This is a genomic window from Streptomyces sp. NPDC056222 (assembly GCF_042264065.1).
Classification (GTDB): Bacteria; Actinomycetota; Actinomycetes; order Streptomycetales; family Streptomycetaceae; genus Streptomyces.
Window position 1 is genome coordinate 1 of record NZ_JBHJTL010000057.1, and the last position, 51,753, is coordinate 51,753.

At 71.9% G+C, this 51,753-nt stretch carries 42 protein-coding genes and 2 pseudogenes; 26 read left to right on the forward strand and 18 right to left on the reverse strand.

The window, feature by feature from the left end; translation table 11 throughout:
• Positions 1-482 precede the first annotated feature (482 nt).
• Positions 483-1,271 (forward strand): hypothetical protein, encoded by a 789-nt coding sequence (locus tag ACFC0D_RS24500; RefSeq protein ID WP_376439710.1) that lies wholly within the window; start codon positions 483-485, stop codon positions 1,269-1,271.
• A 7-nt stretch (positions 1,272-1,278) separates the two neighbouring features.
• Here the strand turns inward: ACFC0D_RS24500 and ACFC0D_RS24505 are convergent, their stop codons facing one another.
• Both ACFC0D_RS24505 and ACFC0D_RS24510 read right to left on the reverse strand, forming a co-directional pair.
• Positions 1,279-2,898, reverse strand: coding sequence for a WD40 repeat domain-containing protein (locus ACFC0D_RS24505; RefSeq protein WP_376439713.1), 1,620 nt, complete (start codon positions 2,896-2,898; stop codon positions 1,279-1,281).
• Positions 2,899-2,994: 96 nt separating this feature from the next.
• Positions 2,995-3,810, reverse strand: coding sequence for a GntR family transcriptional regulator (locus tag ACFC0D_RS24510; protein WP_376439715.1), 816 nt, complete (start codon positions 3,808-3,810; stop codon positions 2,995-2,997).
• A gap of 183 nt (positions 3,811-3,993) precedes the next feature.
• Here ACFC0D_RS24510 and ACFC0D_RS24515 point away from each other — a divergent pair, with 183 nt between their 5' ends.
• Entirely contained in the window at positions 3,994-4,851 is an 858-nt protein-coding gene (locus tag ACFC0D_RS24515) for a (2Fe-2S)-binding protein (RefSeq protein ID WP_376439718.1), read from the forward strand.
• A 205-nt stretch (positions 4,852-5,056) separates the two neighbouring features.
• Complete coding sequence (locus tag ACFC0D_RS24520) at positions 5,057-6,136, forward strand: DUF2637 domain-containing protein (RefSeq protein WP_376439721.1); 1,080 nt, start codon at positions 5,057-5,059, stop codon at positions 6,134-6,136.
• A 34-nt stretch (positions 6,137-6,170) separates the two neighbouring features.
• On the opposite strand, the gene ACFC0D_RS24525 is transcribed toward ACFC0D_RS24520, so the two are convergent.
• The 5 genes from ACFC0D_RS24525 to ACFC0D_RS24545 form a co-directional block, all read right to left on the reverse strand.
• Positions 6,171-6,590: an ATP-binding protein gene (locus ACFC0D_RS24525; protein WP_376439724.1), complete on the reverse strand. Its 420-nt coding sequence runs from the start codon at positions 6,588-6,590 to the stop codon at positions 6,171-6,173.
• A 94-nt stretch (positions 6,591-6,684) separates the two neighbouring features.
• Positions 6,685-8,685 carry a calcium-binding protein gene (locus ACFC0D_RS24530; RefSeq protein ID WP_376439727.1) on the reverse strand — a complete coding sequence of 667 codons (2,001 nt, stop codon included), beginning with the start codon at positions 8,683-8,685 and terminating at the stop codon, positions 6,685-6,687.
• A gap of 125 nt (positions 8,686-8,810) precedes the next feature.
• A complete protein-coding gene (locus ACFC0D_RS24535; RefSeq protein ID WP_376439730.1) occupies positions 8,811-10,553 on the reverse strand; it encodes a pyruvate dehydrogenase in 1,743 nt (580 codons plus the stop codon).
• 27 nt (positions 10,554-10,580) lie between these two features.
• Positions 10,581-12,026, reverse strand: a complete 1,446-nt coding sequence (locus ACFC0D_RS24540) for a protein phosphatase 2C domain-containing protein (protein WP_376439732.1) — start codon at positions 12,024-12,026, stop codon at positions 10,581-10,583.
• A gap of 108 nt (positions 12,027-12,134) precedes the next feature.
• On the reverse strand, positions 12,135-15,896 hold the full coding sequence (locus ACFC0D_RS24545; RefSeq protein WP_376439734.1) for a S8 family serine peptidase: 3,762 nt from the start codon (positions 15,894-15,896) through the stop codon (positions 12,135-12,137).
• 231 nt (positions 15,897-16,127) lie between these two features.
• On the opposite strand from ACFC0D_RS24545, the gene ACFC0D_RS24550 reads away from it, so the two are divergent.
• The 3 genes from ACFC0D_RS24550 to ACFC0D_RS24560 all read left to right on the forward strand — a co-directional run bounded on the left by ACFC0D_RS24550 (position 16,128) and on the right by ACFC0D_RS24560 (position 18,211).
• A complete protein-coding gene (locus ACFC0D_RS24550) occupies positions 16,128-17,111 on the forward strand; it encodes a helix-turn-helix domain-containing protein (protein WP_376439737.1) in 984 nt (327 codons plus the stop codon).
• 138 nt (positions 17,112-17,249) lie between these two features.
• A complete protein-coding gene (locus ACFC0D_RS24555; RefSeq protein WP_376439740.1) occupies positions 17,250-17,732 on the forward strand; it encodes a DUF456 domain-containing protein in 483 nt (160 codons plus the stop codon).
• A 77-nt stretch (positions 17,733-17,809) separates the two neighbouring features.
• Entirely contained in the window at positions 17,810-18,211 is a 402-nt protein-coding gene (locus ACFC0D_RS24560; RefSeq protein ID WP_376439741.1) for a PPOX class F420-dependent oxidoreductase, read from the forward strand.
• Here ACFC0D_RS24560 and ACFC0D_RS24565 read toward each other — a convergent pair.
• The 3 genes from ACFC0D_RS24565 to rsgA form a co-directional block, all read right to left on the reverse strand.
• Positions 18,183-18,641: a GNAT family N-acetyltransferase gene (locus ACFC0D_RS24565; RefSeq protein ID WP_376439744.1), complete on the reverse strand. Its 459-nt coding sequence runs from the start codon at positions 18,639-18,641 to the stop codon at positions 18,183-18,185. The genes ACFC0D_RS24560 and ACFC0D_RS24565 overlap by 29 nt on opposite strands.
• A gap of 4 nt (positions 18,642-18,645) precedes the next feature.
• Positions 18,646-20,013, reverse strand: coding sequence for a bifunctional transcriptional activator/DNA repair enzyme AdaA (locus ACFC0D_RS24570; protein ID WP_376439746.1), 1,368 nt, complete (start codon positions 20,011-20,013; stop codon positions 18,646-18,648).
• Positions 20,014-20,147: 134 nt separating this feature from the next.
• The gene (gene rsgA / locus ACFC0D_RS24575; RefSeq protein ID WP_376439748.1) at positions 20,148-21,281 is read right to left on the reverse strand and encodes a ribosome small subunit-dependent GTPase A; all 1,134 of its coding nucleotides are present in this window, start codon (positions 21,279-21,281) and stop codon (positions 20,148-20,150) included.
• Between the two features lie 394 nt (positions 21,282-21,675).
• Here rsgA and argG point away from each other — a divergent pair, with 394 nt between their 5' ends.
• Together argG and ACFC0D_RS24585 are read left to right on the forward strand one after the other, a co-directional pair.
• Positions 21,676-23,130, forward strand: a complete 1,455-nt coding sequence (gene argG / locus ACFC0D_RS24580; protein ID WP_376439751.1) for an argininosuccinate synthase — start codon at positions 21,676-21,678, stop codon at positions 23,128-23,130.
• A 166-nt stretch (positions 23,131-23,296) separates the two neighbouring features.
• Positions 23,297-27,199 carry a hypothetical protein gene (locus ACFC0D_RS24585; protein ID WP_376439754.1) on the forward strand — a complete coding sequence of 1,301 codons (3,903 nt, stop codon included), beginning with the start codon at positions 23,297-23,299 and terminating at the stop codon, positions 27,197-27,199.
• A 26-nt stretch (positions 27,200-27,225) separates the two neighbouring features.
• On the opposite strand, the gene ACFC0D_RS24590 is transcribed toward ACFC0D_RS24585, so the two are convergent.
• From ACFC0D_RS24590 to ACFC0D_RS24600, 3 genes are all read right to left on the reverse strand, one after another.
• Positions 27,226-28,077 carry a sulfurtransferase gene (locus ACFC0D_RS24590; RefSeq protein WP_376439757.1) on the reverse strand — a complete coding sequence of 284 codons (852 nt, stop codon included), beginning with the start codon at positions 28,075-28,077 and terminating at the stop codon, positions 27,226-27,228.
• A gap of 43 nt (positions 28,078-28,120) precedes the next feature.
• On the reverse strand, positions 28,121-29,485 hold the full coding sequence (locus ACFC0D_RS24595; protein ID WP_376439759.1) for a rhodanese-like domain-containing protein: 1,365 nt from the start codon (positions 29,483-29,485) through the stop codon (positions 28,121-28,123).
• A 91-nt stretch (positions 29,486-29,576) separates the two neighbouring features.
• Positions 29,577-30,695: a molybdopterin-dependent oxidoreductase gene (locus tag ACFC0D_RS24600; protein WP_376439761.1), complete on the reverse strand. Its 1,119-nt coding sequence runs from the start codon at positions 30,693-30,695 to the stop codon at positions 29,577-29,579.
• A 206-nt stretch (positions 30,696-30,901) separates the two neighbouring features.
• Here ACFC0D_RS24600 and ACFC0D_RS24605 point away from each other — a divergent pair, with 206 nt between their 5' ends.
• A complete protein-coding gene (locus ACFC0D_RS24605; protein WP_376439763.1) occupies positions 30,902-31,300 on the forward strand; it encodes a VOC family protein in 399 nt (132 codons plus the stop codon).
• Here the strand turns inward: ACFC0D_RS24605 and ACFC0D_RS24610 are convergent.
• Entirely contained in the window at positions 31,237-31,971 is a 735-nt protein-coding gene (locus tag ACFC0D_RS24610; protein ID WP_376439766.1) for a helix-turn-helix domain-containing protein, read from the reverse strand. The genes ACFC0D_RS24605 and ACFC0D_RS24610 overlap by 64 nt on opposite strands.
• 103 nt (positions 31,972-32,074) lie before the next feature.
• On the opposite strand from ACFC0D_RS24610, the gene ACFC0D_RS24615 reads away from it, so the two are divergent.
• Complete coding sequence (locus ACFC0D_RS24615) at positions 32,075-33,505, forward strand: hypothetical protein (RefSeq protein WP_376439768.1); 1,431 nt, start codon at positions 32,075-32,077, stop codon at positions 33,503-33,505.
• 27 nt (positions 33,506-33,532) lie between these two features.
• On the opposite strand, the gene ACFC0D_RS24620 is transcribed toward ACFC0D_RS24615, so the two are convergent.
• Positions 33,533-34,648, reverse strand: a complete 1,116-nt coding sequence (locus ACFC0D_RS24620) for a YihY/virulence factor BrkB family protein (RefSeq protein ID WP_376439771.1) — start codon at positions 34,646-34,648, stop codon at positions 33,533-33,535.
• Positions 34,649-34,665: 17 nt separating this feature from the next.
• On the opposite strand from ACFC0D_RS24620, the gene ACFC0D_RS24625 reads away from it, so the two are divergent.
• Together ACFC0D_RS24625 and ACFC0D_RS24630 are read left to right on the forward strand one after the other, a co-directional pair.
• Positions 34,666-36,303 carry an acyl-CoA dehydrogenase family protein gene (locus tag ACFC0D_RS24625; RefSeq protein ID WP_376439773.1) on the forward strand — a complete coding sequence of 546 codons (1,638 nt, stop codon included), beginning with the start codon at positions 34,666-34,668 and terminating at the stop codon, positions 36,301-36,303.
• Positions 36,304-36,632: 329 nt separating this feature from the next.
• The gene (locus ACFC0D_RS24630) at positions 36,633-37,907 is read left to right on the forward strand and encodes a GAF domain-containing protein (protein ID WP_376439810.1); all 1,275 of its coding nucleotides are present in this window, start codon (positions 36,633-36,635) and stop codon (positions 37,905-37,907) included.
• A gap of 245 nt (positions 37,908-38,152) precedes the next feature.
• Here the strand turns inward: ACFC0D_RS24630 and ACFC0D_RS24635 are convergent.
• Positions 38,153-38,377, reverse strand: a pseudogene (locus tag ACFC0D_RS24635) (hypothetical protein); the annotation flags it as partial.
• Between the two features lie 14 nt (positions 38,378-38,391).
• Here ACFC0D_RS24635 and ACFC0D_RS24640 point away from each other — a divergent pair.
• The 12 genes from ACFC0D_RS24640 to ACFC0D_RS24695 all read left to right on the forward strand — a co-directional run bounded on the left by ACFC0D_RS24640 (position 38,392) and on the right by ACFC0D_RS24695 (position 48,601).
• Positions 38,392-38,961, forward strand: coding sequence for a GNAT family N-acetyltransferase (locus ACFC0D_RS24640; protein ID WP_376439776.1), 570 nt, complete (start codon positions 38,392-38,394; stop codon positions 38,959-38,961).
• A 116-nt stretch (positions 38,962-39,077) separates the two neighbouring features.
• Positions 39,078-39,161: a putative leader peptide gene (locus tag ACFC0D_RS24645; protein ID WP_329125294.1), complete on the forward strand. Its 84-nt coding sequence runs from the start codon at positions 39,078-39,080 to the stop codon at positions 39,159-39,161.
• A 126-nt stretch (positions 39,162-39,287) separates the two neighbouring features.
• Positions 39,288-40,985, forward strand: a complete 1,698-nt coding sequence (locus ACFC0D_RS24650; RefSeq protein WP_376439778.1) for a nitrite/sulfite reductase — start codon at positions 39,288-39,290, stop codon at positions 40,983-40,985.
• 88 nt (positions 40,986-41,073) lie between these two features.
• Positions 41,074-41,253, forward strand: a complete 180-nt coding sequence (locus ACFC0D_RS24655) for a hypothetical protein (protein ID WP_376439780.1) — start codon at positions 41,074-41,076, stop codon at positions 41,251-41,253.
• Entirely contained in the window at positions 41,250-41,957 is a 708-nt protein-coding gene (locus ACFC0D_RS24660; protein WP_376439783.1) for a phosphoadenylyl-sulfate reductase, read from the forward strand. The genes ACFC0D_RS24655 and ACFC0D_RS24660 overlap by 4 nt, the downstream gene beginning before the upstream one ends.
• Positions 41,957-42,523: an adenylyl-sulfate kinase gene (gene cysC / locus ACFC0D_RS24665; RefSeq protein WP_376439785.1), complete on the forward strand. Its 567-nt coding sequence runs from the start codon at positions 41,957-41,959 to the stop codon at positions 42,521-42,523. The genes ACFC0D_RS24660 and cysC overlap by 1 nt, the downstream gene beginning before the upstream one ends.
• Complete coding sequence (gene cysD, locus ACFC0D_RS24670) at positions 42,520-43,458, forward strand: sulfate adenylyltransferase subunit CysD (RefSeq protein ID WP_376439788.1); 939 nt, start codon at positions 42,520-42,522, stop codon at positions 43,456-43,458. The genes cysC and cysD overlap by 4 nt, the downstream gene beginning before the upstream one ends.
• 2 nt (positions 43,459-43,460) lie before the next feature.
• The gene (locus ACFC0D_RS24675) at positions 43,461-44,807 is read left to right on the forward strand and encodes a sulfate adenylyltransferase subunit 1 (protein ID WP_376439791.1); all 1,347 of its coding nucleotides are present in this window, start codon (positions 43,461-43,463) and stop codon (positions 44,805-44,807) included.
• Positions 44,808-45,007: 200 nt separating this feature from the next.
• The gene (locus ACFC0D_RS24680; RefSeq protein ID WP_376439793.1) at positions 45,008-46,114 is read left to right on the forward strand and encodes an aliphatic sulfonate ABC transporter substrate-binding protein; all 1,107 of its coding nucleotides are present in this window, start codon (positions 45,008-45,010) and stop codon (positions 46,112-46,114) included.
• Positions 46,115-46,148: 34 nt separating this feature from the next.
• Complete coding sequence (locus tag ACFC0D_RS24685; protein WP_376439795.1) at positions 46,149-46,943, forward strand: ABC transporter ATP-binding protein; 795 nt, start codon at positions 46,149-46,151, stop codon at positions 46,941-46,943.
• The gene (locus ACFC0D_RS24690; protein ID WP_376439798.1) at positions 46,930-47,826 is read left to right on the forward strand and encodes an ABC transporter permease; all 897 of its coding nucleotides are present in this window, start codon (positions 46,930-46,932) and stop codon (positions 47,824-47,826) included. The genes ACFC0D_RS24685 and ACFC0D_RS24690 overlap by 14 nt, the downstream gene beginning before the upstream one ends.
• A gap of 1 nt (position 47,827) precedes the next feature.
• Positions 47,828-48,601, forward strand: coding sequence for a sirohydrochlorin chelatase (locus ACFC0D_RS24695; RefSeq protein ID WP_376439801.1), 774 nt, complete (start codon positions 47,828-47,830; stop codon positions 48,599-48,601).
• Between the two features lie 131 nt (positions 48,602-48,732).
• Here the strand turns inward: ACFC0D_RS24695 and ACFC0D_RS24700 are convergent, their stop codons facing one another.
• Both ACFC0D_RS24700 and ACFC0D_RS24705 read right to left on the reverse strand, forming a co-directional pair.
• Positions 48,733-49,320, reverse strand: a complete 588-nt coding sequence (locus ACFC0D_RS24700; protein WP_376439803.1) for a TIGR03086 family metal-binding protein — start codon at positions 49,318-49,320, stop codon at positions 48,733-48,735.
• Positions 49,321-49,381: 61 nt separating this feature from the next.
• Entirely contained in the window at positions 49,382-50,005 is a 624-nt protein-coding gene (locus tag ACFC0D_RS24705) for a DsbA family protein (RefSeq protein WP_376439805.1), read from the reverse strand.
• Between the two features lie 104 nt (positions 50,006-50,109).
• Between ACFC0D_RS24705 and ACFC0D_RS24710 the strand changes: the two genes are divergently transcribed.
• A complete protein-coding gene (locus ACFC0D_RS24710; protein ID WP_376439807.1) occupies positions 50,110-50,970 on the forward strand; it encodes an aldo/keto reductase in 861 nt (286 codons plus the stop codon).
• A gap of 262 nt (positions 50,971-51,232) precedes the next feature.
• Positions 51,233-51,753: pseudogene (locus tag ACFC0D_RS24715) on the forward strand (hypothetical protein); the annotation flags it as partial.

Sequence of the window (51,753 nt, forward strand, 5' to 3'; positions counted from 1 at the left end):
GGGGGTGGGTCGACTACGCTCGCTTTTGGCGGGGGGGGGGGGTGGGGGGGGGGGGCTCCCGCCCGGGGGCGGGGGGGGGGGGGGGCCGGGCCCGCCCCCCCCCCCCCCCGCACTGCGTTCGGGGCCGGCCTCCCCCGCCCGGGGGAACGTCGGCCGAACCACCCGCTCGGCCCAACGCGGTCGACCGGTCCGAGGAGATTCATCTCTTCGGGGGAACCGGGGAACTGACGGCACCGAAGGTGACGCCCCCGCTCGAAGATGGCGGGCGTCCCGCCCCGATCGTGCGGCGCGACGGAGCCCAGGCCTGTCGGATCGGTCGCTGAGCGCGACCGGGCGACGCCGTCCGTATACCGGTGCGCACGAGGCTCTTGTGAATTCATTCACCTGACCCCTTGGCCCGGCGCACCCGTTCGTGTTGAGATGCGGGCCTGACTCAACAGCTCAATGGCGCGCTCGGGGAGGGCAATGTGGCGGACACCGCCATGTCTGGTTCCGAAACGACGGGTGGCGACGATCCGTCCTCTGCCTACGGCAGGAAGACGCCCATGGAGACCGCCATATGGCGACTCCGCTCACGCGGCTGCTGGACCGACGCGGCCGCTCTGCTCGCACCGCGCGCGACCGAACCGGCGGCGGCCCTGGAACGGGCGGCCCTGCTGATCGAGCGCTGTCTGTACACCGAGAAGGGCTGGGCCGAGGCGGAGGAGGCGCTACGAGCGGCCGAGGCGGTCGCGCAGAGCGACGAGGAGCGCGGGGCGGCCGCGTGCGAACGCGGTTATCTCGCCTACGCGTCGACACTGCTCGGCGTACGGGACCGGGCCGACGAGGCCACTGCGGCGCTCGGCCGGGCGGCGGCGCTGATCGGCCCCTCGGCCGACGGGCGTCCGCTGCTGGACTTCCGGCGCGGGCTGATCGCCCAGAACCTCGGTGACTCGCCCCAGGCGGCCAGGGCCGCGTTCCGTCGGGCGCACGCGGGTGCGACGGACCGGGGCGACACCCTGCTCCTCTCCTCGACCTGGCGCCATCTGGCCGGAATCGCCCTGCGCGAGGGCGAGTTGGCGGAGGCGCGGCACGGCTTCGCCGAGTCGCTGCGGATCCGCGAGGAGCTCGGCTTCCTGGTGGGCACCGCTCCGGCCCTGACCGCCCTCGCGGACACGGAGACGGAGCCGGAGGCGGGTCGTCTGCGGGCGGAGGCGGGACGGCTGTTCCGTCTCCTGGGCGGAGTGCCGACCTGGCTCTCGGCCCAACTGTCGCCCCAGCCCGCGACATGAGGGAGCGTCATATCTGCTGACGGAGAGCGTCGCGGGTCCCCTCGTCCAGCCGGAGGAGCGCTTCGTCCATGCCCGCGACCACTCCCCCGTCCGGGGTGACCACCACCGCACGGACGGGTGGCCCCGGGCGGAAGGACAGGCGCTGCTTCGTGTCGAGGTGGTGGAGTTCGATCAGCCCGTCGGCCCAGGCGATCGCGAGCGACGGGCCTTCGGGGGTCGGCGCCGCGTGCAACGCCACGACCGGGCAGGGGCGTTCGGCCAGGGGCTCGGGGTGCGGGTCCTGGCCGGGGGTCCAGAGGCGGACCGTGCCGTCGAGCCCGCCGCTGCACAGGAAGGGCGTGGGCGGTGCCTCGACCGCGGTGACCGCCGTGACGCGCCCGCTGTGCAGCGCGGCCTGGTGAATGCCCGTCAGGCCGAAGGCGTGCACGGATCCGAGGCGGTCACCCACCACCACGGACCCGCTGATCGCCGCGAGCGCCGTGCCGGGGTGCCGGGTGAGGGTCGCCGCGACGGCCGCGGTCAGCCGCTCCAGGTACGGCGGGCGGGGCCCGGGCAGCCCGCGCACCGTGTGCAGCCGGCCCCGCTCGTCCAGGAGCAGGAGGGTGCCGTCCGGCGCGGGGGCGAGTGTCTTGATGCGCCGGGCGGGGCTGGCGAAGGTCTGGCCCGCCCGGGTCGCGTCGGACGTGCGCAGCAGGCGCACGGCGTCGGTGGGTCCCGCGACGAGGAGGCGGTCGCCGATCGTGCCGAGCGCGGTGACGGGTCCCGGCCAGGGCGGGGTCAGATCTCCCCGTACCCGGGTCCACCGCACTCGCCACGGCGCGTCGGCGGCGAGGTGCCGCAGGGCGGGCCGGAGCCGGGGGTCGGCGCCGTCGCCCAGCGCGCCGAGGAGCACCAGGGCGCGGTCCGCGGGTTCCTGGTCGCGGCAGAGCGACTGTCCGGCGCGCAGCCAGGCGGACCGCAGACCGCCGTGCTCGTCGCCGGAGCCGCTGGTGTAGCCGGCGGTGACGAGCAGCGGGTCGGCCTCGCAGACGGCGACGGGATCGGCGAGATCGACCGCTGCGGCGGCGAACCCCTCCGCCGCCCGGCCCACCGAGCGCCGCTCGGCGGCGGCGTCCGTCCCGACCGGCTCGGGCACGTCCACCGACATGGCGCGGCGGGCGGCGAGGACGGTGTGGGCGGGGGTGTTCGTGCGGACCTCGACGACGAGCCGGATCCGGCCCAACTCCGAGAGCTCACCCAGTAGTTCGGCGACCGCCTCCGGCTCCGCCGCTCGGTGCAGGTCCGTCAGGACGAGGACGGAGCGGCGGGCTTCGGTGGTGGCGAGGACCTGGACCAGTTCGCCGGGTGTCCTGGCGACGACACCGAGGCGGTTCGCGATCGTCCAGGCCGTGCCGAGCGCGCTCTGCCCGGCGAGCGGGATCAGTTCGCGCGTCGAACGCCTGCGGCGCGCCCCGGTACGGGCGCCGTGCGCGGCGAGCCAGGAGAGCAGCGCGGACTTGCCCCGTCGGGCGTCACCGGTGACCAGACAGAGCCGGGGCGCGTCCGGGTCGGTGAGCCAGCCGAGCAGGGCCGCCGCCTGGGCCTCCGTACCGGCGGTGGGGCGCTCTCCGCGGGCGGATCCGGTCACGGGCACCATCCCCGTGCCGGGGACGGAGTCGCGGACGGCATGGGACACCTCACGGACGGCACTGTGGAAGCGGGCTGACGGCAACGACCTTAGTCGTCAGCCCTGCGATCCGGTGAAGTGCTCCCGTACGAGTGACTGCACGACGGTGAGATCTTGGGCGATGAGCGCGTCGAGGAGGGCGGTGTGTTCCGCCGCGTCCGCGACCAGTTCGCCGTGGCGGGTCGCCGGGGCGCTCATCAGGGGCCACTGGGAGCGGCGGTGGAGGTCGTCGGCGACGGCGAGGAGTTGCTCGTTGCCGGCCAGGGAGAGGACCGCGCGGTGGAAGGCGCGGTCGGTCTCGGCGTAGTGGGCGCGGTCGCCTCGGGCGGCGGCGGCCGAGGTGGCCTCGGCGAGGGGACGGAGTTCGGCCCAGCGGGCGGCCGGGACCGTACGGGCCAGGCGCAGCATGATCGGGATCTCGATGAGCGCGCGGACCTCGGCGAGTTCGGCGAGTTCGCGCGGGGTGCGTTCGGTGACGCGGAAGCCGCGGTTCGGCACGACTTCGACGGCGCCTTCGGTCGCCAGCTGCTGCATCGCCTCGCGCACGGGGGTCGCCGATACGCCGAAGCGTTCGGCGAGGACGGGGGCGGAGTAGACCTCGCCGGGGACCAGTTCGCCGCCGACGAGGGCGGTGCGCAGGGCTTGGAGGATCTGCCCGCGCACGGAGTGGCGCCGGACGGGACGGGGGACGAGCCCGGGGGCGGGAGGTTCGCTGTGGGTGTGCTCTCCGCGGACCTGCGCGGTGGGCGCCTCCGAGGGGTGCGCCGGGGGGACGGACATGCCGCCGCGCAGCTGCCCGGGGACCCGTACGGCGTCGCCGAACGGAGGGTACGGCTCCTGTCGCGCCCGCTCGCGCGCTCCGCCCTGCTCCACCCGGTCCTCCTGCGGGGTCGTGCCGGGCCCGGCTCGCGATGCCGGTGCCCCCTGTGCACCATATGCGAGACAGGACCGCATCGGGGGGTCCGGGGGCTTGCCCGCTGGACGGTAGGGGCAAACTTCGATCGCTTCGGGTAAGGTAAGGCTAACCTGCTAACGATCGCGATTCGGTGGTCCCGTATGGCCGTCCCCGCCCTGCTCCCCGCCCCTTTCACCTCGCCTGTCGCGGCTTCGTACGCCCGCCTCGGCGAGGTGTTCTCCGGCCTGCGGATAGAGGAGCTGGACCAGGCCGAGAGTGCCCCCAGAGGCGGCGGCTGGGTCGGCGCGGACGAGCTGGCGGCCGGCGGCACCGCCCTCGACACCTTCCTCGCCTGGGACAACGCCCAGGTGCTGCGCGACTACGGGCAGCAGGCCCGCCCCGACGTGGTCGCCAGCTTCGGACTGCACCGGTACGCCTGGCCGGCCTGCCTCCTGGTCACGGTCCCCTGGTTCCTGCACCGCCGGGTTCCCCGGATGCCCGTCCAGAACGTCGCCTTCCAGCGGGCCCTGGGGCGGATGACCGTCCGCGTCGAGGAGTTCGCCTGTCTGCCCGGCGATCCCGCCGCCACCCTGCCCGGCGCCCGGGTCGTCCCGGACGAGGAGGCGCTGCGCGCCGAGGTCCGGGCCTCGCTCGCCGAGCACTTCGAGTCCATCCTGGTCGGCTTCGGACCGCGGATGCGGCGCGGCAGGCGGGCGCTGTGGGGCATGGCGACGGACGAGATCGTCGAGGGCCTCTGGTACATCGCGGCGCTGCTCGGCGAGGAGGAGCGGGGGATGCGCGAGCTGGACCTGTTGATGCCCGGCACGGCCAAGCCGTACGCGGGCGCCGCCGGCTTCCGCGAGCTCGCCGGCTCGGTGGACGCCGACGGAACAACCCGCTCCACCCGGGACCGGGCGACGTGCTGCTTCTTCTACACCCTGCGCCCCGAGGACACCTGCATGACATGTCCGCGCACCTGCGACGCCGATCGGGTCCGTCGGCTCACGGCGACCGCCTGACACTCCCGTGGGATTACGCCACCCGCACGGGTGGCGTAAATCGAACACAACTCCCTTGATCCGTGCGGTCGTTCGACCAGATGGCACCTATTCGTATGCCGTGCGGTACCAATGGCGTGCTCTTGCCGCGAAAACCCTTGTGGGCCCTCCGAGGTCGGCCAGTATGGGCCGCCGAAAGGCCCTACTGCGATGCAAGGGACACCGCATGAGACTGACCGACATATCGCTGGACTGGCTGCTTCCGGGTGGCGTCATGGTGGCCGGAGTCCTGACGGCGGTGGCGGTGCTCGCGCGCGGCAAGCGCGCCGGTGACCAGGCCGCGGCCGAGGACTCCTGGGAGCGCAGCGAGGAACGCCGCAGACGCAAGGAAGCGATCTACGGAACCGCCTCCTATGTGCTGCTCTTCTGCTGTGCGGCGGTCGCCGCCGCACTTTCCTTCCACGGACTCGTCGGCTTCGGCCGGCAGAACCTCAATCTCACCGGGGGCTGGGAGTACCTCGTCCCCTTCGGCCTCGACGGCGCGGCGATGTTCTGCTCGGTCCTCGCGGTCCGCGAAGCCAGCCACGGTGACGCGGCGCTCGGCTCGCGCCTCCTCGTGTGGACGTTCGCGGGCGCGGCGGCCTGGTTCAACTGGGTCCACGCCCCCCGGGGCCTGGGCCACGCGGGCGCCCCGCAGTTCTTCGCGGGCATGTCCCTCTCGGCCGCGGTCCTCTTCGACCGTGCCCTCAAGCAGACCCGCCGTGCGGCGCTGCGCGAGCAGGGCCTGGTGCCCCGCCCGCTGCCGCAGATCCGGGTCGTACGGTGGCTGAGGGCGCCCAGGGAGACCTTCGGCGCCTGGTCGCTGATGCTGCTCGAAGGCGTGTCGTCGCTGGACGAGGCGGTCGACGAGGTCCGTGAGGACCGGCGGGAGAAACAGCAGAACCGACTGCGTCGGCGCGAGCAGGAGAAGCTCGGCCGGGCCAGACTCAAGGCGATCAACCGACAGCACCGGGCCTTCGGGCTCGGCCGGGGCGGTGGCCGTCAGGTCGAGTTGCCGGCCCTGACCTCCGGCACGGGCTCCATGGGATCGGCGGGCTCCGCGACGACGTCCACGGGGACGCCCGTCGCGGAGCCGGCCATAGCGGACCCCGGACAGCTGCCGCTTCGACACCGGCCCTCCCTCCAGGCCGTGAAGGGTACTGAGCCGCGGACGGTGGATCTCACCGCCGAGGACGACACCCAGACGCTGCCACGGCTCGACTCCCTCGAGCGCAAACTCAAGGACCTCGAGCAGCAGTTCGGCTGAGATCGGGAGCACACACGAACGGCGGGGCCGGCTGTCAGGCGGCCCCGCCGTTCAGTTCGAACCACACCACCTTGCCCACGCCGTGGTCCTCGACCCCCCAGGAGTCGGCGAGCTCCCGGACCAGGACGAGGCCCCGTCCGTGGGTACCGTCGTCGGCGACCGGTACCCACGGCTCGGGCAGTCCGGAGACGAAGTCGCGCACTTCGACCCGGAGACTGTCGGGGACGACGGTCGCGGTGACGACCGCGCCGTGGTCCGTGTGGATCAGCGCATTGGTGACCAGCTCGCTGGTGAGCAACTCCGCCACGTCGGAGGCCCCCGGCCCGCCCCACTTCCGCAGCATCGCTCGTAACGCATGACGCACCTCCGGCACCGCGGTGAGATCCGCGCATCCCACCTTCCTGAGCAGTTGAGTCGGCTGTCTCGCCTCCCCGGCCATAACCCCCACCCACATATCGGAACGACTCGCCTCGAACAGGCTCACGGGGATGCATGCCCCACCGACCGTCCCGCATTCATGCCGGAGCGTCACCGAACGGACATGGCGCCTACGGGCAGCTGTTGCGGGTGTCGCCCGCGTCGGTCGTACAGGTGTCGAAGCCGAGGCCACCGAACGCCTGGTCGTTGCCGGTGACGCCGTCCCGGGTGTCGAGGTTGTCGTTGCCCGAGTCGCCGTTGAGGCGGTCGTTGCCGCTCTGGCCGATCAGCCGGTCGCCGCCGTTGCCGCCGTTGACCACGTCATTGCCGGGACCGGCGTGGACCGTGTCGTTGCCACCGCCTCCGTTGACGGTGTCGTTGCCGCTGAGTGCGCAGATCACGTCGTTGCCGAAGGTTCCGTTGAGGGTTTCGCCGGTGCTCCTGCCGATGATCGTGCAGCCGCGGGCGTTGTTCACCGTGGTGGTCGCGGTGGCGGTGTTGTTCGCCGGGATCGGATCGGCCTCGACCGCCGCCGTCGTCACCCGGTCGGTCAGGGTGCCGGTGGCCCGGGGCTCGGCGACCACCGTGACGGTGGCGAAGGCGCCCGGGGCGATGGCGCCCAGGCCGCAGCTCATGGTGGTGGCGTTCACCGTGCAGGGGCCGCCCTGGCTGGGCGTGGCCGACAGGAGGGTGCCGGAGGCTCCGGTGAGGGTGTCGGAGACGGAGACCCCGGTGGCGGTGGCGGTGGTGCTCCTGTTGGTCACCCGGACCGTGTACGTGGCCTGGTCGCCGATGCTGATGGTGGTGGGTCCGGTCGCGGTCTTGGTGACCGCCAGGTCCACGGTGGTCGGCTGGGGCGTGCCGGTGACCGAGTAGCGGGCCACCGCGTGGTTGTCGCTGCCGTTGCCGGCGACGACGATCCTGCCGTCGGTCTGCAGGGCCACCGCGCGGCCCTCGTCCCAGTTGCCCTCGAAGTCGGTGGTCACCCGCCCGTCGCCGCCGCCGAAGTCGGTGTCCAGGGAGCCGTCCGTGGTGAACCGGGCGAGTGCGAAGTCGCCGTTGGCGACGCCCGCGACGACGATCTTGTCGTCGTCCTGGAGTGCCATGTCGTGCCCCGCGGCGCCGTTGCCGCCGAAGCCGGTGGTCACCGTGCCGTCGCCGCCGAAGGTCGGATCCAGGTCGCCGTTCCCGTCGTAACGGGCCACTCCGAACTGGGAGCCGACACCGGTCCCGTGGGAGCCGGCGGCGACGATCTTGCCGCCGGCCGCCAGCTCCACGCCCTCGACCGCGGTGCCGAACGGGGTCGACACCTGACCGTTGTCTCCGAAGGTCACGTCCCGCCCGCCGAACTCCATGTAGAGGCGCACCAGACCGAATCCGGCAGGGCTGGAGCCGCCCGCGATGATCGTTCCGCCGCCGTACACGGCCAGGGAGTGGATCGCGGAGTCGCCGCCCGCGAAGGGGAAGACGGCCTTGCCCGAGTTGTCGTCGCCGAAGACGTCCAGGCCTCCGGAGGCGGTGAGGCGGGTCACCATGGCGTCGCCGCCGTAGGAACCGCCGATGAGGATGTTGTCGTCGGTCCCCATCAGCACCGCGTTGCCGATGGTGGGGACGGTCCCCCCGAAGCTGGTGACGACCTTGCCGTCGCCGTCGAAGGTGGTGTCCAGGGAGCCGTCGGCGTTGTAGCGGGCCGCCGCGAGCTGGGGCCGGCCGCCTTCGACGGTGTCGCTGCGGCCCACCGCGACGATCTTGTTCGGGCCCGCCAGGGTCAGGGCGTGGGCCTCGTCGTCGGTGAAGCCGCCGAAGTCGGTGTGGACGATGCCGTCCCCGCCGCCGAAGGTCGTGTCCAGGGTGCCGTCGGGGTTGTAGCGCACCAGGATGAAGTCGTTGGGGCCGTCGAAGTCGAAGCCGATGCCGAGCGTGACGATCTTGCCGTCCGGCTGGATCACCACGTCCCGGCTGTCCTCGATGTTGGCGGTGTCGGTGATGACCTTGCCGTCGCCGCTGAACGTGGGGTCGAGGTCGCCGGGGGCGGCGGTCGCCGCTCCGGGCAGGCTCACGAGGAGCGCGAGGGCCGCGGCGCCGACCGCGGCGATGCGCCCGGCCCGGCGCGATGGGGAATGCAGGGGCATGAAGAACCACTCCGTCTGTCGGCACCTGGGGCCTCACAGCTTTCTGTGGGGCCGATGCCTTCCCGGTCGCGGCATGACGGGGCTGCGCCCACTGGACCCCGGGTTCCACCCCCAGGAGTGAGACCTCAGGGTCGGGGAACGTTGCGGAGGTTGGAGCGGGCCATCTGGAGCATCCGGCCGACGCCGCCGTCCAGGACGATCTTGCCGGCGGAGAGGGCGAAGCCGGACACCATCTCGCGGCTGATCTTCGGCGGGATGGAGAGGGCGTTGGGATCGGTGACGACGTCGACGAGCGCCGGGCCCTTGTGCTTGAAGGCCTCCTTGAGGGCGCCGGCGAGCTGCTTGGGCTTCTCGACGCGGACGCCGTAGGCGCCGGCCGCGCGGGCGATCGCGGCGAAGTCGGGGTTGCGGTTGGTCGTTCCGTACGAAGGGAGTCCGGCCACCAGCATCTCCAACTCCACCATGGAGAGCGCGGAGTTGTTGAAGAGCACGATCTTCACTGGCAGGTCGTACTGCACCAGGGTGAGGAAGTCGCCCATCAGCATGGTGAATCCGCCGTCTCCCGACATCGAGATCACCTGGCGGGAGCGGTCGGTGAACTGCGCGCCGATGGCCTGCGGCAGGGCATTGGCCATCGAGCCGTGTGAGAACGAACCGATGATGCGGCGGCGGCCGTTGGGCGAGATGTAGCGGGCTGCCCAGACGTTGCACATGCCGGTGTCGACGGTGAACACGGCGTCGTCGTCGGCGAGTTCGTCCAGGACGGAGGCGACGTACTCGGGATGGATGGGCACGTGCTTCTCGACCTTGCGGGTGTACGCCTTGACGACTCCCTCGAGCGAGTCGGCGTGCTTCTTCAGCATCCGGTCGAGGAAGCGGCGGTCCGACTTGGCGCGCACGCGCGGGGTGATGCACCGAAGGGTCTCCCGCACGTCACCCCAGACGGCGAGGTCGAGCATGGAGCGGCGGCCGAGGCGTTCCGGCCGGACGTCCACCTGGACGATCGTGACGTCGTCCGGCAGGAAGGCGTTGTACGGGAAGTCCGTGCCGAGCAGGATCAGCAGGTCGCACTCGTGGGTCGCCTCGTAGGCGGCGCCGTAGCCGAGCAGCCCACTCATGCCGACGTCGAACGGATTGTCGTACTGGATCCACTCCTTGCCGCGCAGCGCGTGCCCGACGGGCGACTTCACCCGCTCGGCGAACTGCATCACCTCGGCATGGGCGCCGGCCGTGCCGCTGCCGCAGAACAGCGTCACCCGATCGGCCGCGTCGATCATCCGCACCAGGGCGTCGATCTCGGCGTCCCCCGGACGGACGGTGGGGCGGGAGGTGACGAGTGCGGTCTCCCAGGCCTTCTCCGGGGCCGGCTCGGAGGCGATGTCTCCGGGCAGTGAGACGACGCTGACTCCGCCCTGCCCGACGGCGTGCTGAATGGCCGTCTGCAGCAGCCGGGGCATCTGCTTCGGGTTGGAGATCAGCTCGCTGTAGTGGCTGCATTCGGCGAAGAGCCGGTCGGGATGGGTCTCCTGGAAATAGCCGAGGCCGATCTCGCTCGACGGGATGTGCGAGGCGAGCGCCAGGACGGGGGCCATCGAGCGGTGGGCGTCGTACAGGCCGTTGATGAGGTGGAGATTGCCGGGGCCGCAGGAGCCGGCGCAGGCCGTCAGCCGACCGGTGATCTGCGCCTCCGCCCCGGCGGCGAAGGCGGCGACCTCCTCGTGCCGGACCTGGATCCAGTCGATGTCGGGGGTACGGCGGATGGCGTCGACGACGGGGTTCAGGCTGTCGCCGACGACTCCGTACAGCCGCCGGACGCCCGCCCGCACGAGGATGTCGACGAACTGTTCTGCGACATTCTGTTTGGCCATGCGTCCATCAACACATGGGCCGAAGCGTTACGCCTCCCAGACGGCCACGCCTGTACGGTCATCGGCGTACCCCTTCACCCTGAGCTGTATGTCGGCGAGGAACGCGGCCAGCCCGGGCGGCTCGGGGGCGTTCCAGCGCTCTGCGAGCTCCTTGGCGAGGGCGGGCTCGCCGCGCATCGGCTCGGCGAGGCCGTTCGAGGCGAGGAGCAGGGTGTCGCCGGGGCGGGCGACGGAGGCGCGGAAGCGGAACGGTTCGGCGGGGGCCGGGAGAGGCTCCTCCACGAAGGGGGCGCCCGGAGGGCCGGTGACGCTGAGTTTCATGGTGTGGCGATCGCCCTCCTCCGTCTCCGAGGGAGGGGAGCCGAAGCCCACGACGGGTGCGCCGGTGAGCGTGGCCGGTTCGGGGATCAGCGGCTCGATGTCCTGCCAGGCGCCGTCGCGGAGCCGGAACAGCCCGCCGCGGCCGATGCCGAAGAAGACGCGGGTGCGGCAGTCGGGATCGGCGGAGAGGAGCAGACAGCGCAGGCTCGCGGTGTACTCCTCGGGCTCCACGCCCAGTTCGGCGGCGCGGGCGCGGAGTCTGCCGAAGGTGCGGTCGGTGAGGCGGTGGAGCCCCGACTTCAGGTCGCCGCGGCGGGCGGCCCGGATGTCCTCGGAGAGCCGGGCGTGGCTGCGGCCGACGGCCTCGCCGATCCAGCGGCAGGCATCGGCTGCGGCGAGATGGGCGGCGTCCGCGGTACGGGCGCCGCCGGCCACGGCGACGAGGACGAGCGCGGCCTCGGCGTGGCCGAAACGGGCGGTGAGCAGGGCGTCCCTGCGGGGGTCGCCGCGGTAGCGGGCGGAGTCGCCACGCAGGGAGGCGGCGCGCAGGGTGTAGGTGCCGTAGCGGGCCCCGTCGAGCACGGTGTCGGCGACCAGATCGAGGAGCTCGTCGGGCCGGGCGGCGGGCAGTGCGGTGGGCTCGGACTCGTACGTGGGCGGTCTGTTGCCGATGTGGGCGGTACGGGGACGGGGCACGGGCGGCCGGGCGGCGTCCGGGACGGTGTCGCCCTCCGGGCGCTCGGGCGCGGGGCGCTGCTCCGGAGCGGGTGGTACCGGCCCGGTGGGCGGGGCTGCGGGCTCCGGGGGCGGGGGTGGGGCGGCGGGCGCCTGTCGTGCAGGTGGGGCCTCCGGCGGAGGTGGCGCCCCTTCGGGCACCCGCCCGGCGGGCGGCGGTGGCGGGGACGGAGGCGGGGTGACCGGGGCCGGTGGCTGCCCCGTGGGCGCCGGAGGTGGTGGGAAGGCGCGGGGGCCGGGAACCGGGTCGTCGAGGGGCTCCCAGGGGGCCCGGGGCGGCGGCTGCGCCCCCGGGCTCGTCGCCTGTGACGCCGAGTCGAAACGGTCGTCGAGTGTGTCACCCGTCGCGGTCGGCGCCGTGTCCGGTGCCGCGTCGTCGTAGAGCTTGTCCCACCAGTTGTCCCCCTGCTGAGTCATGCCCATATTGTCCACCGCGCGGGCCGCCGGAAAACGGGACATGACGAAAAAGAGGTCCGCCGGGCGACCCCACCCCCCACGGGAAGGACGCCCGGCGGACCGGCGTGATCAGCGCACGTCGTAAGCGCGGACCACGGTCTGGGTGACGGAGTTGCCGTTGGCGTCCGTCAGTTCGGTCTTCAGGGTGACCGGCTTGCCGGCCGCGCCCGCGTGGTTCACGGTCGCGGTCCACACACCGCCCTGCTGCGAGACCTGCGCCTCCGTCCAGGTCGTGCCTCCGTCATAGGAGTACGAGAGCCTGGCCGAGGTGAGCGCGGCTACCTGATAGCCCGCGTGACCCGTCGCGGTGAGGCCGATCTTCTGGCCGTCGGTCGCGGCGAGGGTCTTGAGTCCGTCCTCCGGAAGGGTGTACCGGGGGAAGAGAATCGGGATGCCTTGAGAGTAGACGCTCTCGTCGGCCTGGGAGGTGAATTTCCAGACCGAGTTGACGGATGTGGAGCGGTTCCACACCTTGCTGCCGATCTTCATCGTCCGCTGTTCGAGCGTGTACGTGCCGCGCTCGGACGGGACTTCGAAGACTCCGAACGGCCATCCGGTCTCGCCGAGGACCTCGCCGTCCTTGCTCAGCGTCAGCCCGCCGATGTCACCGAACGAACCCTGCTCGGCGTGGTGGGTGCTGTCGCCCCACATGGCGTTCGCGAAGCCGATCAGGTTGCCCTGGCGTTCGGCGACGAGGACCGGCTTGCCGGCCGCGTCCCGCGGGGCGGTCGGGGCGACGACGCCGTCGTACCAGCGCTCGGTGCGCTTCTCCCCCGCCTTGTAGGCGCGCTTGGACCCGATCATGAACTCGCCGAACGGGAAGCTGGAGGACAGCATCTGGTCCCACTGGGTGTCCCCGGGCGTGTAGTACTCGGTCCGGGTGCCCGGCGCGGGGACCGGCTCGATGGCGCCGAAGTAGACGGCCGTGCCGTTCGGACGGTACGCGGCCGCGTTGTCGATGAAGTCGGTGGCCACGCCCATGGAGCCGTAGGTCGACTCGGTACGGCCCAACTCGCCGTCCCGGACCCGGTAGGTCCTGTCGTCGCGGATCGAACCGGCCTCGGGGAAGGCGAGGTTGTAGAGGTACGGGCTCTTCGCCGTGGCCTTCCAGGAGAGGGTGACCTCGCCGGTGGAGAGCTTGGCGAGCAGCGCGGCGCCCTCGGCGGAGCCGATCGCGAGGACCGGGAGCCCGGGTCCCCCGAAGCCCGCGGTCGGGATCCAGCGGACGGGCGAGGTCCGGTGCACCAGGACCGCGACGGCGCCCGCCGCCTTGGCGTTCCGTGCGACGGTGGCCACGAGGTTGGAGGTGTCCGGGATGCGGACCAGGGCGACGCGGCCCTGGACGCCGGCGGCCGTCAGCTCCTCGGGGGTTCCGGTGCCCGCGTCGACGAGCGAGGCGGAGCCGGTGCCGTCGAGGTTGTCGGAGCCGAGGGAGGCCGTGTACGGGTGCAGGACGGTGCCGTCGCTCGTCTTCAGCTCGGTGATCTGCGGAGCGGCGGTGCGCCAGTAGCTGCCGAACTCGAAGTCGCCCTCGTCGGCGCGTCCTTCGACCGAGGCGTAGTAGCCGCGGATCGAGCGCGTACCGGCGGCCGAGCCGGAGTGCATCCAGGTGTCGGCCCAGGAGCGGGAGAACGCCAGGGTGGTGCCGCGCTGCTCACCGGGCTTGTCGGTTTTCACCGACAGCTTGTGGGCCTGGCGGGCGTCGAGGACGACGGTGGTGTCCTTCTTCACCTCGATCTGCGGGCGGGCCAGGTAGCTGAGCGAGTCGTTCAGCGTGGCGCCCTCGCCGGTGTCGGCGGTGGTGACGAAGGAGGTGAGGAAGTAGCTGCCGGGCCTGACCTGGAAGACCTGGTCGGTGGCGCCCTCGTTGAAGCGGCGCTCGCCGCCGGCGGTGTCGGTGCCGATGAGGTCCAGGGACGAGGCGCCGGCGGCGGGCTTGCCCTGACGGTCGATCAGTTTGACCCGCAGGGTGACCGTCTCGGGCTGGACGTAGAGCGAGAACGGCGTGGAGACGTGGACACCGCCGGGGCCGGTGGCGACGACCCGGCCGGTGACGTCGCCGTACTGGGCGCGCTCCAGGTGGGCGGTCGGGTCCAGGTGCAGCGGGACCTCGACGGTCGCACCGGCCGGGACGGTGACCGTGCGCTTGCCGAGGCGGGCGACCGAGGACCGGACGCGCGAGCCGTCGTTGCCGGTGACCTTCTCGACGGCGAGCGTCAGGGTGACGGCCTTGTCGGAGGTGTTGGTGTAGGGGACGGTGACCGAGGTGCGGTCGCTGTCGTCCTGGGGCCAGTTGAAGGTGCCGCCCTGGACGGCGTCGGCGCCGAGGACCGTCTGGTCGATCGCGGCCTTGACGTCGAGGCGGCCGCCACCGACCTCGCGTACGTCGCCGGGGACGGAGCTCGCGGCGGACGAGACGAGCGCGGCCTTGATCTGCTGGGCGGTCCAGTCGGGGTGGCGCTGCTTGACGATGGCGGCGGCGCCCGCGACGTGCGGGGTGGCCATCGACGTACCGGACATGGCCTGGTAGGCGTACACGCCCCGGCCGCCGGCCGCGGCGGCGGAGATGCCGACGCCGGGGGCGGCGATCTCCGGCTTGAGCGTGTGGCTGAGGGTCGTCGGGCCGCGGCTGGAGAAGTACGCGGTGGAGTCGTCGCGGTCGGTGGCGCCGACGGTGAGGACGCTCGGGGCACAGCCGGGCGAGGAGACCGTGTTGAGCGAGGGGCCGGTGTTCCCGGCGGCGACGACGAACAACGTGCCCTCGTTCTGGGCGAGTTCCTCGGCGGCGATGCTCATCGGGTCGGTGCAGTCGGTCTCGGCGGCGTTGCCGAGGCTCATGGAGACGACGTCGGCGCCCTGGGCGACGGCCCACTCCATGCCCGCGATGATCCAGGACGTGGCACCGGAGCCGGAGTCGTTGAGGACCTTGCCGTTGAGGAGTTCCGCGCCGGGCGCGACACCCTTCTTCCTGCCGTCGCTCGCCGCGCCGGAGCCGCCGACGGTGGAGATGGTGTGGGTGCCGTGGCCCTGGCGATCGTCGGCGCTGTCGGAGTCGGTGAAGTTCTCCGAGGCGACGACCCGGCCCTTGAGGTCGGGGTGCTCGACGTCGGCGCCGGTGTCGAGGACGGCGACCTTGGTGCCCTTGCCGTCGAAGCCGGCGGCCCAGGCCTCGGGCGCGTGGACCTGCTTGGTCGAACGCTCCAGGGTGGCCTCGACCTTGCGGTCGAGCCAGAGCTTCTTCAGGCCGGAGGCGGAGCGGGCGGCGGGGGTGTTCACGTCCGCCCAGAACGCGGCGGCCTGCTTCTTGTCGGCCTTCAGGGCGACGCCGTCGACGGCCTTGAGGACCTGGCCGCGCTGGGCGCCGCGCGGGGTGGCGGGGACGGAGCGGGCGAGGTCGGAGCCGTAGACCGCGATCAGGGGGAGCGTCTTGGTGCCGGCGTCGTCGTAACCCTGCCGGATCAGGCCGGTGACGTTGAAGAGCTCCTCGTCGACACGGCCCGCGGCGAGGGCGGCGGTGGCGCCCTCGGGGTAGACGTACAGCTCCTGTCCCGAGCGGCGGGTCTGGACGAAGGGCACCGTCCCGTCCTCGCGCGGCAGCGCGGCGGCGGCCGGGTTCCCGGCCGCGTCGCGGGTGACCAGGACCCGGTCACCCGTCACCAGCGTGACGGTCGCGGCCCGCTCCCCGGCGCGGGCCTGGGCCTCGCTGCCGACCAGCGGTCGATCGGCGGTCGAATCGTCCGCTGGCCCGGCGGCCATGGACGGCGCGACCGCGGTGACGGCCAGGACGGCGGCGGTCGCCGCCCCCAGGGCCGTACGCGAAATCGGGCGCATCGCTCTCCCCATCTGATTCCGGGCAAGGGCAGGCAAAGGTCCCGAACCCGGAGGCTGTTGGTGCTGCGGTGGCGCCACATTGGCAGAGGTGAGGGTGGTGCAGGGATGATGTGCGAGGCGGGAATGCGCCGTGGCCGATTCCCGCCAGGGGGCCAACGGAACGAATGCGTCCGGTGGACGTCCCGGGAATGTCCGGGACGTCCTGGGACGTCCGGCGAGGGGTGGGCAGCAATGCTGGGAGCGATAGGGCTCGACGAGCGGCAGGAGTCCGCGTACCGGGCGCTCGTCGCGCTGGGCGCGGCCGAGGTGACGGACCTGGCGCACCGCCTCGCCCTGCCCGAGACGGACACCGAGCGGGCGCTGCGGCGGCTGGAGTCGCAGGGGCTCGCCGCGCAGTCCTCTGCGCGGACCGGGCGGTGGGTCGCGGCGCCGCCGGGGGTCGCGCTCGGTGCCCTGCTGACGCAGCAGCGGCACGAGCTGGAGCAGGCCGAGCTGGCGGCGGCTCTCCTCGCGGAGGAGTACCGCGCGGAGGCGGCGGAACCGGCCGTCCACGACCTCGTCGAGGTGGTGACCGGCGCGAGCGCCGTCACCCACCGATTCCTCCAGCTCCAGCTGGGCGCGACGGAGGAGGTCTGCGCGCTGGTGACGGGCAAGCCGATCGCGGTCAGCGGCCTGGACAACGACGCGGAGGAGATGGCTGCCGGGCGGGGCGTGCGCTACCGGGTGGTCGTCGAGCGGGAGGTCCTGACCCTGCCCTCGGGGATCATCGAGCTGTCGGCGGCGCTCGGGCGCGACGAGGAGATCCGGGTGGTGGACCGGGTCCCCACCAAGCTGGTGGTCGCGGACCGCGCCCTGGCGATGGTCCCGCTCACCGGCCGCGGCGCGGAGCCGGCTGCCCTCGTGGTGCACGCCAGCGGGCTGCTGGAGTCCCTGATGGGCCTCTTCGAGGCGGTCTGGCGCGACGCGCTGCCGCTGCGGCTCGGCGCGGGCGCGCAGGTCACGGAGACGGAGGTGCCGGGCCCGGACGCGACGGACCTGGAGGTCCTCTCGCTGCTCCTGGCCGGCATGACGGACGCGAGCGTGGCCAAGCAGCTCGACCTGGGCCTGCGCACGGTCCAGCGCCGGGTGAAGGGCCTGATGGAGCTGACGGGCGTGACGACGAGGCTCCAGCTGGGCTGGCACGCGTACGAGAAGGGGTGGGTGGCGCGGGGGTGACCTCTGCGCGGGTCGTGCGTGGCGACCCTGCGCCGGGTGGCCGCCCGGCCCCGGCCGGCACCCGCGACAGGCGGCGCCGCGCCCCCCGTACGTACCCCGCGACCTGCGAGAAGATCATCGGTCCTGCACGCTTGGCAGATGGGTGTGTGGCAGCTGTTGCTCGTCGCGATGGTGATGCTGCTCGGCCTGTTCGGGGTGTTGGCTCCCGGCGTGCCCGGGCCGTGGCTGGTGTGGGCCGCCATGCTCTGGTGGTCCCTCAACGAGCAGAGCGGGCTCGCCTGGATCCTGCTCGTCTCCTCGACGGCGCTGCTCCTGCTCACCCAGGTGGTCGTGTGGCAGCTGCCGCAGCGCCGGATCCGCGGGGTCGGCATCACCCGGCGGATGGTGGCGTACGCCGGGGTCGGCTCGTTCCTCGGCTTCTTCCTGATTCCCGTGCTCGGCGCGATCCCCGGTTTCATCGGCGGCATCTACCTCTCGGAACGGCTCCGCCTCGGCGGCCACGGCCAGGCCAGGGCCTCCACCCGGACGGTGATGCGGGCCGCGGGGACGAGCATTCTCGTGGAGCTGTTCTCCTGCCTGCTGATCGCCGGGGCGTGGTTCGGCGCGGTGATCTGGGGCTGAGGTCCTAGGTCTCACGGGCAGCGGACCGGGACGGATCGCCGATGCGCCGGGCCCGGTCGGCGCGCGACCCTGGCCACATGAGGGATTTCGACGGATTCAACGAGGACGAGCGGGCCTATCTGCGGACCCAGCGGCTGGCCCGGATGGCCACGGTCGACCCCGACGGCCAGCCGCAGGCCAACCCGGTCGGCTTCTTCCCGCAGGAGGACGGCACGGTCCTGGTGGGCGGGCTCGCGATGGGCCGCTCGAAGAAGTGGCGCAATCTCCGGGCGAACCCCAAGGTCGCGCTGGTCGTCGACGATCTGGCGAGCGTACGGCCCTGGCGGGTGCGCGGGGTCGAGATCCGCGGGGTGGCCGAGCTCCTGGTCGGACCGCACGAGCTCGGACCGCACTTCAGCGAGGAGGTCATCCGTATCCACCCCCGCAGGATCCACACCTGGGGCCTCGCGGCTACTTCGGAAGATCGATCTGGTACCTGATGAAGCCGGTGTTCCGGGCCACCTGGTCGTAGAGCCGTCGGGCGGTGGCGTTCGACTCCTGGGTGTTCCAGTAGACCCGGTCGCAGCCCCGCTCCCGCGCCCAGTCCGTCACGGCGGCGATCAGGGCGCGGGCGACGCCCTTGCCGCGTGCCTCGGGGTCGGTGAACAGGTCCTGCAGGTAGCAGACGTCCGGCCCGGAGGTGTTGGGGTGGACGAAGAAGTGGGTGATGCCGACGATCCGGCCGTCGAGCCGGGCGGCGAGGGCGTGCAGCCGGGTGCCGTCCCGGAAGGCGGTCCAGGCCCGCTCGTACATGGCGTCGGGCTCGCTGCGGCCGTAGAAGTCGATGTACGCGCGGAAGAGGCGCTCCCAGGCGTCACGGTCGTCGGGTCCCAGCCGGTCGATGCCGATCTGGTGCTCATGGGTGATCATGAGCTCATTCTGCCGGTACGGGTACGAGCTCCAGATACCTGAGGGCGTACGACCGCCAGGGCCGCCAGGCCTCGGCGTCCGGGGCGCCCTCGGGGGCGACGTCGGGGTCGCCCAGGGCACGCATCCGGACGAGGGCGGCCTGCGCGGCGGTGACACCGGGGACGGCACGCAGGGCCCGTTCCGCCTCGTCGCGGTCGGCGCCGGGATCGAGGCGTACGGCTCCGGTGGCGAGCTCCCTCGCGAGCGGGCCGGCGATCGGGTCGGTGGTGAGTGCCGCGGGCTCGGGGAAGAGGTGGGTGAGGGTGCCGCAGGCGCTGTCCAGGGGCGTGCCGTGCGCCGTCACCAGCCGCGCCGCCGCCTCCGGGCCGACCAGGGTCCGTACCGCGAACTCCTCCGGATCGGCGGCGCCCGGCGACCGAACGCCGGGGCGGGCCGCCACCCTGTCGGCGAGTTCGGGGTCGGCGCCGAGGCGCTCGGCGACGGCGTAGGGGTCGGCGTCCAGGTCGAGGAGGCGGCGCAGCCGCTGGACGGCGGTGGTGAGGTCCCGCAGGTCGGTGAGGTGGATCCGGGCGTCCAGCCAGGGCCCCGCGGAGCGCTCGTCGACGGAGACGATGCCGGTGCCGTACGGGAGACGGAGCGTGCGGCGGTAGGTGCGGGTGCCAGGGGTGCCGAGCACCTCCTCGACATGGGGCAGGGCCTCGGCGGCGAGCAGGTCGAAGACCTCGCGGGCGGCGTACGGGCCGCGGTGGGCGAGCCGCAGCGGCACCCCGGCGGCCAGGGCGGTGCGGGGTCCGGCTCCGGTGCCGGACTCGGTGCGCAGCTCGGAGGGGGTACGGGCGTAGATGCGGCGGATCGTGTCGTTGAACTGGCGCACGCTGGCGAACCCGGAGGCGAACGCGATGTCCGTGACCGGGAGCCCGGTGGTCTGCAGCAGCAGCCGGGCGGTGTGGGCGCGCTGGGCGCGGGCGAGCGCGACGGGGCCCGCGCCGAGTTCGGCGGTGAGTTGCCGCTGAACCTGTCGGGCGCTGTATCCGAGGCGCCCGGCGAGCCCCGGCACGCCCTCCCGGTCGACGACCCCGTCCCCGATCATCCGCATGGCGCGCCCGACGACGTCGGCGCGGACGTTCCACTCGGCGGACCCGGGCACGGCGTCGGGGCGGCAGCGCCGGCAGGCCCGGAAGCCGTGGCCCTGGGCGGCGGCCGCGGTGGGGAAGAAGGTGACGTTCTTCCGCTTGGGCGTCACCGCGGGGCAGCTGGGCCGGCAGTAGATCCCGGTGGTCTCGACGGCGAAGAAGAACGCGCCGTCGAACCGGGCGTCGCGGCTGCTGACCGCCTCGTACCGGGTGTCCTCGCCGGCGTCGTGGTCGCTCACGACATCCAGTGTGCGGGAGCCCCGGACACTCGGCTGGCGGTTTTCGGACACCGCACTGCCCCCGGGGCTCCTCTGCCGGGCGACCGCCCCGGACGGCCGGCGACGGCCGCCGGAAACGAGGTCACCGGCCTTCGCTACCAGCCGTTCCGGGACTCGCGCGCACGGCCGCCCCGCTTGATCTCCATCGCCGCGCGGCCCTCCGCGCCCTTGCGCTTCCAGTCCTTGAGGATCTCGGCCCGGAGCCGGGCGTCGGTCTTGGCGACGATGCGCTGGTTCTCGCGCAGGAGCTTGCGGTAGCTCTCGAGCCGGCGCACCGACAGCGAGCCGTCGTCGACGGCCGCCGTCACCGCGCAGCCCGGTTCCGCTTCGTGGGCGCAGTCGTGGAAACGGCAGTCCTCGGCCAGCCGCTCGATCTCGGAGAAGACCTGGCCGACCCCGGACTCGGCGTCCCAGAGCCCGACACCACGCAGACCCGGCGTGTCGATGAGGACGCCTCCCCCGGGCAGCACGAGCAGGTTGCGAGTGGTCGTGGTGTGCCGGCCCTTGCCGTCCACGTCACGGGCGGCCTGGACGGTCATCACGTCCTGGCCGAGGAGGGTGTTGGCGAGCGTCGACTTCCCGGCGCCGGAGGCCCCGAGCAGCACGCTCGTCCCGCCGGACACGACCGCGGCGAGCACGTCGAGCCCCTCACCGGTCTGTGCGCTGACCGGCACCACCTGCACCCCCGGCGCCACGGACTCCACGTCCTCGACGAGGTAGGAGAGCCCGACCGGGTCGGGGACGAGGTCGGCCTTGCTGAGCACGACGAGGGGCTGCGCGCCGGACTCCCAGGCCAGGGCGAGGAAGCGCTCCACGCGGCCGAGGTCCAGTTCGACCGCGAGCGAGACGGTGATGATCGCGTGGTCGACGTTGGCGGCGAGGATCTGCCCCTCGGACCGCTTGGACGAGGTGGACCGTGCGAACGCCGTGCGGCGCGGCAGCAGGGTCCGTACGTACTGGGGGTCGCCGGCCGCGTCGACGGCGACCCAGTCCCCCGTGCAGACGACCTTCAGCGGGTCGTGGGGAACGACGAACTCGGTGTCGCCACGCACGATGCCGACGGGCGTGGCCACATCGCACTGGCCGCGGTCCACCCGGAGGACACGTCCGGGCAGCAGTCCCTGCTCGGCGTACGGAGCGAACGCGTCCGCCCAGTCGTCGTCCCAGCCGTACGGGGCGAGCGGGTGCGCGGAGGTGGAGATGGATGCCTGAAGAGAGGCGAAAGACAAGGGGTGACCCTTCACAAGGGTGGCCCCGGCACGCGTCGTACGACGCGGAAAGAGGTAGGTCAGCCGGCGGCCACGGAGGTGGTGTGGACGAACATCGGGATGAGGGCAGCGCCCATCGACACGGCAGCCACAGTCACACCTCCTGGATCACGGAGAACGGCGGTTTACGGGCGGCCCACTGGCCGCTCCCGCAAGAACGATCACACCCTAACGAGGCTTCTCCCGGAAGCGCTACGCATTTTCTGCCGCCACTTCCAGGAGAATCGGGAGGATCACCCGGGCGTACGCCCTGAAGTCGCGGAACGGGCGGCCGGGGCCGCACCGTGGACGGTGCGGCGTCGGCCCGGAAGAGCCCGGCCTTGCATGATCATGCGGAATCCTGCATACTCTTCCTATGTCCAAGGTCCTCACCTCCCTTCCCGCCGGCGAGCGCGTCGGCATCGCCTTCTCGGGCGGTCTCGACACCTCCGTCGCGGTCGCGTGGATGCGCGACAAGGGTGCCGTCCCGTGCACCTACACCGCCGACATCGGCCAGTACGACGAGCCCGACATCGCCTCGGTGCCCGGCCGTGCGAAGACCTACGGCGCCGAGATCGCGCGTCTGGTCGACTGCCGCGCGGCGCTGGTCGAGGAGGGCCTTGCCGCACTGACCTGCGGGGCGTTCCACATCCGCTCGGGCGGGCGCGCCTACTTCAACACCACCCCGCTCGGCCGCGCCGTCACCGGCACCCTGCTGGTCCGGGCGATGCTCGAGGACGACGTCCAGATCTGGGGCGACGGCTCGACATTCAAGGGCAACGACATCGAGCGGTTCTACCGGTACGGCCTGCTCGCCAACCCGCACCTGCGGATCTACAAGCCCTGGCTGGACGCGGACTTCGTGACCGAGCTCGGCGGCCGCAAGGAAATGTCGGAGTGGCTCGTCACCCACGGCCTGCCCTACCGCGACAGCACGGAGAAGGCGTACTCCACCGACGCCAACATCTGGGGCGCCACCCACGAGGCCAAGACCCTGGAGCACCTGGACACCGGTGTGGAGACCGTGGAGCCCATCATGGGCGTGCGGTTCTGGGACCCGTCGGTCGAGATCGCCACCGAGGATGTGACGATCGGCTTCGACCAGGGCCGCCCGGTGACGATCAACGGCCAGAAGTTCGACTCCCCCGTCGACCTGGTCATGGAGGCGAACGCCATCGGCGGTCGCCACGGCATGGGCATGTCCGACCAGATCGAGAACCGGATCATCGAGGCCAAGAGCCGCGGCATCTACGAGGCGCCCGGCATGGCCCTGCTGCACGCCGCGTACGAGCGCCTGGTCAACGCGATCCACAACGAGGACACCCTCGCCCAGTACCACACCGAGGGACGCCGGCTCGGGCGGCTGATGTACGAGGGCCGCTGGCTGGACCCGCAGGCGCTGATGATCCGGGAGTCGCTGCAGCGTTGGGTCGGCGCGGCCGTCACCGGCGAGGTGACGCTGCGACTGCGGCGCGGTGAGGACTACTCGATCCTCAACACCATGGGACCCGCGTTCAGTTACCACCCCGACAAGCTGTCCATGGAGCGCACCGAGGATTCCGCGTTCGGTCCGACGGACCGGATCGGTCAGCTCACCATGCGCAACCTCGACATCGCCGACTCGCGCGCCAAGCTGGAGCAGTACGCCGGGCTCGGCCTGATCGGCGCCGGCCACCCCGCCATCGGCGCCGCGCAGGCGGCCGCGGCCGGGCTGATCGGCACCATGACGGAGCTGCCGGAGGGCGGCGCCGAGGCCATCGCCTCCCGTGGCGAGGTCGCCGAGGACGACGAGTTGCTGGACCGCGCCGCGATGGAGTTCGGCACGGACTGACGAGCTCGAGAGAGAAGGCCGGCTCGGCGCCTTTGGCGCCGGGTCGGCCTTCTGCTTGCTCCGGGCCGCCCCCCTCTTCCTTCCGTCATGGCATGGTCACGACTGCGAACTGTCCGTAGCATGCGCGTCACACAGGCAACATGGTTCTCGGGGTCGGGGGTTGTCCATGGACGAGCAGCGCGAAGCCCTGCTGGCGGACGAGCTGCACGCGTGGGCCAGCGAGCGGGGCAACGTGTACCGCTCGGCACGGGACATGGTCGTCGTCCACGGCGGCGTGACCGAACACCACCACGAGCACTACCACTCCCGTGGCGAGTCCACGTCCAGAACCTCCTCGCCCTCCGAGGGCGAGGAGTGCCCGTACCCCGGACTGCGCGCGTTCGACACGGACGAGGCCGAGTGGTTCTTCGGCCGGGAAGCCCTCGTCAGCAGGGTCATGAACCGCCTTGAGCTTTGCGTGAGCGACCACAGCCCGCTGGCCGTCGTCGCACCCTCCGGCGCGGGCAAGTCGTCGCTGCTCCGTGCCGGGGTGCTCCCGGGGCTCGCCCAGGGTCGGCTACCGGGCTCCCGGCACTGGCCGCAACTGCTGCTGACCCCCACGGCCGAGCCGCTGGCGGCGCTCGCGTCGGGCCTCGGCCGGCTCATGGACGCCGAACCGGCGCGGGTCACCGAGGAGATGGAGGCCGGCCGGCTCACCTCCTTCGTACGCGAACGGCTGGACCTCTGGCCGGACCGCCGGGTCGTGCTCGTCGTCGACCAGCTGGAGGAGCTCTTCACCGTCTGCCAGGACGAGTCCGTCCGCCGCCGCTTCGTCGACGTGCTCGCCGAGCTGACGGGTGCGGCGCCGGCCGAGCGTACGCCCGGCGACGAGACACCCGTCGCCCTGGCCGTCTACGGACTGCGCGCGGACTTCTACGGTTCCTGCAGCGCTTTCCCTCATCTGCGCGACGCCCTGGTGGAGCGTCAGGTCATCGTCGGACCGATGAGCGACGACGAGGTCCGTCGGGCGGTGACCATGCCCGCCGAGCGCGCCCGTCTGACGCTGGCGCCCGGTCTCGTGGACGTCGTCCTGCGCGACCTGCGGGGCAGCTCCCCACGCGACGAGGGCGCGTACGAGGCCGGGCGGCTCCCCCTCCTCGCGCATGCGCTGCGGGCCACCTGGCTGGAGCGCAGGGGCGACACCCTGACCGTCGACAGCTACCGCGACACCGACGGCATCGACGGCGCGGTGGCGGCCACCGCCGAGGAGGAGTTCGGGAAGCTGACCCCGTCCGCACGGCTGGCGGCACGCCTGATGTTCCTCGGCCTCGTCAGGATCGGCGAGGACGGCGAGGTGACCCGCCGGCGACGGACCCGGGCCGACCTGCTCCTCGCCGCCGCCGACCCGAAGGAGGTGCCGGATCTCGCGGAGCGCTTCACCCGCGCCCGCCTGCTCACCCAGGGTGTGGGGCGGGAGGGCACGGTCGTCGTCGAGGTCACGCACGAGGCCCTGCTGTGGGCGTGGCCACGACTGCACCGCGACTGGATCGGGGCGGGCAGGAGCGGCATCGCGGTACGGCAGGAGGTGGAGGAGGCGGCCGTGGCCTGGGAGCGCGGGGGCCGCAAGGACATGTCGGCGCTGCTCGGGGGAACCAGACTCGAACTGGCCCGTTCCTGGGCCGCGGGAGCGAGCCCGGAGGACCTTACGCCCCTGGTCACGCCGCTGGTGAAGCGGTTCCTTGCCGCCTCGGAGCGCCAGGAGCGCCGGAGCCGCCGGCTCAAGCGTGGTGCGGTGACCGCCGTCTCCCTGCTGGCGGTGCTGGCCATGGTGGCGGCGACGGTCGCGTTCCAGCAGAGCCGTAACGCCGTCGAGCAGCGCGACAACGCCATCTTCGACCGGGTCAGCGCCGAGGCGGACCGCCTGAGGGAGACCGACGGAGCGCTGGCCGCGCAGCTCGACCTCGTCGCCCATCGGATGCGGCCGACGGACCGGCTGCACACGCGGCTGATGACGGCGGCGAACGCGGTGCTGCCCTCGACCGTGCCGGGCGACTTCGGCACGGCTCCGTCCGTCGTGTTCGGCCCGGAGGGACGGCTGGCCACCGGCGGCGGCTCCCTGCGGTTCTGGGACGCCAGGAACACGGCCCGCCCGGTGGCTCTGGTCACCGAGCCGGGAGCGAAGGAGACGGCCACCGCGTCCACGATCGCGTACAACGCGAAGGGTGACCTGCTCGCCCGGGGCGACGTGGACGGCAAGGTACGGCTTATTGACGTCTCCGATCCGAAGCGGCCTGTGGCGCTGAACGCACCGTGGTCGTCGACCCAGCGGGGCATGGTGATGAGCCTGCAGTTCAGCCCCGACAGCCGGACGCTGGCCGTCGCCGTCACGGACAACTCCGGCAGTGAGACGAGCGGGACCGTGTACCTGATCGACGTGAGCGATCCTCGGCGGCCACGAACGGTGAGCAGGGTGGTCTCGGTCGAATGGCAGCTCATCATGTCCGTGGCCTTCAGCCATGACGGCCGCACCCTCGCCGTCACCGGGGGCACGGGGGGACCCGACGGCGACCGCAGCCTGCTCGCGCGGCTGTGGGACGTGTCGGACCCGGCCCGGCCCAAGGCGCTCGGCGGCGAGCTGGGCGAGCATCGCGGCATCGTCAACAAGGCGGCCTTCAGCCCCGTCGCTCCGGTTCTGGCCACTGGCGACAAGTACGGAAGGGTACGGCTCTGGGACGTGTCCGACCCACGTCGGCCGAAGTTGAGCAACACCTTGTTCCTGGGGACGTCGGCCAACGCGCTCGCTTTCAGCTCGGGTGGCCACCTGCTCGCCACCGGGGACGACGCGGGGAACATCAACGTCTGGAACGTGGCGGCCCCCGAACACGCTCGGACGATCATCCCGACGCTGCGCGGACACAACACACTTGTGAGCACTCTCGCCTTCGCGCGGACAGGACTCACGTTGGTGAGCGGCGGCGGGGACGGCAAGGTTCATCTGTGGCGTGTGCCCTCGGGCCTGTCCGTCCTGGGGGGCGGAAAGGCGGCCGAAGCGCTGGCGCTGACCGGCGACGGACAGCTGCTCGCGGTCGCTTCGGGCCCTCAGGTCACGCTGTTCGACCTCTCCGACCCGACGTACCTGAAGTACGTCGGTGGGTTCACGGGCTCCTACGGCACCGTGTCCTCCCTGGCCTTCCTGCCGCGCGGAAGCGGCACGTCAGGGAAGAACGTGCTGGCCACCGGCGGCCAGCGCGGCGACGTCCGGCTGTGGGACGTGTCGGCGCCCACTCGGCCGCTGGCCATCGGCAACTCGCTGCCGGGACAGTCGGAACCCGTCTCCGCGCTGGCCGTCGGCGCCGACGGAAGCACGCTGGTGGCGGCGTCGATGGACCTCGACGGCGGCTACGACGGTGGCCTCCGCGCCTGGAACGTGGCCGATCCGACGCGTCCTACCCCGCTCGGCGGCGAGCTCGACGAGGATGAGCTGGCGACCAAGGCCCTGGCCGTCGGAAGCGGTTCGGGCCACCTCTACTCGGCGCAGGCCGTGGGCGATGTCCGGGCCTGGCGAACGGCCAAGGGGGCCGCTCCCGTACGCGACGGTGGTCAGTTCGACGCCAAAGCCGTCATCTCCCTCGACGCCCATCCACGCGCCCCGCTGGTGGCGACGGGTGGTGCGGACAGCCGTGTCAGGCTCTTCGACGTGTCCCGGCCGGCCTCCCCCAAAGCCGTCGGCAAGCCGCCGCTCGCCGGAGGCATCGTGTGGAGCGTCGGCTTCGCCCCGGACGGCACCATGCTCGCGAGCGGCAACTCCATCGGCCAGGTCCGGCTCTGGAACACCGCGGATCCCGCTCACTCCACCGCCTACGGTCTCCCCGTCACCGGGCACAACGCCGCGGTCAGCGCCCTGCGGTACACCCCGCGTGGCGACGTCCTGGTGACCGCCGGCCAGGACGGCACCGTACGCCTCTGGCAGACCGATCCGGCCCGCGCCCGAGCGATCCTGTGCGCGTCGACGCGCTCGGCGATGAAACCCGACGTGTGGAAGGAGTACGTGTCCCCGGCCCTGCCCTACGACCCGCCCTGCGGCAAGTGACGGGCGGCGTTCGGGAGCTGTCGGTCTCATCCCAGTTCGACGGGTGCCCTCACCAGGGAGCCGTACTCCGTCCAGGAGCCGTCGTAGTTCTTGACGTCCGGGTAGCCGAGGAGTTCGTGGAGCGCGAACCAGGTGTGCGAGGAGCGTTCGCCGATGCGGCAGTAGGCGATGATCTCCCGCTCGGGGGTGATGCCCTTACCCGCGTACAACTCCTTCAGCTCGTCCGCGGACTTGAACGTCCCGTCCTCGTTGGCCGCCTGTGACCAGGGGACGTTGGACGCCCCGGGAATGTGGCCGGGGACCTGGGCCTGTTCCTGGGGCAGGTGCGGCGGCGCCAGCCTCTCTCCGCGGTACTCCTCGGGGGACCGTACGTCGACCATGCGGGCCGCGGACCCGACGTTGTCGAGGACCTCACTCCGCATCGCGCGGAACTGGGGATTCTCCTGGCCGGTCACGGTGTAGTCGGTGCGCCGGTGTTCCGTGACCATCCGGGTCATGCCCCGGCTCTCCAGTTCCCACTTCTTCCGTCCGCCGTCGAGCAGCTTCGCCTTGTTGAAGCCGCGCAGCCGGAGGATCCAGTAGGCGTACGCCGCGAACCAGTTGTCGTTCCCCCCGTACAGGATCACCGTGGTGTCGTCGGCGACGCCCGCGGCGGCCAGAAGGTCGCCGAGAGCCTCCCGGTCCAGGTAGTCGCGGCCCACCGCGGTGTGCAGGTCGGTGGTCCAGTTCCAGCCCACGGCCCCCGGAATGTGGGCGTGTTCGAAGGCGGTCGTGTCCTCGTCCACGTCGATGACGCGAACGGTCGGGTCGTCGAGGTGGGCGGCCAGCCACTCGGTGTCGACCAGGGTCTCCGGATGCGCGTAGCCATTCGTGCCCATCGTCTTCTCCGTTCTCCCGTACGCCTCGTGCGCTTCGTGCGCCTCATCCGTGCGTCGTCAGATCCCCGACACCTCCTCGTACCACCGCCGTGACGGGGACGCCCGCCCGGTCGAGCAGGCCGGCCGCGATCGTCGCCCGGCGGCCGCTCCCGCAGACCGTCCAGACCTCGCGGTCCCGAGGTATCTCGCCCAGCCGCCGGGGCAGTTCGGCGAGCGGGACGGCGTACGTGCCGGGGATGCCGCCCTCCGGGCGCTCCGGCCGGACGTCGAGCACCCACCGGTCCGCGAGGGAGCCGGCCAGCTCGGACGCGTCCGCGGTACGGAAGGAGGCCACGGGTCGGCCCGCCTCGCGCCAGGCGTCGACACCACCGACGAGCCGGCCGGCGACGTTCTCGTAGCCGATCCGCAGCAGCTGGAGCATGGCCTCCTCGGCGGGCTCGTCGGCGGGCTCCGGGGTGAGAAGGACGAGCCGCGTGCCGAACGGCACGACCTCGCCGACGAGGCTCGCGAAGCGCTCGTCCAGCTCGTCGCAGAGGGAGCCCGGCACATGGCCCTCGGCGAAGGTCCGGCGGTCCCGCCCGTCGACGAGCTGTGCACCGCCTCCGATCAGCCCCTCGACCTCGTTCACCGAGAGCGGCCGCACGGCCGGGCGTCCGCCGAGCACCTCGGGGCCCGAGCGGTTGATCGGCGCCATGTAGCGGTAGTACGGGGGGTACGGCGGCAGGCCCGAGAGCCGTTCCCGTACGAACTCCTCCTCGTCGCGGGTGCCGAGCGTGGGGTTGGTGCGCCGTTCGCGGCCCATGGTGGTGGTCCGCTCGCCGGAGACCGGACCCGCCGCGCACGAGCTGCCCGCCCCGTGGGTCGGCAGCACCCGGGTGGCGTCGGGGAGCAGCGAGAGCCGCCGCAGGGAGCGGTACTGCGCCCGGGTGAGTTCGTTCGCGCGGTCGGGACCGGACAGGTCGGTACGGCCCGCGCTGCCGACGAGCAGGCTGCCGCCGGTGAAGACGGCGGTCGGTGCGTCACCGCCGTTCTCGCAGACGAGATAGGCGGTGTGCTCGGCGGTGTGCCCGGGTGTCTCCATCGCCCGTACGACGATGTCCCCCACGGCGATCTCGTCCTCGTCGGCGAGCGGCAGGTGGTCGAAGGCGTAGGGCGCGCGGGCCGGCACGGCGACGGTGGCGCCGGTCGCGGCGCGGACCTCCAGGGCGCCGGAGACGTAGTCGTTGTGCACATGGGTCTCCAGGACGTACCGGATGCGCACCCCCTTGGAGGTACAGGACTCGATCAGACCCCAGCTGTCGCGCTGGGGGTCGACCAGCGCGGCCTCGTCGCCGCTGACGAGGAGATAGCTGGTGTCGCCGAGCGAGGCCGTGGTCACGGGCCGGATCTCCATCGCGTTGGCGTTCATGCCGTCACCTGCTCCCCTTGTCCTTCCCTCCGCGTTCTCCGAGCGGCGGAGACCCGCCGCGCCGGTCGCCCGTTGGCGGTCGCCGGTCGCCTCAGACGACGACCACGTCGACCGCCGCCACCGGGTTGCAGCCGTAGCCCTGGGCGTTCCACGGCGCCCGCGGCGGCTGGGTGTCGCCGTGCGCGTCGGTCGCCCGGGCCAGCAACCGATACCGGCCGGGCCTCCTGGGAGTCCACCGGTACGACCAGCCCGTCCAGGCGTACGGCCCGGTCGGCGGCTCCAGCTCGGCGTCGTGCCAGTCCGCTTCCCCTACGGGCTCCTCTCCCGGACGGTCCTCGTCCTCGTGTTCGGCCCGGACCTCGACCCTTCCCACGGCCAGTCCGGCACCGGACCACGCCCGACCGCGTACGACGGTCTGTGTGCCGCGCCGGAGATCGTCGTCCGGCTCGGGCGCGCTGATGAACGACTTGACCCGGATGGCCGCGACGGGGCCTTCGGGAATGCCCCGCGACGCGACGTACACGTACTCCTCCGCCTGGAAGACCCCGGTGAAGGGTTCCGTGACGGCCCTCGCCTCGACCAGCCACTTCACGTCGGCGACCGCGTACCGGCCGGGGACCACGAGACGGACCGGGGCGCCGTGCTCGGGCGGGAGCGGCTCACCGTTCATATGGGTGGCGAGGAGCGTGTCCGGGTGGAGAGCCTCGGCGAGCGGGAGGCTGCGTTCGAACGCGGCCCGGTGACCGTGCACGGTGCCGACGTCGGCCCCGGCGAAGACGAACTCGACCGCCTCCGGAGCGACACCGGCGCGTTCGGCGACGAGGTGGAACGGAACGCCCGCGAACCGTGCGCAGCCGACCGCCCGTTGGTCCCAGGGCAGTCCCGGCGGGCGCGGGGTCATCAGAGCGCGGCCGTTGCCCGCGCACTCCAGGACGACGTCGAACTCCCGGCGTCCGAGGCGCCCAAGGGCGAGCAGCTCCTCGTAGCCGAGGGTGGCCGGTGCGGTCACCGCCCCGCCGATCCGCAGTCCCCAGTCGGCGACCGCCGTCCGCGGCACCCCGAAGTGGTCCCGGACGAACAGCGCGTCCGCGGGGGTGACGCGCTCGGCCAGCGCGGCCCTCGGCGTCTGGGCGTTGTACGGGTCGGTGGTCACCGTCTCGGGCGCCCAGGCGGTCGCACCGGGCCCACGAGGAATGGCCGATGCGGTCATGACGGCACCTCCGTCGGGCACGGTCCTGTTCCAGCGTACGTCCGGCCGGGCCACCTCACGAGGCCGGGAAGCGCGAGCCGGGCCACCGCACGAGGCCGGGAAGCGCGAGCCGGACCGCGGTGCGCGGCGCCCCGGCCGGGTCCTTCGCCGCGCCCACGTCCGATTCGTACAAGACCCACGCTCCGGCACCTGCCTACGGTGCCCCCATGAACACACCACGTCTCGACGTCATCGGCCTCGTCGTCTCCGACATGGCCGCCTCGCTCGCCTTCTACCGCCGGCTCGGCCTGGAGATCCCGGCCGAGTCCGACACCGCGCCCCATGTGGAGGCCGACCTGCCCGGTGGGATGCGGATCGCGTGGGACACGGAGGAGGTCATCGCCTCCTTCGATCCCGGCTGGTCCCGTCCCCGGGGCGGCGACCGGATCGGCCTCGCGTTCCGCTGCGCCACGCCGCAGGACGTGGACGCCACCTACGAGTCGCTGGTCTCGGCCGGGTACCGCGGGCACCTCAAGCCGTGGGACGCCGTATGGGGGCAGCGCTATGCCGTCGTGCTCGACCCGGACGGCTGCGGGGTGTCCCTCTTCGCCCAGTCCGAGGCGTAGGCGGACAGGGTGGTGCCCGCCATGGCCCGCGTCTCGCGCGCCAGATGGGCCTGGTCGACGCAGCCGGCCCGGAGCGCCGCCTCGGCGTACGGCAATCCCGCCCTGACCAGGGCGAGCGCACGCTGGAGGCGGAGGATCCGCGCCAGGGTCTTGGGCCCGTAGCCGAACGCGTCCAGCGACCGCCGGTGCAGCTGCCGGGCGCCGAGCCCTACGGCCTCGGCCGTCTCGGCGACCGGCCGGCCCGCCTGGAGCCGCCGTACGACCGCCCGGAGCAGCGGGTCGGAGGCCGGGGCCCCGGCGGCCCGGCGCAGCGCGAGGGCCTCGAGGACCGCCGCGGGTTCGGGGGCGTCCGCCACCCGCTCGCCGAGCCGTCGCGCACGCGCCCCGCCCCACAGCGCCCCGAGCTCGACCCGCCGGTCGCGCAGTTCGCTCGCCGGTACGCCGAGCAGCGCGGGCGCGTCTCCGGGTGCGAAGCGGATCCCGGCGTAGCGGCTCGCCCCGGTCTCGGGGACGTGTGCGACGGTGTCGGGTCCCGCGACGAGGAGCCGGCCGTCGCACCAGATCACATCCATGCAGCCGTCGGGCAGGACGGGCACGGGTGGTGCCCCCACCTGGGTGGTGAGGGTCCAGAGGACGGCGCCGTCCAGGCGCGCGGGACGTTCCTCGTACACGCTGCCGAGGGTAGTCCGCCGGACGCGCCCCAGGAGTGGGAGGTCGCGCCCGGTCGGCGTACCAGGGCGGGCGCTCCGGCGGGCCGGGGACGAACCTGGAGTCATGCACCTGCCCAGAGTGGTCGTGGCACCACCGGACAAGCGTGGCCTACGACCGGTCCGCCTGGGTGATCAGGTGGTCGGCGCGGCCTGGTCGGCGCGCGAGCTGAGGGAGATCCTCGTCCGCGAGGGCTTCCCGGCGGACATGGATCTCGACGACCGCGCGCTGATCTGCTGGCGGGAAGCCGGTAGCGACACCTGGCCCGACCGGAGGCGCAAGAGACTGGTGACCGCCGCGGTCATGGCGGCGGGCCTGGTCATGTCGGGGACCGTCCTCATCATCGTCGGCAGCGAGGACGCCTTCGGGGCGCTGACGTTCGCGTCGCGGGTGACCGGCTTCCTCTTCTTCCTCGCGGGCCTGCTCCAGCTGGCGGCCGCCCTCGGGGTGCGGGACTACTGGGGCAAGCGGAACCTGCGGTACTCAGGGCTGCTGGTCCTGGTGGGCGTCCTCATCGCGCTGCAGGTCCACACCATGCTTCTGACCCTGTGGTTCGAGGAGATGGAGTTCACGCCCTGGGTCTTCACCTACATGCCGCTGTCGCTCTGGGCGGTCTGGGCGACCTGGACCGTCATCCGGGAGAAGGCCTGGCAGGGCATCCCGCACCCCAGGAAGGTCGCCGCGGGCGTGCTCGCGACCGCCCTGCTCGCCGCCGCGAACTTCGCCTACTCGGCGGCGTACCAGCCGTACGCGGCACACGTCCAGGTGACGCTCAGCGCCAGGTTCGGCAAGCCGGAGCTGGACCCGAGGGAGCCGGTGATCCATGTCCCGGTGACCTTCTCCCTGCAGAACACGGGAAGGGTTCCCGTCAACGTCATCGCCAGCGTGTTCTGGGTGAAGGGCAGAACGTCGGACTTCACCGGTGGCGCGAAGGAGCTGGCAGGGACGAAGGAGGACGTGGCGGGGGGCCAGGACAGCGAGCTCTACGCCGGGTTGCCGACCTGGCGTGTGCTCGACACGGGGCTGATCGTCGTCCCCGGGGACTGGTTCGACCCGGGGACGGGACAGGTCGAGAACGTGGTGGTCCAGGTACCCAAAGGGGCCGACTACGAGAGCCTGGAGGTCGACGGGGACATCACCGTGCTGAGGAGGGACCGGGGAAGGGTCGACGATGCGTTCGTACGGCCCCGGTACTCCTGGGTGAAGGGGGCGACGAACATGGTCGAGTGTCCGGCGGCGTGCGGGGACTACGTCTTCTACATGGGCGAGCTGACCCACAACAACAACATCATCAACGTGACCCGGAGGCAGCGCTATGTCGTCGCGATCCGGCTCCTGGGCGAGGATTCGAAGATGTACGCGGCCGTCTCGCCGCTCAACGCCCACGGCAAGGTGTCCGGCGTGAACCTCGATCCCGAGGTGAAGTACGGAGTCGAGACGATCCGGACCGGAACCGTCGTCATCCCCTTCGCCACGGTCCTCAGGACCGCCACCTGAGTCCCGGCCCCACTCCTTCTCGCTGCCCTAGTCCTTCTCCCAGCCCGAGTGCAGGCGCGACTTGACGTCGTCCGGCGGCAGGAACCGGGACCAGCGCTCGGGGAACTCCGACGGCATGTCCGGGTCGTCCTCGTCCACGTCGTCCGCCTCCGCGCGCAGCCGGGCGACGAGGTCGGCGGCCTGGGCGGCGCGGGCGCGGTCGCTGGCCTCGCGGGCCGCGGCGGTGGCGACGGAGGGCCAGACACGGTCGATCGCGGCGTTCACCGCCGCGCCGACGAGCACGGCGAAGGCCGAGATGCCGATCCAGAGCAGCACCGCGATGGGCGCGGCGAGCGAGCCGTAGATCGTGGGTCCCTCGACCTGGCTGGTCAGGTAGATCCGCAGAAGGAAGCTGCCGAGCACCCACATCCCGAGCGCCACCAGCGCGCCCGGGATGTCCTCGATCCATGGGGAGCGGACCGGGACGGACACGTGGTACAGCGTCGTCAGGAAGGCGATGGAGAGCAGGATGACGACGGGCCAGTAGAGGACGGCGACGACCTCCGTGCCCCACGGGATCAGCTCCACCACCCGGTCCGGGCCGACGACGGCGAGCGGCAGGACGACCGCGCCGATGAGCAGCGCCACGATGTACAGCAGGAAGGCGAGCAGCCGGGTCTTGACGATGCCGCGGTGCCCGTCGAGTCCGTACATCACGGTGATGGTGTCGATGAAGACGTTCACGGCGCGCGAGCCGGACCAGAGGGCGATGGCGAAGCCGAGCGAGATGAGTTCGGGGCGTTTGCCCTGGGTGACGTCGTCCAGGACGGGCTTGGCGATGTCGCGTACGCCGCGGTCGGAGAGGACCGTTCCGGCGGCGCGGAGGATGTTCTCCTGGATGCTCGCGACGGTGTCGGTGTTGGTCCAGTCGTCGGCGTAGCCGAGGAGGGCGATCAGACCGAGCAGCAGCGGGGGAAGGGACAGGAGGGTGAAGAACGCCGCTTCGGCGGCGAGGCCGAGGATGCGGTACTCGATGCACGAGTTGACGGTGTCCTTCAGGAGCAGCCAGACCATCTTCCGCTTCGAGACGTTGCGGTAGAGGACTCGCGCCCGGTGGAGTCTGCCCCCGGGCCGCCGCTCGGGTGTTTCGTTTGCTGCCTGCACCTCCTTACCGTATCGGCATGGCAGCCACCACCCACACAGTGACCAACCAGGCTCCGCCCCTGGTCGGATACGACGCGTACACGTCCGACCGGCCGCTGGCGGAGGCCGTCGAGCGTCATCTGGCGCCGGAGGTCTTCGCGGAAGCGCGCGAGGAGCTCGTGGGCCAGGGCCGGTCCGTCGGGTCGGCGCAGGCGCAGGAGTGGGGGGCCCTCGCGAACGGGAATCCACCGCTGCTGCGGACGCACGACCGGTACGGGAACCGGATCGACGAGGTGGAGTTCCATCCCTCGTGGCACCGGCTCCTGGGGCGGTCGGTGGCCGCGGGTCTGACCGATGCCTGGGGCCGTCCGGGTGGTCATGTGCGGCGCGCGGCCGGGTTCATGCTGGCGACGCAGACCGAGGCGGGGCACGGCTGCCCGCTGTCGATGACCCATGCCGCGGTGCCCGCGCTGCGGACGGAACCCGCGCTCGCCGCCGTCTGGGAGCCGCTGCTGACCTCGCACGTGTACGAGGAGGGGCTGCGGCCGCCCGGCGGGAAGGCGGGGGCGCTCCTCGGGATGGGGATGACGGAGAAGCAGGGCGGCAGCGACGTACGGGCGAACACGACCGAGGCGCGGCCGCTCTCCGGGGCCGGCGAGTACGTGCTGACCGGGCACAAGTGGTTCTGCTCGGCGCCGATGTCGGACGGCTTCCTGGTCCTCGCCCAGGCTCCGGAAGGGCTGAGCTGCTTTCTGGTGCCGCGGGTCCTGGAGGACGGTACGCGCAACGCGTTCGCGATCCAGCGGCTCAAGGACAAGCTGGGGAACCGGTCGAACGCCTCCGCCGAGGTGGAGTTCGACGGGACGACCTGGGCGCGCCGGGTCGGGGACGAGGGGCGCGGGGTCCGCACGATCATCGGAATGGTGGCGGCGACCCGGCTCGACTGTGTGCTGGGCTCGGCGGCGCTGATGCGGCAGGCGCTGACGCAGGCCGTGCACCACACCGCGCACCGCGGTGCGTTCGGCGGTCCGCTCCTCGACAAGCCGCTGATGCGCAATGTGCTGGCCGATCTGGCGCTGGAGTCGGAGGCGGCGACTGTGCTCGGAGTGCGGCTCGCGGCTGCGTACGACGCCGATACGGAGGCAGAGCGCGCTTTCCTGCGGATCGCCGTGCCGGCGGCGAAGTACTGGGTGACGAAGCGGTGCGTGCCGACGGTGGCGGAGGCCCTGGAGTGCCTGGGCGGCAACGGCTATGTGGAGGAGTCGGGGATGCCGCGGCTGCTGCGCGAGTCGCCGCTCAACTCGATCTGGGAGGGCTCCGGCAATGTGCAGGCGCTGGATGTGGTGCGGGCGTTGCAGAGGGAGCCGATGGCGCTGAACGCGTTCCTGACGGAGGTCGGCAAGGCGCGGGGCGCGGACCATCGGCTCGACGGGGCGATCAAGGGCATGCTCACCGAACTGGCCGATCTGGACGGGATCGAGGGGCGGGCCCGACGGCTCGCGGAACGGATGGCGCTGGTCCTGCAGGGTTCGCTGCTGGTGCGGTGGGCGCCGGCGGAGGTGGCGGACGCGTTCTGTGCCTCACGGCTGGGCGGCGACCGGGGCTCGGCGTTCGGGACGCTGCCGACCACGCTGGATCTGCGGGCGGTGGTGGAGAGAGCGCGCGTGGAGGTCTGAGCCCTGGGGCGCACGCCCCTGGCGCACGCGAGTAAAGCTGAGCCGCGCGCGCCAGGGGTGGACCCGGAAAAGGTCGGCACGCGCGGAAAAGCCGAGGGTGGTGCTGCGCCGACACGGCACCACCCTCCGCTCGCACCACCCTCGTGTACGAGAGCGGTTGCGGCCAGAGTTGCAAAGGGTTGCAGGATTACACGAAACGCGCTCTGCCGGACGGCAGCGAGCGGCACGATGGGCATCACGACCCGGGAACGCGGCAGAACCGATACAGCACTGCGGGTGGCTGGGAGAGACCGATGAAGAACACTCAGCTCAACAACACTCGGCTCGACATGAAGCGACTGGCCGCCATGGACGCCACCCAGGCGACCCGACTGCTGCACCGGGTCCGGGAGGAGACGCTGGCCGGCCGCAGGCCGCCGATCGCACCCCGCCCGGTCATCGACGCCTCCTGGCAGCGGATGTTCCGGCTCGGTCTCGACCCGGACCAGACCACGAGCAGTGTCCTGCTCCAGCGCGACGAGCTCGAGGAGCGGCGGCGGTCGACGGTGCTCGGCGAGGTGATGCGCACGCTGAGCACCGGACTCGCGGGGATCGCGGACGCCTCCATGCAGATCATGGTGGTCACCGACGAGCAGGGCCGGGTGCTGTGGCGGGAGGGCAACTCCTCGGTGCTGCGCCAGGCCAACGGGATCTGTCTGGAGGAGGGCGCGGCCTGGTCCGAGCACACCACCGGCACGAACGCGGTGGGGACGGCGCTGGCGATGCGCCGGGCGGTCCAGGTCCACTCGGCCGAGCACTACGTCCAGACGCTGCACAACTGGACCTGCGCCGCGGCGCCGGTCCACGATCCGCGCGACCAGCGACTGCTGGGGATCGTGGATGTGAGCGGTCCGGCGTCCAGCTTCCATCCGGCGACGCTGGCGCTGGTGGGCTCGGTGGCGCAGCTCGCCGAGGCGGAGATGCGCGACCGTCATCTGCGGTCGATCGAGCGGCTGCGCTCGGTGGCCGCGCCGATCCTCTGCCGGGTGGGCGGCCGGGCGGTCGCGGTGGACACGCACGGCTGGACGGCGGCGGTGACCGGGATGGCGCCGGTGGACCGGCTCGCGCTGCCGAAGTCCTTCCGCACGGGGCGCACCTGGCTGCCGTCGCTGGGGATGTGCTCGGTGGAGCCCCTGCCGGGCGGCTGGTTGCTGCGGATCGAGGAGGAGACCCGGGCGGCGGCACCGGACGCGCCGGCGCCGAGCCGGGTGGTCCTCGATCTGAGCCGGCCGCGCCGCTGGACGGTGGCGGTGTCGGGGGCGGCGGGCAGCTGGACGCAGGAGCTGAGCCCGCGCCATGCCGAGCTGCTGTACGTCCTGGCCCTGCACCGCGACGGGCGGACGGCGGCGGAGCTGGCCGAGGACGTGTTCGGCGACCGGACGAGGACGGTGACGGTACGGGCGGAGATGTCGCGGGTCCGCCGCAACCTGGCGAGCGTGCTCGCCCACCGCCCGTACCGCTTCAGTGAGGAGGTGGAGGTCGAGATCGTCCCCCCGGCCCACCCGGCGGACCTCCTCCCCCACTCGACGGCCCCGGCGGTCCGGACCTCCCGCACGGGGCAGTGACGGCGCGGTTGTAAGGGCTCCCGCTCCGAGGTGGCCGGCGTCAGACCGCCGTGGCGAGATCCTCCGCCCAGGGCGGATGCGCCCCGCGTACGGCGCAGGTGGCCGCCGCGACCGTCGCGCCGAAGGCGACGGCCTCGTCCAGGGTCTTCCGGTCGAGGGTCGAGGCGGCCGCCGAGCGCGCCGGTCTCGTGGAGGCGGTGGAGCAGGCCGGCCGTGAAGGCGTCGCCGGCGCCGACGGAGCCGACGGTGCCGGTCAGCGGAGCCGGGTGCCGGCTGCGGACGCCGTCGTACGAGACGAGGGCGCCGGCCCCGCCGAGGGTGACGACGACGAGCGGGACCCCGGCCCGGGCGAGCTGCCGCCGCCCCGCACGGCCCGCTGGGGGGTGTCCGGCCCCGATCCGCCGGACGCCCCTGGGCCCGGACGGGGCGTCCCAGCGGACGGACCCCTGTGGGATCCGCGCGCCGCACATGATGCGATGGACGTATGAGCATCACTCTCACCACCTGGTCCCTCGAGCAGACCGCACCGTCCGACCTCCGCCCCTCCCCCGTCCCCGAGGGCGACGAGGTCACGATCAAGCGGGCCGAGGTGCCCTCGCCCGAATACAGCCGCTTCCTCTATACGGCGGTCGGTGGCGACATCCGCTGGAACGATCGGCTGTCGCTCACGTACAAGCAGTGGCTGGAGATCGTCGAGAAGCCGGGGTCCGAGATCTGGGTCGCCTACGACCGGGGCACGCCGGCCGGATACGTCGAGCTCGACCCGCAGGACGACGGCGTCGTCGAGATCGTCTACTTCGGACTGATCCCTGCCTTCCGTGGGCGCCGGATCGGCGGCCATCTGCTCTCGTACGGCGTCCAGCGCGCCTGGGACCTGGCCGACCGCTGGCCGGGCCGCGAGGAGACGCGCCGGGTGTGGCTCCACACCTGCTCGCTGGACGGGCCGCACGCGATGGACAACTATCTGCGGCGGGGCTTCCGGCTCTTCGACACCAAGGTGGAGGAGATCGAGGAGTCCGAGACGCCCGGCCCCTGGCCCGGCGCTCACGCCTGACCCCTCCCCAGCTCCCGAAAGTGACCCACGGCACACCGTCTCGCGATGCGGGACGGTCGTGTCCACATTCCGGACGAAGCTGGACTGGGTCCAAAGTCCCGTGACACGCTTCCGTCATGTCTGGAACTGGAATTGCCTTGGTGAGTCGGCGGCACGTCGACCTCGGCCGCATGTCCAGCGCCATGTGTCCGGTGCGCTGAGAGAACCAGCACCGCCGCGATCTCCCTTTCTGACCCACCTGCTGCGCACCGTCGCGCCATCCCCTGACCTGAGCACGAGTGTGCAGGTCAGAGCCGCCCTCCCGCAGTCCCGAAGGACAAAACGCCATGGCCGCCACCCCGGAAATCCCCGCACCCGCAACGCCCCGCCGCAAGGTGAGCCGTCACCGTGGCGAGGGTCAGTGGGCCGTGGGGCACTTCACCCCGCTGAACGGCAATGAGCAGTTCAAGAAGGACGACGACGGTCTCAATGTGCGGACACGCATTGAGACGATCTACTCCAAGCGCGGATTCGACTCCATCGACCCCAACGACCTGCGCGGCCGTATGCGGTGGTGGGGCCTCTACACCCAGCGCAAGGAAGGCCTCGACGGCACCAAGACGGGAGTCCTGGAGCCGGAGGAGCTGGACGCGGAGTACTTCATGCTCCGGGTCCGGATCGACGGCGGCCGGCTGACGACCGAGCAGCTGCGGGTCGTCGGCGAGATCTCGCAGGAGTTCGCTCGGGGCACCGCCGACATCACCGACCGGCAGAACGTCCAGTACCACTGGATCCGCATCGAGGACGTCCCGGAGATCTGGAACCGCCTGGAGGCGGTCGGCCTGTCGACGACCGAGGCCTGCGGTGACACCCCGCGCGTCATCCTCGGCTCGCCCGTCGCGGGAATCGCCGAGGACGAGATCATCGACGGCACCCCCGCCATCGACGAGATCTACCGCCGGATCGTGGGCAACAAGGACTTCTCCAACCTGCCCCGCAAGTTCAAGTCGGCCGTCTCGGGCTCGCCGCTGCTCGACGTGGCGCACGAGATCAACGACATCGCCTTCGTCGGCGTGAACCACCCGGAGCGCGGCCCCGGCTTCGACGTCTGGGTCGGCGGCGGCCTCTCCACCAACCCCAAGCTGGGCGTCCGCCTGGGCACCTGGGTCTCGCTCGACGAGGTCCCGGACGTCTACGAGGGCGTCATCTCGATCTTCCGCGACTACGGCTACCGCCGGCTGCGCACCCGCGCCCGGCTGAAGTTCCTCGTCGCCGACTGGGGCCCGGAGAAGTTCCGCCAGGTCCTGGAGGACGAGTACCTGAAGCGCAAGCTGACGGACGGGCCCGCCCCCGAGCAGCCCGCCGGCCAGTGGCGCGACCACGTCGGCGTCCACAAGCAGCAGGACGGCCGCTACTACGTCGGCTTCGCCCCGCGCGTCGGCCGCGTCGACGGCACCACGCTCACCAAGATCGCGGAGATCGCCGAGGCGCACGGCTCGGGCCGGGTCCGTACCACCGCCGAGCAGAAGATGATCGTCCTGGACATCGAGGAGGCGCAGGTCGAGTCGATCGTCTCCGCCCTCGAGTCCATGGACCTGCGGGTCAACCCCTCGCCGTTCCGGCGCGGCACGATGGCCTGCACCGGTATCGAGTTCTGCAAGCTGGCGATCGTCGAGACCAAGGCGCGCGGCGCCTCGCTCATCGACGAACTCGAGCGTCGCATCCCCGAGTTCGACGAGCCGATCACCATCAACATCAACGGCTGCCCCAACGCCTGCGCCCGTATCCAGGTGGCGGACATCGGTCTCAAGGGCCAGCTGGTCCTGGACGACGAGGGCAACCGCGTCGAGGGCTACCAGGTCCACCTGGGCGGCGCCCTCGGCCTGGAGGCCGGCTTCGGCCGCAAGGTCCGTGGCCTGAAGGTCACCTCGGCCGAGCTGCCGGACTACGTCGAGCGGGTCCTCACGCGCTTCCAGGAGCAGCGCGAGGACGGCGAGCGCTTCGCCACGTGGGCGGCGCGCGCCTCGGAAGAGGCCCTGTCGTGAGCGACGCGCACACGGCCGCCGGGCCGCACCCGGCGACGATGGCCGCACCTCTGCGCCGTGTGGGCGGAGAAGCGAAAAAGGGGGCACTGTGAGCGAGCGTGCCGCGCCCTTCTACTGCCCGTACTGCGGCGACGAGGACCTGTTCCCGCACGAGAACGGTCACGGAGCCTGGGAATGCCGGGCGTGCAGTCGAGCCTTCCAGTTGAAGTTCCTGGGGCTCCTCGCCCCGGGCACTTCGAACAACTCCACTGGAGGGGAAACGATATGACGACGACTCAGGCCGCCGAGGCGACCGACCTGAAGGCGCTCGCCGAGCAGGCCGGCCGCGACCTGGAGGACGCCTCCGCACTGGAGATCCTCCGGTGGGCGGCCGACACCTTCGGCAAGAGCTTCTGCGTCACCTCCTCCATGGAGGACGCCGTGGTCGCCCACCTCGCCTCGCGCGCCATGCCCGGAGTGGACGTCGTCTTCCTCGACACCGGCTACCACTTCCCCGAGACCATCGGCACCCGTGACGCGGTCGACGCGGTGATGGACGTCAACGTCATCACCCTGACCCCGCGGCAGACGGTCGCCGAGCAGGACGCCGAGCACGGCCCGAAGCTGCACGACCGCGACCCGGACCTGTGCTGCGCGCTGCGCAAGGTCAAGCCGCTCGAGGACGGCCTGACCGCGTACCGCGCCTGGGCGACGGGTCTGCGCCGCGACGAGTCCCCGACCCGGGCGAACACCCCGGTCGTCGGCTGGGACGAGAAGCGGCAGAAGGTCAAGATCTCCCCGATCGCGCGCTGGACGCAGGACGACGTCGACGCGTACGTCGCCGAGCACGGCGTCCTCACCAACCCGCTCCTCATGGACGGTTACGCCTCCGTCGGCTGCGCGCCCTGCACCCGGCGCATCGCCGAGGGCGAGGACGCCAGGGCCGGCCGCTGGGCCGGCCGGGCCAAGACCGAATGCGGGCTGCACGGCTGATGACCACCACAGAGACTTCCCAGGAGAATCACGTGACCGGTGCCACCATCTGGCTCACGGGCCTGCCGAGCGCCGGCAAGACCACGATCGCGTACGAACTCGCCGGCCGGCTGCGCGGCGAGGGCCACCGCGTCGAGGTGCTCGACGGCGACGAGATCCGCGAGTTCCTCTCCGCGGGCCTCGGCTTCAGCCGCGAGGACCGGCACACCAACGTGCAGCGGATCGGCTTCGTCTCCGAGCTGCTCGCCTCGAACGGCGTGAAGGTCCTGGTCCCGGTCATCGCTCCGTACGAGGACAGCCGTGAGGCCGTCCGCAAGCGTCACCAGTCCGAAGGCACCCCCTATGTCGAGGTGCATGTCGCCACTCCGGTGGACGTCTGCTCCGTACGCGATGTGAAGGGGCTGTACGCCAAGCAGGCCGCCGGCGAGCTCAGCGGTCTGACCGGGGTCGACGACCCGTACGACGAGCCGCGGAACCCCGATCTGCGGATCGAGTCCCAGAACCAGACCGTGCAGGAGTCCGCGGCGCAGCTCCACGCGCTGCTCACCGAGAGGGGCCTGGCGTGACGACCACCGTTACCCATGTTCATGAGGAGACCGACAGCCCGTTCGCGCTGTCGCACCTGGACTCGCTCGAGTCCGAGGCCGTCCACATCTTCCGTGAGGTGGCGGGCGAGTTCGAGCGGCCGGTGATCCTCTTCTCCGGCGGCAAGGACTCCATCGTCATGCTGCACCTGGCGCTCAAGGCGTTCGCGCCGGCGCCGGTGCCGTTCACGCTGCTGCACGTCGACACCGGGCACAACTTCCCCGAGGTCCTCGCGTACCGCGACCGCGTCGTGGCCCAGCACGGGCTGCGGCTGCACGTCGCCTCCGTGCAGGAGTACATCGACGCCGGGAAGCTGCGCGAGCGTCCCGACGGGACGCGCAACCCGCTCCAGACGGTGCCGCTGACCGAGGCGATCCAGCAGCACCGTTTCGACGCCGTCTTCGGCGGCGGCCGTCGGGACGAGGAGAAGGCCCGCGCCAAGGAGCGGGTGTTCTCGCTGCGCGACGAGTTCTCGCAGTGGGATCCGCGCCGGCAGCGCCCGGAGCTGTGGCAGCTCTACAACGGCCGCCACGCCCCCGGCGAGCACGTCCGCGTCTTCCCGCTCTCCAACTGGACCGAGCTGGACGTGTGGCAGTACATCCAGCGGGAGAAGATCGAGCTCCCCGAGATCTACTTCGCCCACGAGCGCGAGGTGTTCGCGCGCAGCGGCATGTGGCTGACGGCCGGCGACTGGGGCGGTCCGAAGGAGTCCGAGACGGTCGAGACGCGGCTCATCCGCTACCGCACCGTCGGTGACATGTCCTGCACGGGCGCCGTCGACTCCGACGCCACCACGCTCGACGCCGTGATCGCCGAGATCGCCGCCTCCCGCCTCACCGAGCGGGGCGCGACCCGCGCCGACGACAAGATGTCCGAGGCCGCGATGGAAGACCGTAAGCGCGAAGGGTACTTCTAGCCATGACGAGCACCACCGAGCAGTTCGCCGACGTGGCGGCCACTACCCTGCTGCGCTTCGCCACCGCCGGCTCCGTCGACGACGGCAAGTCCACCCTGGTGGGACGTCTCCTGCACGACTCCAAGTCGGTCCTCACCGACCAGCTGGAGGCCGTCGAGGCCGCGTCCCTCAAGCGCGGCCAGGAGGCACCCGACCTGGCCCTGCTGACCGACGGACTGCGCGCCGAACGCGAGCAGGGCATCACCATCGACGTGGCCTACCGCTACTTCGCCACCGCCCGCCGCCGGTTCATCCTCGCCGACACCCCCGGCCACGTGCAGTACACCCGCAACATGGTCACCGGCGCCTCCACCGCCGAGCTGGCCGTGGTCCTCGTCGACGCCCGTAACGGTGTGGTCGAGCAGACCCGCCGCCACGCGGCCGTCGCCGCCCTGCTGCGCGTGCCGCACGTGGTCCTGGCCGTCAACAAGATGGACCTGGTCGACTACGCGGAGCCCGTCTTCGCCGCGATCGCGGAGGAGTTCACGCAGTACGCGTCCGAGCTCGGCGTCCCGGAGATCACCGCGATCCCGATCTCGGCGCTGGCCGGCGACAACGTGGTGGAGCCCTCCGCCAACATGGACTGGTACGGCGGTCCGACCGTCCTGGAGCACCTGGAGACCGTCCCGGTCAGCCATGACCTGACGGCCTGCCACGCGCGCTTCCCGGTGCAGTACGTGATCCGTCCGCAGACCGCCGAGCACCCCGACTACCGGGGTTACGCCGGGCAGATCGCGGCCGGTGCCTTCCGGGTCGGCGAGCAGATCACCGTCCTGCCCTCGGGCAGGACGTCCACGATCACCGCGATCGACGCGCTGGGCGAGTCGGTCGACATCGCCTGGGCCCCGCAGTCGGTGACGATAAGGCTGGCCGACGACATCGACATCTCGCGCGGCGACCTCCTCGCCCCGAGCGGTGACGCCCCCGCCACCAGCCAGGACGTCGAGGCGACGGTCTGCCACGTGGCGGACCAGCCGCTGACCGTCGGGCAGCGGGTGCTGCTGAAGCACACCACCCGCACGGTCAAGGCGATCGTCAAGGAGATCCCGTCCCGGCTGACCCTGGACGACCTCTCCCAGCACCCCGAGCCGGGGCAGCTGGTGGCCAACGACATCGGCCGGGTCAAGGTCCGTACCGCCGAGCCGCTCGCGCTCGACGCGTACGCGGACTCCCGCCGTACCGGCTCGTTCCTGCTGATCGACCCCGCGGACGGCACCACGCTCGCGGCCGGCATGGCGGGCGAGGCCTTCGCCGGTGCCAAGGCTGCGGCCGTCGCGGAGACAACGGAAGACGAAGGGTGGGACTTCTGATGAGCATCGACGTCTACAGCACCTTCGCCAAGGAGGGCGGCCGGGTGGGTTCCGGCGCCCTCGGTGCGGGCCGCGGAGGTGTCGCGCGATGTGCGTGCTGACGCCGATGCGCCGCGTACGCGGCGCGATTCCGCTCCACCCGCTTTACCTCGAACGACATAGACGAAGAAGACTTCGAAGACCCTGAGGGGAACACTTCCGTGCCTGCCTCCCGTACCACCCTGCGCCGCTCACTCGCCGCCGCCGCGGCTCTGCCGCTGCTGATCGGCGCGCTCGCCTCCTGCGGCTACGGCTCCGAGGCCAAGAACGACGAGAAGAAGGTGGCCGCCGAGGGCGAGAAGCTCTCGGCCGACACGGTGCGACTCGGGTACTTCCCGAACCTGACGCACGCCACCGCCCTGGTGGGCGACCAAGAGGGCATCATCCAGAAGGAGCTGGGCGGCACGCAGCTGAAGGTCTCGACCTTCAACGCCGGCCCCTCCGAGATCGAGGCGCTCAACGCCGACTCGATCGACATCGGCTTCATCGGCCCCTCCCCCTCGATCAACGGCTACACCAAGTCCAAGGGCAAGAACCTGCGCATCATCGCCGGTTCGGCCTCCGGCGGTGTGAAGCTGGTCGTGAACCCGGCCAAGATCAAGACCCTGGACGACATCAAGGGCAAGCGGATCGCGACCCCGCAGCTCGGCAACACCCAGGACGTGGCCTTCCTCAACTGGATCTCGGAGAAGGGCTGGAAGGTCGACGCCCAGAGCGGCAAGGGCGACGTCTCCGTACTCCGCACGGACAACAAGGTGACCCCGGACGCCTACAAGTCCGGCTCGATCGACGGCGCCTGGGTGCCGGAGCCGACCGCGTCGAAGCTGGTCAGCGAGGGCGCGAAGGTGCTCCTTGACGAGTCGACGCTGTGGCCCGACAAGAAGTTCGTGATCACGAACATCATCGTGTCGCAGAAGTTCCTCACCGAGCACCCGGACGTCGTCGAGGCGGTGCTGCGCGGCTCGGTGAAGACCAACGAGTGGATCAACGCCAACCAGGCGAAGGCCAAGGAGTCGGCGAACGCCAAGCTCAAGGAGCTCAGCGGCAAGCCGCTGGGCGCGAAGGTCATCGACGGTGCCTGGCCCTCGATCCAGTTCACCAACGACCCGCTGGCCGCCACGCTCCAGGCTCAGGCCGACCACGCGGTGAAGGCCGGTCTCCTCAAGCAGCCCGACCTGGCCGGGATCTACGACCTGAAGCCGCTCAACAAGGTCCTCAAGGCCGCCGGGCAGCCCGAGGTCTCCGACGCCGGTCTCGGCGTCAAGTAACCAGTCCGCAGCTCATACCCAGGAGGTGACGACCATGGCCACGACCGCGACACTCGCCAAGGCCGAGGACCGTTCGGCGGTGACGCACGCCGCCCGTATCGAGCACGTCTCGAAGTCCTTCGGCGGACCCAACGGCGGGCAGCTCGTGCTCGACGACATCTCTCTCGATGTCGCCCCGGGCGAGTTCGTCACCCTCCTGGGTGCCTCGGGCTGCGGAAAGTCCACCCTGCTCAACCTGGTCGCCGGGCTCGACCGGCCGTCCGCGGGGTCCATCGAGACCCCCGGCGGCCGGCCGGCCCTGATGTTCCAGGAACACGCCCTCTTCCCGTGGCTCACCGCGGGCAAGAACATCGAACTGGCCCTGCGACTGCGCGGGGTGCCGAAGGCCGAGCGCCGCCCGGAGGCCGAGCGCCTGCTCGAACTCGTACGGCTCTCCGGCTCGTACGGCAAGCGGGTGCACGAGCTGTCCGGCGGCATGCGCCAGCGTGTGGCGCTGGCCCGGGCGCTCGCCCAGGCCAGCGATCTGCTGCTGATGGACGAGCCGTTCGCCGCGCTCGACGCGATCACCCGCGATGTGCTGCACGACGAGCTGACCCGCATCTGGCGGGAGACGCAGCTGTCGGTGCTGTTCGTCACCCACAACGTGCGCGAGGCCGTGCGGCTGGCCGAGCGCGTGGTGCTGCTGTCGTCCCGGCCGGGGCGGATCGCCCGGGAGTGGACCATCGACATCCCGCAGCCGCGTCGTATCGAGGACGCCGCCGTGGCGGAGCTGTCCGTCGAGATCACCGAAGAACTGCGTGGGGAGATCCGCCGCCATGGCCAGCACTGATACGACCACCACGACGGCCGCGAAGGCCGACGACCTGGCCGGTCTGGAGGCGGGGCTCGACGCGCTGGACGCGGTGCAGGTCCGCCGCACCCCGGTGCGCGAGGTCCTCACCGGCAAGGTCCTGCCGCCCGTCATCGCCGTCGTCCTGGTGCTGCTGGTCTGGCAGCTCCTGGTGATGGCCGAGGTCACCGACGAGTCCAAGCTGCCGGCACCGTCCGCGGTGTGGGACAGCGTGACCACCATGTGGCTGGAGGGCACGCTCCTCGAAGTGCTCTGGACGAGCGTGTCGCGCGCTCTGCTCGGCTTCCTGATGGCGCTCGCCATCGGCACCCCGCTGGGTCTGCTCGTCGCCCGGGTGAAGTTCGTCAGGGCCGCCATCGGCCCCGTCCTCGCGGGTCTGCAGTCGCTGCCGTCCGTGGCCTGGGTCGCCCCGGCCGTGCTGTGGATCGGCCTCAACGACTCGATGATGTACGCGGTGATCCTGCTGGGCGCCGTGCCGTCGATCGCCAACGGCCTGGTGGCCGGCGTCGACCAGGTCCCGCCGCTCTTCCTGCGGGCCGGCCGTACCCTCGGCGCCACCGGGCTCAAGGGCGCCTGGCACATCGTGATGCCGGCCGCGCTGCCGGGCTATCTCGCGGGTCTGAAGCAGGGCTGGGCGTTCTCCTGGCGTTCGCTGATGGCCGCCGAGATCATCGCCTCCTCGCCGGAGCTGGGTCTGGGGCTCGGCCAGCTGCTGGAGAACGGCCGCAACAACTTCGACATGCCGGGGATCTTCCTCGCCATCATCCTGATCCTGCTCGTCGGTGTCGCCATCGACCTGCTGATCTTCAGCCCGCTGGAGCGCGCGGTGCTCCGCCGCCGCGGCCTGCTGGTGAAGGCCTGACATGAGCGCCCCCGTCCTCCTCGTCATCGCCCACGGCAGCCGCGACCCGCGGCACGCGGCGACCGTGCACGCGCTGGTGCGGCGTGCCCGGGCGCTGCGGCCCGGGCTGCGCGTGGAGACGGCGTTCCTGGACTTCAACCTGCCGTCGGTCCCGGGGGTCCTGGACCGGCTCGCGGCCGACGGGGTGAGGGACGTGGTGGCCCTGCCGCTGCTGCTGACCCGGGCCTTCCACGCGAAGGCCGACATCCCCGCCGTACTGCGCCAGGCCCCGCCCGCCCTGCGGATCCGCCGCGCGGAGGTGCTCGGCCCCTCGCCGCTGCTGATCGCGGCGGTGGAGCGACGGCTGTACGAGGCCGGGCTGACCCCCGGCGACAAGAGCACGACCGGGGTCGTCCTGGCCTCGGCGGGCTCCACGGACCCGGAGGCGATCGCAGCGATCGCAGAAACGGCGCGGGAGCTGCGGCGCACCGGTTGGTGCTCCGTGCGGCCTGCGTTCGCCTCCGCATCACTCCCACGGACCGAGGACGCCGTCCGCGCCCTGCGCGCCGACGGCGTGCGTCGCGTGGCGGTGGCCCCGTACGTCATCGCCCCCGGCCGACTGCCGGACCGCATCGCGGCGGGCGCGACGGAGGCCGACCACCTGGCGGACGTCCTCGGTCCGTCCCCGGAGCTGGCCCGGCTGCTGATCGAACGGTACGAGCAGCGCGCGCCGGTTGCCGGCGAACTGCCGGACGCTCTCCGGGCGGAGAGCCTGACGACACAGGCAGCGGGCTAGGACCCGTCCTTGTCTCATGGGGCGGGGCGTCGAACAGATCGGCTGGACCCTCGCCATCGACCTCACCGACCCCATCGGCCTGACCCGGGCCGGGCTCGCCCTCACGGCGTGGCGGCTGCTCGACGACCGACCTACCGCCGTTCCTCCTGGCCCCTGGGGTCGCGGCCGCTGATCGCGAGGGCGCGGGCGAAGGCCGGGGCGGTGTCCGGTACGTCGAGGGGCTCGGCGAAGCCCTCGTACCGACGGTAGGTCTCGGCGTGTTCCTCGACGACACCGAGCAGGAAGCGTCCCATCGCCTCCGGGACGGTGAAGTCCTGGCCGGTGGAGCGGGCCAGGTCCCAGCCGTGCAGGGCGAGTTCCTTGACGAGCAGCGAGGCGATGACCGTCGCCGGCATGGTCACATATCCGGTGTCCACCTCGCCCTGCCAGACGTCCGGCTTCTCCCAGGCCGCGAGCGCGCGGTCGAGCTGGGCCGCGTACCGCTCCGCCCAGTCGGGCTCGGCAGTGAAGTCCCGCTGGACGGTCTCCTCGGGGAGCTGCTGACGCAGGGCGCGGTGCTCCAGGCCGTGGGCGGAGTAGAGGACGAGGTGGTTGACCAGCTCGCGGACGGTCCAGTCGGCGCAGACGGACGACTGCGCGAGCTGGTCGGCGGTGACACCGCGGGCGACGCGGGCGGCCTCGGCGGCGGCGACGGTGAGGTGTGCGTGGATGTCGTTCATGCCGCCGAGGCTAGGACGGGCCGCCGCAGCCGCTCTTGAAGAATTGCGACAGCCGACGCGCTCAGCTGAAGTCGAGTCCGCCCGTCCGGGTCCGCTTGATCTCGAAGAGGTCGGAGTGGCCGGCGAGCACCCGGAAGCTGTCGAAGAGCTCGGCCGCCTTCGGGCCGCGCGGGATGGCTCGCAGGACCGGCCCGAACCAGACCGTGCCGTCGACATGGATGGTCGGCGTGCCGACATAGCCGTCCGCCTCGGGGTCCTTGCCGGCGTCGTGGCTGCGGCGGACCACCTCGTCGTACGTGTCGTCGTGCGCGGCCTCGGCGAGTTCGGCCGGCAGGCCGAGCTCCGCCAGGGACTCGGCGATCACCGCGTCGAAGTCCTTCTGCTTCTCCTGATGGATGCGGGTGCCGAACGCGGTGTAGAGCGGGCGCAGGACCTCGTCACCGTGCTTCTCGGCCGCCGCGGCCGCCACCCGCACCGGGCCGATCGACTTGTCGACGAGCTCCCGGTACCAGTCGGGCAGCTCGTTGCCGACGTTGTGGAAGTACAGGCTCATCACCCGGAAGCGCAGTTCGACGTCCCGGTGCTGTTCGACCTCCAGCATCCAGCGGGAGGAGATCCATGCGAAGGGGCACGCGGGGTCGAAGTAGAAGTCGACGACGGTCCTGAGCTGCGTATCTGTGGTCATGACAGGAGCCTAGCCAGCAGGCGACCGCAGGTGGCGGTCCATTGTCGACTCCGTCAACTGGGCCACTTCCGGCGGCCGTCCCATGATTGTTGTAGCGTCCACCCATGCTCTCGGAAACGTACACGCTGGGCGGCGACCTTCCCGTAGGGCGGCTCGGTTACGGCACGGCCCAGCTCACCGGCCCCGGCTACTGGGGACCGCGCGGCGAGCGGGCGGACGCGGTCGCCGTCCTCCGGCGGGCCGTGGAGCGGGGCGTCACGCTGATCGACACCGCCGACAACTACGGTCCCGGCCTTGCCGAGGAGCTGGTCGCGGAGGCGCTGCACCCCTTCCGGGACGAGCTGGTGATCGCGACCAAGGGCGGGGTCGTACGAACCGGCGACAGTGCCTGGCACATCGAGGGGCGGCCGGAGCGGCTGCGCGCGATGTGCGAGTCGAGCCTGCGGCGGCTGCGGACGGATCGGATCGACCTCTACCAGCTGCACCGGCTCGACCCGCACGTGCCGATGGCGGAGCAACTCGGCACGCTCGACGAGCTGCGCGCGGAGGGGAAGATCCGGCACGTCGGCCTGGACTCGGTGACGGCGGAGCAGCTGACGCGGGCGCTGGCTCTGACGTCCTCGATCGTCTCGGTGCAGAACCGCTTCAACCTGCTCGACCGGGAGTCGGCGGCGGTACTGAAGGTGTGCGAGGCCAACGGACTGGCGTTCCTGCCGTGGTTCCCACTGGCCAACGGCGCGCTGACCGGTGAGGCCGCGGCCGCGCTGGACGCGGTGGCGGGCCGGCTCGGGGCGTCCCGGGGGCAGACGGCGCTGGCCTGGCTGCTGCACCACTCCCCCGCGCTGCTGCCGACGCCGGGCACCGGTTCACTCGCACATCTGGAGGAGAACCTGGACGCCGCCGCGCTCCGACTCGACGCGTCCGACATCTCCGTCCTGGACGCGCTGACGGACCACGTCGGCTGAAGCCTGGCACTCCAGGTGCTTCCGCCTCTGAGGCCGGCTTTGTCGTGACAACCCGGCGGGAGCCCAGAGCCTCCGTTACGACCGGGCGGTCACTGATCCGGCCAGGAGGTCGGTTGTCGCCGGCGGGACGACGGCGTCGGGGTGCGTCCCGGACGGCCCTTCCGGCGGCCGGCGTTGTCCCGTGGCCAGTCCCTGCGACGGGCCCATGTCAGTGGCTCTGTCTACTGTGTTCGTCAGGTTCAGGCAGAGGGGCGGTGGCCGTATGGGTGGGCATGAGGGACCGGGGACGGTCGTCGAGGTGGCGTACGCGCTGGCGTGGGATCTGGAGGCCCGCGCGCCGTGGCGGCCCCTGACCGCCGAGGCGGCGCGGGAGCGGGATGTCGCAGGGCTGCCGTACGTCGCGGTGTACCGGATCCCGGGGCGGGAGATTCCGCTCGAAGTCCGGCTGGTTTCCTGGCGGGACCACTACGTCGGCCTATGGCTCTACGACGACCAGGGCCGCCGCACCGACGAGGTGGACCTTCGGCTGCTGGACGATCGGAGTCGGCTGCTCAGCCGGCGTATCCGCAAGTGGCAGTACACCGGGCCGGAGATGGCGGAGTTCGACGACGAATGCCCTCGCTCCGCAGTGGAACTGTTCCCGGACGGCAAGGGCTCGATCACGAAGGAGCCCCGAGGCGCGCGCGGGTCGATGCTCGTCACGGTGCCCGGCGCAGATGTACAGCGTTGGCAGCTCCGCCCCGGGTTCGAAGACTGGCCGGTGGTCGCCGCCCTCTCGCGGGG

What these genes read in the sequence shown, in the direction of transcription:
- ACFC0D_RS24590 (WP_376439757.1), bottom strand. Translation starts at nt 28,077, where the DNA reads ATGGGCACGAATGGCTACGCGCATCCGGAGACCCTGGTCGACACCGAG.
- ACFC0D_RS24645 (WP_329125294.1), top strand. Translation starts at nt 39,078, where the DNA reads ATGTCTGGAACTGGAATTGCCTTGGTGAGTCGGCGGCACGTCGACCTC.
- ACFC0D_RS24525 (WP_376439724.1), bottom strand. Translation starts at nt 6,590, where the DNA reads ATGTGGGTGGGGGTTATGGCCGGGGAGGCGAGACAGCCGACTCAACTG.
- ACFC0D_RS24685 (WP_376439795.1), top strand. Translation starts at nt 46,149, where the DNA reads ATGGCCACGACCGCGACACTCGCCAAGGCCGAGGACCGTTCGGCGGTG.
- ACFC0D_RS24530 (WP_376439727.1), bottom strand. Translation starts at nt 8,685, where the DNA reads ATGCCCCTGCATTCCCCATCGCGCCGGGCCGGGCGCATCGCCGCGGTC.
- ACFC0D_RS24605 (WP_376439763.1), top strand. Translation starts at nt 30,902, where the DNA reads ATGAACACACCACGTCTCGACGTCATCGGCCTCGTCGTCTCCGACATG.
- ACFC0D_RS24710 (WP_376439807.1), top strand. Translation starts at nt 50,110, where the DNA reads ATGCTCTCGGAAACGTACACGCTGGGCGGCGACCTTCCCGTAGGGCGG.
- ACFC0D_RS24625 (WP_376439773.1), top strand. Translation starts at nt 34,666, where the DNA reads ATGGCAGCCACCACCCACACAGTGACCAACCAGGCTCCGCCCCTGGTC.
- ACFC0D_RS24660 (WP_376439783.1), top strand. Translation starts at nt 41,250, where the DNA reads ATGACGACGACTCAGGCCGCCGAGGCGACCGACCTGAAGGCGCTCGCC.
- ACFC0D_RS24555 (WP_376439740.1), top strand. Translation starts at nt 17,250, where the DNA reads ATGGGTGTGTGGCAGCTGTTGCTCGTCGCGATGGTGATGCTGCTCGGC.
- ACFC0D_RS24695 (WP_376439801.1), top strand. Translation starts at nt 47,828, where the DNA reads ATGAGCGCCCCCGTCCTCCTCGTCATCGCCCACGGCAGCCGCGACCCG.
- ACFC0D_RS24600 (WP_376439761.1), bottom strand. Translation starts at nt 30,695, where the DNA reads ATGACCGCATCGGCCATTCCTCGTGGGCCCGGTGCGACCGCCTGGGCG.
- ACFC0D_RS24640 (WP_376439776.1), top strand. Translation starts at nt 38,392, where the DNA reads ATGAGCATCACTCTCACCACCTGGTCCCTCGAGCAGACCGCACCGTCC.
- ACFC0D_RS24535 (WP_376439730.1), bottom strand. Translation starts at nt 10,553, where the DNA reads ATGGCCAAACAGAATGTCGCAGAACAGTTCGTCGACATCCTCGTGCGG.
- ACFC0D_RS24520 (WP_376439721.1), top strand. Translation starts at nt 5,057, where the DNA reads ATGAGACTGACCGACATATCGCTGGACTGGCTGCTTCCGGGTGGCGTC.
- ACFC0D_RS24545 (WP_376439734.1), bottom strand. Translation starts at nt 15,896, where the DNA reads ATGCGCCCGATTTCGCGTACGGCCCTGGGGGCGGCGACCGCCGCCGTC.
- ACFC0D_RS24690 (WP_376439798.1), top strand. Translation starts at nt 46,930, where the DNA reads ATGGCCAGCACTGATACGACCACCACGACGGCCGCGAAGGCCGACGAC.
- ACFC0D_RS24630 (WP_376439810.1), top strand. Translation starts at nt 36,633, where the DNA reads ATGAAGCGACTGGCCGCCATGGACGCCACCCAGGCGACCCGACTGCTG.
- ACFC0D_RS24675 (WP_376439791.1), top strand. Translation starts at nt 43,461, where the DNA reads ATGACGAGCACCACCGAGCAGTTCGCCGACGTGGCGGCCACTACCCTG.
- ACFC0D_RS24565 (WP_376439744.1), bottom strand. Translation starts at nt 18,641, where the DNA reads ATGATCACCCATGAGCACCAGATCGGCATCGACCGGCTGGGACCCGAC.
- ACFC0D_RS24540 (WP_376439732.1), bottom strand. Translation starts at nt 12,026, where the DNA reads ATGACTCAGCAGGGGGACAACTGGTGGGACAAGCTCTACGACGACGCG.
- ACFC0D_RS24550 (WP_376439737.1), top strand. Translation starts at nt 16,128, where the DNA reads ATGCTGGGAGCGATAGGGCTCGACGAGCGGCAGGAGTCCGCGTACCGG.
- ACFC0D_RS24595 (WP_376439759.1), bottom strand. Translation starts at nt 29,485, where the DNA reads ATGAACGCCAACGCGATGGAGATCCGGCCCGTGACCACGGCCTCGCTC.
- ACFC0D_RS24615 (WP_376439768.1), top strand. Translation starts at nt 32,075, where the DNA reads ATGCACCTGCCCAGAGTGGTCGTGGCACCACCGGACAAGCGTGGCCTA.
- ACFC0D_RS24500 (WP_376439710.1), top strand. Translation starts at nt 483, where the DNA reads ATGTCTGGTTCCGAAACGACGGGTGGCGACGATCCGTCCTCTGCCTAC.
- ACFC0D_RS24705 (WP_376439805.1), bottom strand. Translation starts at nt 50,005, where the DNA reads ATGACCACAGATACGCAGCTCAGGACCGTCGTCGACTTCTACTTCGAC.
- argG (WP_376439751.1), top strand. Translation starts at nt 21,676, where the DNA reads ATGTCCAAGGTCCTCACCTCCCTTCCCGCCGGCGAGCGCGTCGGCATC.
- ACFC0D_RS24700 (WP_376439803.1), bottom strand. Translation starts at nt 49,320, where the DNA reads ATGAACGACATCCACGCACACCTCACCGTCGCCGCCGCCGAGGCCGCC.
- cysC (WP_376439785.1), top strand. Translation starts at nt 41,957, where the DNA reads ATGACCACCACAGAGACTTCCCAGGAGAATCACGTGACCGGTGCCACC.
- ACFC0D_RS24560 (WP_376439741.1), top strand. Translation starts at nt 17,810, where the DNA reads ATGAGGGATTTCGACGGATTCAACGAGGACGAGCGGGCCTATCTGCGG.
- ACFC0D_RS24585 (WP_376439754.1), top strand. Translation starts at nt 23,297, where the DNA reads ATGGACGAGCAGCGCGAAGCCCTGCTGGCGGACGAGCTGCACGCGTGG.
- ACFC0D_RS24650 (WP_376439778.1), top strand. Translation starts at nt 39,288, where the DNA reads ATGGCCGCCACCCCGGAAATCCCCGCACCCGCAACGCCCCGCCGCAAG.
- ACFC0D_RS24515 (WP_376439718.1), top strand. Translation starts at nt 3,994, where the DNA reads ATGGCCGTCCCCGCCCTGCTCCCCGCCCCTTTCACCTCGCCTGTCGCG.